General features: G+C 69.2%; 53 protein-coding genes (2 of these 53 running past the window's edge). 30 read left to right on the top strand and 23 right to left on the bottom strand.

Going from position 1 to position 56,999, the window contains the following annotated elements; translation table 11 throughout:
• Positions 1-1,273, top strand: partial view of a hypothetical protein gene (locus tag FE263_RS11345; protein WP_138326090.1) — the 3' portion only. Its footprint begins 17 nt before the window's first position; the window shows 1,273 of its 1,290 coding nt (coding positions 18-1,290); its start codon lies beyond the left edge, outside the window; the stop codon is at positions 1,271-1,273.
• On the opposite strand, the gene FE263_RS11340 is transcribed toward FE263_RS11345, so the two are convergent.
• The 9 genes from FE263_RS11340 to FE263_RS11300 all read right to left on the bottom strand — a co-directional run bounded on the left by FE263_RS11340 (position 1,245) and on the right by FE263_RS11300 (position 10,690).
• On the bottom strand, positions 1,245-2,246 hold the full coding sequence (locus FE263_RS11340; RefSeq protein ID WP_138326089.1) for an SMP-30/gluconolactonase/LRE family protein: 1,002 nt from the start codon (positions 2,244-2,246) through the stop codon (positions 1,245-1,247). The two genes, FE263_RS11345 and FE263_RS11340, sit on opposite strands and share 29 nt — an antisense overlap.
• Before the next feature lie 19 nt (positions 2,247-2,265).
• Positions 2,266-3,039, bottom strand: a complete 774-nt coding sequence (locus FE263_RS11335; RefSeq protein ID WP_138326088.1) for an SDR family NAD(P)-dependent oxidoreductase — start codon at positions 3,037-3,039, stop codon at positions 2,266-2,268.
• A gap of 27 nt (positions 3,040-3,066) precedes the next feature.
• Positions 3,067-3,633 carry a phosphoheptose isomerase family protein gene (locus tag FE263_RS11330; RefSeq protein WP_138326087.1) on the bottom strand — a complete coding sequence of 189 codons (567 nt, stop codon included), beginning with the start codon at positions 3,631-3,633 and terminating at the stop codon, positions 3,067-3,069.
• Positions 3,634-3,635: 2 nt separating this feature from the next.
• Positions 3,636-4,670, bottom strand: coding sequence for an ABC transporter permease (locus FE263_RS11325; protein ID WP_205880345.1), 1,035 nt, complete (start codon positions 4,668-4,670; stop codon positions 3,636-3,638).
• 11 nt (positions 4,671-4,681) lie between these two features.
• Positions 4,682-5,731, bottom strand: a complete 1,050-nt coding sequence (locus FE263_RS11320; RefSeq protein WP_205880344.1) for an ABC transporter permease — start codon at positions 5,729-5,731, stop codon at positions 4,682-4,684.
• On the bottom strand, positions 5,724-7,205 hold the full coding sequence (locus tag FE263_RS11315; protein WP_138326086.1) for a sugar ABC transporter ATP-binding protein: 1,482 nt from the start codon (positions 7,203-7,205) through the stop codon (positions 5,724-5,726). Before FE263_RS11315 ends, FE263_RS11320 begins: the two co-directional genes overlap by 8 nt.
• A gap of 45 nt (positions 7,206-7,250) precedes the next feature.
• On the bottom strand, positions 7,251-8,267 hold the full coding sequence (locus FE263_RS11310; protein ID WP_138326085.1) for a substrate-binding domain-containing protein: 1,017 nt from the start codon (positions 8,265-8,267) through the stop codon (positions 7,251-7,253).
• Positions 8,268-8,400: 133 nt separating this feature from the next.
• Positions 8,401-9,435: an SDR family oxidoreductase gene (locus tag FE263_RS11305; RefSeq protein WP_171034051.1), complete on the bottom strand. Its 1,035-nt coding sequence runs from the start codon at positions 9,433-9,435 to the stop codon at positions 8,401-8,403.
• Between the two features lie 91 nt (positions 9,436-9,526).
• Positions 9,527-10,690, bottom strand: a complete 1,164-nt coding sequence (locus FE263_RS11300; RefSeq protein WP_205880343.1) for an MFS transporter — start codon at positions 10,688-10,690, stop codon at positions 9,527-9,529.
• Between the two features lie 57 nt (positions 10,691-10,747).
• On the opposite strand from FE263_RS11300, the gene FE263_RS22075 reads away from it, so the two are divergent.
• Positions 10,748-10,924 carry a hypothetical protein gene (locus tag FE263_RS22075; RefSeq protein WP_171034050.1) on the top strand — a complete coding sequence of 59 codons (177 nt, stop codon included), beginning with the start codon at positions 10,748-10,750 and terminating at the stop codon, positions 10,922-10,924.
• A gap of 157 nt (positions 10,925-11,081) precedes the next feature.
• Positions 11,082-11,519 (top strand): hypothetical protein, encoded by a 438-nt coding sequence (locus FE263_RS11295; RefSeq protein WP_138326083.1) that lies wholly within the window; start codon positions 11,082-11,084, stop codon positions 11,517-11,519.
• On the opposite strand, the gene FE263_RS11290 is transcribed toward FE263_RS11295, so the two are convergent.
• The 4 genes from FE263_RS11290 to FE263_RS11275 are packed head-to-tail and all read right to left on the bottom strand — an operon-like array spanning position 11,511 to position 16,234.
• Complete coding sequence (locus tag FE263_RS11290) at positions 11,511-12,485, bottom strand: NAD-dependent epimerase/dehydratase family protein (protein WP_171034049.1); 975 nt, start codon at positions 12,483-12,485, stop codon at positions 11,511-11,513. The genes FE263_RS11295 and FE263_RS11290 overlap by 9 nt on opposite strands.
• A gap of 10 nt (positions 12,486-12,495) precedes the next feature.
• Positions 12,496-14,250, bottom strand: coding sequence for a fatty acyl-AMP ligase (locus FE263_RS11285; protein ID WP_138326081.1), 1,755 nt, complete (start codon positions 14,248-14,250; stop codon positions 12,496-12,498).
• Positions 14,247-15,419 carry a GNAT family N-acetyltransferase gene (locus tag FE263_RS11280; protein ID WP_138326080.1) on the bottom strand — a complete coding sequence of 391 codons (1,173 nt, stop codon included), beginning with the start codon at positions 15,417-15,419 and terminating at the stop codon, positions 14,247-14,249. Before FE263_RS11280 ends, FE263_RS11285 begins: the two co-directional genes overlap by 4 nt.
• The gene (locus FE263_RS11275) at positions 15,416-16,234 is read right to left on the bottom strand and encodes a sterol desaturase family protein (protein ID WP_138326079.1); all 819 of its coding nucleotides are present in this window, start codon (positions 16,232-16,234) and stop codon (positions 15,416-15,418) included. Before FE263_RS11275 ends, FE263_RS11280 begins: the two co-directional genes overlap by 4 nt.
• Before the next feature lie 119 nt (positions 16,235-16,353).
• Here FE263_RS11275 and FE263_RS11270 point away from each other — a divergent pair, with 119 nt between their 5' ends.
• Positions 16,354-16,863: a DUF2141 domain-containing protein gene (locus FE263_RS11270; RefSeq protein WP_138326078.1), complete on the top strand. Its 510-nt coding sequence runs from the start codon at positions 16,354-16,356 to the stop codon at positions 16,861-16,863.
• Positions 16,864-16,908: 45 nt separating this feature from the next.
• On the opposite strand, the gene spt is transcribed toward FE263_RS11270, so the two are convergent.
• The gene (gene spt / locus FE263_RS11265) at positions 16,909-18,147 is read right to left on the bottom strand and encodes a serine palmitoyltransferase (RefSeq protein WP_408886185.1); all 1,239 of its coding nucleotides are present in this window, start codon (positions 18,145-18,147) and stop codon (positions 16,909-16,911) included.
• A gap of 6 nt (positions 18,148-18,153) precedes the next feature.
• Positions 18,154-18,423: an acyl carrier protein gene (locus FE263_RS11260; RefSeq protein WP_240759383.1), complete on the bottom strand. Its 270-nt coding sequence runs from the start codon at positions 18,421-18,423 to the stop codon at positions 18,154-18,156.
• A gap of 342 nt (positions 18,424-18,765) precedes the next feature.
• Here FE263_RS11260 and FE263_RS11255 point away from each other — a divergent pair, with 342 nt between their 5' ends.
• Both FE263_RS11255 and FE263_RS11250 read left to right on the top strand, forming a co-directional pair.
• Positions 18,766-19,992, top strand: a complete 1,227-nt coding sequence (locus tag FE263_RS11255; RefSeq protein WP_138326077.1) for an efflux RND transporter periplasmic adaptor subunit — start codon at positions 18,766-18,768, stop codon at positions 19,990-19,992.
• 53 nt (positions 19,993-20,045) lie between these two features.
• Positions 20,046-23,228, top strand: coding sequence for an efflux RND transporter permease subunit (locus FE263_RS11250; RefSeq protein ID WP_138326076.1), 3,183 nt, complete (start codon positions 20,046-20,048; stop codon positions 23,226-23,228).
• 4 nt (positions 23,229-23,232) lie between these two features.
• On the opposite strand, the gene FE263_RS11245 is transcribed toward FE263_RS11250, so the two are convergent.
• Positions 23,233-24,765: an amidase gene (locus FE263_RS11245; protein WP_138326075.1), complete on the bottom strand. Its 1,533-nt coding sequence runs from the start codon at positions 24,763-24,765 to the stop codon at positions 23,233-23,235.
• Between the two features lie 221 nt (positions 24,766-24,986).
• Between FE263_RS11245 and FE263_RS11240 the strand changes: the two genes are divergently transcribed.
• The 13 genes from FE263_RS11240 (at position 24,987) to FE263_RS11180 (ending at position 37,138) form a co-directional block, all read left to right on the top strand.
• Positions 24,987-26,126: a transporter substrate-binding domain-containing protein gene (locus FE263_RS11240; protein ID WP_205880342.1), complete on the top strand. Its 1,140-nt coding sequence runs from the start codon at positions 24,987-24,989 to the stop codon at positions 26,124-26,126.
• Entirely contained in the window at positions 26,123-26,770 is a 648-nt protein-coding gene (locus tag FE263_RS11235) for an ANTAR domain-containing response regulator (protein ID WP_138326074.1), read from the top strand. Before FE263_RS11240 ends, FE263_RS11235 begins: the two co-directional genes overlap by 4 nt.
• The gene (locus FE263_RS11230) at positions 26,763-28,007 is read left to right on the top strand and encodes an urea ABC transporter substrate-binding protein (protein WP_138326073.1); all 1,245 of its coding nucleotides are present in this window, start codon (positions 26,763-26,765) and stop codon (positions 28,005-28,007) included. The genes FE263_RS11235 and FE263_RS11230 overlap by 8 nt, the downstream gene beginning before the upstream one ends.
• A 2-nt stretch (positions 28,008-28,009) precedes the next feature.
• The gene (locus FE263_RS11225) at positions 28,010-28,873 is read left to right on the top strand and encodes an ABC transporter permease subunit (RefSeq protein ID WP_205880341.1); all 864 of its coding nucleotides are present in this window, start codon (positions 28,010-28,012) and stop codon (positions 28,871-28,873) included.
• Positions 28,873-29,913 (top strand): branched-chain amino acid ABC transporter permease, encoded by a 1,041-nt coding sequence (locus FE263_RS11220; RefSeq protein ID WP_138326072.1) that lies wholly within the window; start codon positions 28,873-28,875, stop codon positions 29,911-29,913. The genes FE263_RS11225 and FE263_RS11220 overlap by 1 nt, the downstream gene beginning before the upstream one ends.
• Positions 29,910-30,632 carry an ABC transporter ATP-binding protein gene (locus FE263_RS11215; RefSeq protein ID WP_138326071.1) on the top strand — a complete coding sequence of 241 codons (723 nt, stop codon included), beginning with the start codon at positions 29,910-29,912 and terminating at the stop codon, positions 30,630-30,632. The genes FE263_RS11220 and FE263_RS11215 overlap by 4 nt, the downstream gene beginning before the upstream one ends.
• Entirely contained in the window at positions 30,625-31,362 is a 738-nt protein-coding gene (locus FE263_RS11210) for an ABC transporter ATP-binding protein (RefSeq protein WP_240759380.1), read from the top strand. The genes FE263_RS11215 and FE263_RS11210 overlap by 8 nt, the downstream gene beginning before the upstream one ends.
• Positions 31,363-31,375: 13 nt before the next feature.
• Positions 31,376-32,368: an acetamidase/formamidase family protein gene (locus FE263_RS11205; protein WP_138326070.1), complete on the top strand. Its 993-nt coding sequence runs from the start codon at positions 31,376-31,378 to the stop codon at positions 32,366-32,368.
• A gap of 24 nt (positions 32,369-32,392) precedes the next feature.
• Entirely contained in the window at positions 32,393-33,154 is a 762-nt protein-coding gene (locus tag FE263_RS11200; protein ID WP_138326069.1) for an SDR family NAD(P)-dependent oxidoreductase, read from the top strand.
• An 11-nt stretch (positions 33,155-33,165) separates the two neighbouring features.
• A complete protein-coding gene (locus FE263_RS11195) occupies positions 33,166-33,516 on the top strand; it encodes a gamma-glutamylcyclotransferase family protein (RefSeq protein WP_138326068.1) in 351 nt (116 codons plus the stop codon).
• 114 nt (positions 33,517-33,630) lie between these two features.
• Positions 33,631-35,178: a sugar ABC transporter ATP-binding protein gene (locus FE263_RS11190; protein WP_205880340.1), complete on the top strand. Its 1,548-nt coding sequence runs from the start codon at positions 33,631-33,633 to the stop codon at positions 35,176-35,178.
• The gene (locus tag FE263_RS11185; protein ID WP_138326067.1) at positions 35,175-36,164 is read left to right on the top strand and encodes an ABC transporter permease; all 990 of its coding nucleotides are present in this window, start codon (positions 35,175-35,177) and stop codon (positions 36,162-36,164) included. The genes FE263_RS11190 and FE263_RS11185 overlap by 4 nt, the downstream gene beginning before the upstream one ends.
• 20 nt (positions 36,165-36,184) lie before the next feature.
• Positions 36,185-37,138 (top strand): substrate-binding domain-containing protein, encoded by a 954-nt coding sequence (locus tag FE263_RS11180; protein ID WP_138326066.1) that lies wholly within the window; start codon positions 36,185-36,187, stop codon positions 37,136-37,138.
• On the opposite strand, the gene FE263_RS11175 is transcribed toward FE263_RS11180, so the two are convergent.
• Both FE263_RS11175 and FE263_RS11170 read right to left on the bottom strand, forming a co-directional pair.
• Positions 37,114-37,812, bottom strand: coding sequence for an HAD-IA family hydrolase (locus tag FE263_RS11175; RefSeq protein WP_138326065.1), 699 nt, complete (start codon positions 37,810-37,812; stop codon positions 37,114-37,116). The genes FE263_RS11180 and FE263_RS11175 overlap by 25 nt on opposite strands.
• 126 nt (positions 37,813-37,938) lie before the next feature.
• Positions 37,939-39,318, bottom strand: coding sequence for an MFS transporter (locus FE263_RS11170; protein ID WP_205880339.1), 1,380 nt, complete (start codon positions 39,316-39,318; stop codon positions 37,939-37,941).
• A 185-nt stretch (positions 39,319-39,503) separates the two neighbouring features.
• Here FE263_RS11170 and FE263_RS11165 point away from each other — a divergent pair, with 185 nt between their 5' ends.
• From FE263_RS11165 to FE263_RS11140, 6 genes are all read left to right on the top strand, one after another.
• Entirely contained in the window at positions 39,504-39,695 is a 192-nt protein-coding gene (locus FE263_RS11165; protein WP_138326064.1) for a hypothetical protein, read from the top strand.
• A gap of 66 nt (positions 39,696-39,761) precedes the next feature.
• The gene (locus FE263_RS11160; protein WP_138326063.1) at positions 39,762-41,105 is read left to right on the top strand and encodes an LLM class flavin-dependent oxidoreductase; all 1,344 of its coding nucleotides are present in this window, start codon (positions 39,762-39,764) and stop codon (positions 41,103-41,105) included.
• On the top strand, positions 41,102-42,136 hold the full coding sequence (locus FE263_RS11155) for an ABC transporter substrate-binding protein (protein ID WP_138326062.1): 1,035 nt from the start codon (positions 41,102-41,104) through the stop codon (positions 42,134-42,136). The genes FE263_RS11160 and FE263_RS11155 overlap by 4 nt, the downstream gene beginning before the upstream one ends.
• Entirely contained in the window at positions 42,129-42,983 is an 855-nt protein-coding gene (locus tag FE263_RS11150) for an ABC transporter ATP-binding protein (protein ID WP_240759378.1), read from the top strand. The genes FE263_RS11155 and FE263_RS11150 overlap by 8 nt, the downstream gene beginning before the upstream one ends.
• A complete protein-coding gene (locus tag FE263_RS11145; protein WP_138326061.1) occupies positions 42,980-43,723 on the top strand; it encodes an ABC transporter permease in 744 nt (247 codons plus the stop codon). The genes FE263_RS11150 and FE263_RS11145 overlap by 4 nt, the downstream gene beginning before the upstream one ends.
• Positions 43,720-44,493 carry an ABC transporter permease gene (locus FE263_RS11140; protein ID WP_138326060.1) on the top strand — a complete coding sequence of 258 codons (774 nt, stop codon included), beginning with the start codon at positions 43,720-43,722 and terminating at the stop codon, positions 44,491-44,493. The genes FE263_RS11145 and FE263_RS11140 overlap by 4 nt, the downstream gene beginning before the upstream one ends.
• 335 nt (positions 44,494-44,828) lie before the next feature.
• Here FE263_RS11140 and FE263_RS11135 read toward each other — a convergent pair whose 3' ends face one another.
• Both FE263_RS11135 and FE263_RS11130 read right to left on the bottom strand, forming a co-directional pair.
• Positions 44,829-46,712 carry a hypothetical protein gene (locus FE263_RS11135; protein ID WP_138326059.1) on the bottom strand — a complete coding sequence of 628 codons (1,884 nt, stop codon included), beginning with the start codon at positions 46,710-46,712 and terminating at the stop codon, positions 44,829-44,831.
• A gap of 18 nt (positions 46,713-46,730) precedes the next feature.
• Positions 46,731-47,696 (bottom strand): mitochondrial fission ELM1 family protein, encoded by a 966-nt coding sequence (locus FE263_RS11130; RefSeq protein ID WP_138326058.1) that lies wholly within the window; start codon positions 47,694-47,696, stop codon positions 46,731-46,733.
• 109 nt (positions 47,697-47,805) lie between these two features.
• Between FE263_RS11130 and FE263_RS11125 the strand changes: the two genes are divergently transcribed.
• Positions 47,806-48,963: a DEAD/DEAH box helicase gene (locus tag FE263_RS11125; protein WP_138326057.1), complete on the top strand. Its 1,158-nt coding sequence runs from the start codon at positions 47,806-47,808 to the stop codon at positions 48,961-48,963.
• Positions 48,964-48,973: 10 nt separating this feature from the next.
• Here FE263_RS11125 and FE263_RS11120 read toward each other — a convergent pair whose 3' ends face one another.
• Positions 48,974-50,140 (bottom strand): glycosyltransferase, encoded by a 1,167-nt coding sequence (locus FE263_RS11120; RefSeq protein WP_138326056.1) that lies wholly within the window; start codon positions 50,138-50,140, stop codon positions 48,974-48,976.
• Between the two features lies 1 nt (position 50,141).
• Positions 50,142-51,404 carry a glycosyltransferase family 4 protein gene (locus FE263_RS11115; RefSeq protein WP_240759375.1) on the bottom strand — a complete coding sequence of 421 codons (1,263 nt, stop codon included), beginning with the start codon at positions 51,402-51,404 and terminating at the stop codon, positions 50,142-50,144.
• A 70-nt stretch (positions 51,405-51,474) separates the two neighbouring features.
• On the opposite strand from FE263_RS11115, the gene argE reads away from it, so the two are divergent.
• Together argE and FE263_RS11105 are read left to right on the top strand one after the other, a co-directional pair.
• Positions 51,475-52,647: an acetylornithine deacetylase gene (gene argE / locus FE263_RS11110; RefSeq protein ID WP_138326055.1), complete on the top strand. Its 1,173-nt coding sequence runs from the start codon at positions 51,475-51,477 to the stop codon at positions 52,645-52,647.
• Entirely contained in the window at positions 52,644-53,666 is a 1,023-nt protein-coding gene (locus FE263_RS11105; protein WP_138326054.1) for a M14 family metallopeptidase, read from the top strand. The genes argE and FE263_RS11105 overlap by 4 nt, the downstream gene beginning before the upstream one ends.
• Before the next feature lie 16 nt (positions 53,667-53,682).
• Here FE263_RS11105 and glyA read toward each other — a convergent pair whose 3' ends face one another.
• A complete protein-coding gene (gene glyA, locus FE263_RS11100; protein WP_138326053.1) occupies positions 53,683-55,011 on the bottom strand; it encodes a serine hydroxymethyltransferase in 1,329 nt (442 codons plus the stop codon).
• Between the two features lie 191 nt (positions 55,012-55,202).
• Here glyA and FE263_RS11095 point away from each other — a divergent pair, with 191 nt between their 5' ends.
• Both FE263_RS11095 and FE263_RS11090 read left to right on the top strand, forming a co-directional pair.
• On the top strand, positions 55,203-56,660 hold the full coding sequence (locus FE263_RS11095) for an amino acid permease (protein WP_138326052.1): 1,458 nt from the start codon (positions 55,203-55,205) through the stop codon (positions 56,658-56,660).
• A 79-nt stretch (positions 56,661-56,739) separates the two neighbouring features.
• Positions 56,740-56,999 carry the 5' portion of a PAS domain-containing protein gene (locus FE263_RS11090; protein ID WP_138326051.1) on the top strand. The gene runs 328 nt beyond the window's last position, so the window shows 260 of its 588 coding nt (coding positions 1-260); the start codon lies at positions 56,740-56,742; its stop codon lies beyond the right edge, outside the window.

The following is a 56,999-nucleotide window of genomic DNA, read 5'->3' as shown; positions in this document are numbered from 1 at the left end:
CATGCCGTCGCCGGCGCAGCAACCTGGAAGCGCGTCCGACGTCAGGGTGGGTTTCAGCAAGGTTCGCCAGGAGCTTGCGACCGCGCGGGATGAGCAGGTCGCGCGGGTCGTCGCCTTGGTCGATGCAATGCCAGATCGCGGCACCGCGGATGCCCTGGTGGCGCCGCTGCGGAGCAGGCTGGCCATCCTGCGTCCAGGCCGGCCCTACAACTTCACCCGCCTGCTGTTCATGCCGGTCGACGCGATCATCGTCCCGCCGAGGATCTGGCGCCGTGGCGACGGTATGCTGCCGCGACACACGCTGCCTTCCCTGGCCAATGTCGTCAGGACCGCGATGGGCGGACAAGCCGCCGAGATCGACCGGGCGCTGGCGCAGAGTACCGGACCGGAGCACCGCGACGGAGCCCGTTCGGTGCGGCAGCTTGGCCATCTGCTCTGGCCGGAAGCCTCGGGCATCCTGGCAGCCGCAAAGCTTCCAGACTGCTGGATCTCGCAGACCGGCCTTGCCGCCACGGACTTCGCAGCACTTGCGGCGCTCGTCTCGATGCTGCTGGGCGATGCCCTGGATCGGCAGGTGCTGGCGAGTCAGGCCGAGGACGACGACGGCCCGGATCCTGCGCGGCTTTGCCGCGTGATCGGCAAGTCGCTGTCGCACGAGCCGCACGACGCGGCGGTGGCGGTGGGGCTGCTGCTGGTCGACACGCCGCGACCTGATGTGATCTTGAACGCGGTGGATGCGCAGGCCGAACTGCACGGAGCCGCCGCGATCCGGGTGACGGAGCAGGCGATCGAATTCGCTACCCGTCAGGCACTCGACCGGATCACCTGCCCCTCCGACGCCGGGCACCGGTTGAAGGCCCTGCGCGAGGGCATGCTGCTGATGCAGGCGCTGGAGCTGCGGACCTGGCTTGGCGGCAACCGGCGCGTGCAGATCAATCAGATGCGTGCCACGGCACGCAAGACCTGCCGCGAAAGCTTTACCCTCAGCCTGGAGTCCAAGCTGCTCGGCCCTCTGAAGGCGGTCATCAGGCCGCCGACCGATCCTCAGATTGTCGAGTTCGAAAGCGTGGCGCACGACCTGCGCGACCTGGAGGCGATCGGACGCAGGCTTGGCGGCAGCGAGCTCTACGCCGCAGACCTGTCGGCCGCCGCGATATCGATCCGCGCGGCGACCTGCCTGCCCTTGGCCGACCGTGCCCGGCTTGTCGAGATCCTGGTCGGCAGCGAGGCGGCGACGGATCTGCTCAGAGCCGAGGTGCCCCGACCGTGTTGACGTAGAGGGCGTAGATCGACGTGCTGGCTGCCATGAACAACCGGTGCCCCTTGCGGCCGCCGAAGCACAGGTTGGCGCAGGTCTCCGGCAGGTGCACCTTGCCGATCAGGGTGCCGTCCGGCGCGTAGCAGCGCACGCCGTCCTCTGCCGGGTCGGCCCAGCCCATGCTGCACCAGACATTGCCTTCGCCGTCGGTACGCAGGCCGTCGGTGAAGCCCGGCGCAAAATCCTCTGCAAAGATCCGGCCGTCATGCAGCCTGCCGTCCTTCACGTCGAAGACGCGGATATGCGCCGGACCACCATGGGTGATGCCGCTATCGACCACGTAGAGCAGCGTCTCGTCCGGCGAGAAGGCAAGGCCGTTCGGGCGCACGAAATCGTCCGCCACCACCGTCGCCTGCCCGGTCGCCGGGTTGAGCCGGTAGACATGCCGCGGCAGCTCCGCATCCGCGCTATGGCCCTCGTACGGGCCATCGATGCCGTAGCCGGGATCGGTGAACCACACCGCACCGTCGGACGCGACCACGATGTCGTTCGGCGCGTTCAACGGCTTGCCGTGGTAGCTGTCCATCAGGACGGTGATGCGGCCGTCCGGCTCGGTCCGGGTGACGCGACGGCTGTCATGCTCGCAGGTGACCAGCCGCCCCTGCCGGTCGCGTGTATTGCCGTTGGAGTGGTGGCTATGCGCGCGGAACACGCTGATATGGCCGTCATCCTCCAGCCACCGCATGATGCGGTTGTTCGGGATGTCGCTCCACAGCAGGTAGCCGCCGTCCGCGAAGTAGACCGGCCCCTCGGCCCACCGGAAGCCGGTGGCGATGCGCTGGATGGCGGCATTGCCCTGCCTGGCGGTGAAACGCTTGTCGAGCGCCTCCACCGCCGCACTCGGATAGCGCGTGCCGGGCAGGTCGCCGAGCGGCAAGGGCGCGTGCCGTCCGAACGGCGCCTCGCCCTGATGAGGTGTCCAGTCCATCGATGTCTTCCTGCAGCTTCTACTGGGCCAGATAGCCGCCATCGACCGGCAGCACCACGCCGGTGATGAAGGAGGCGGCGTCGGACGCCAGGAACAGGATCGCCTCGGCGACCTCCTCCGGCCTGCCCAGCCTCGCCATCGGGTGCATCGCCTTGATGTTCGACACGTACTCGTCCGAGAGCTTCTTCACGGCCTCGGTGGCGATCGTGCCCGGCGCGACGGCATTCACCCTGATCCCGCGCGTCGCCAGCTCCACCGCGAGATGCTTGGTGATGCCGGACGCCACGAACTTCGCCGGCCCGTAGACCGCCTGGCCCTTCTGCCCGGCCTCGCCGGAGATCGACGACAGGCAGACGATCGCGCCGCCGCCCGACTGCAGCATCGCCTCGACGGCATATTTGCAGGTCAGGAACATGCCGCGCCCGTCCACCGCCATGACATGGTCGAAATCCTCCGCCGTCGCGGTGAGCAGGTCGAGTTCCGGAATGATGCCGGCATTGGCGACCAGCACGTCGACCCGTCCGAAGTCCTCCACCGCGCCCGCGACGATCGCGCGTGCGTCATCGACTTTGGACACGTCGCCGACCACCGCGCGGACGCGGATCCCGGCACCGGCGATCAGCGCGCGAAGCTGTTCGAGCCGTCCGGCATCGACATCGTTGACGACCAGGTCGGCCCCTTCGGCTGCGAACAGCAACGCGGTCGCGCGGCCGATCCCGTTGGAGGCGCCGGTCACGATCACGGCGCGGCCCTTCATGCGGCCATGCCCGGCCGCGACGGTTTCAGTGCTCATGTCATGCTTCCCACTATCCAAGAACGGTCATTCGAGATTGGTGTGCCGGGCCCGCATCGCATCCTCGGTCTCGCCCATGCGGACCGCGAGACGGCCGACCAGGTACTCCGACATCATGAACAGCATGCCCTCGAACGCGCTGCCCATGGTGAAGCTGGACGGCACGCTCGAGGGCCTCGCCATCGTGCGCGCCGGCATCAGCAGCACCAGATCGGCAAGAGCGCCGAGCGCCGCCGCGGGTTCCGCCGTAAGCAGGGCGGTCCGCGCTCCCGCCGTGCGCGCGATGCGCATCAGCGAGGCCGTGCTCTCCAGTGCCCCGGGCCCCGCCGCCACCAGCAACAGGTCGCCGGTCGCCAGCGCCGGTGTGGTCATCTCGCCGACCTGGCTGGCCTGCAGGCCGAGATGGAACAGCCGCATCGTCAGCGCCCGCATCATCAGCCCCTCGCGCCCGAGTGCATGCAGCGCGATGCGCCGGGCCGCCAGCAATTCGTCGGCGAGGCCGTGCAGCGCTCCAGCGTCGACCTCGCGCGCGATGCCCCGGAGTTCGTCGCAGGCGCCGTCAAGCCAGTTCAGGAACTCGGCATCCTGGGTCATCGTCAACGTTCCGCACGTGGGGAGATAGGACCGGAAGAAGTCTGACCGGGAGAGATCGCGCGCCGACGGCTTGGCAGGCGCTGTCGCAGCACGCCGAGGCCGGCGATCGAGACCAGCGTGACGCCCCAGATCGTCAGCGTCAGGAACTCGCTCAGCCCGAGCAGATTGAAGCCGGTCGAGATCAGCTGCAGGATGGCGAGCGCGATCAGCAGCCCGCTGACCTTTCCGAAGCCGCCCGATGGATCGACGCCGCCGAGCACCGCGGCCAGCACCGTCACCAGCAGGAAGCTCTCGCCGTACGCGGCATTCGCCGAGTTGAACCGCGCCATCATGATGATGCCGGCGAGCCCCGCCAGCAGTCCCGACAGCACGTAGATGCGGATCAGCACCCAGCGTGTATCGACGCCCGAGTAGCGCACGGCGGCGATGTTCGAGCCGATCATCGCGATCAGGTTGCCGAACGGCGACCGGTTGAGCATGACCGCGACCGGCCATGCGACCAGCAGCAGGATGACCAGCGGCACCGGCACGCCGAGCAGGTTCGCGTTGCCTAGAAACAGCACCAGCGGTGGAAAGCCGGAGATCACGCCGCCATGCGTAAGGCCGACGCTCAGGCCCTTGATCATGGTCATGGTGCCGAGCGTGGTCAGGATCGGCGAGACGTCGAGATACGCGATGATAACCCCGTTGATGGCGCCGATGGTCGCGGCCACCAGCAGTCCGGCCAGAAGGCAGAGCACCTGAAGCAGGATCCCGAGCCCACCGGGGTCCGCCGGGATGTTGGTCAGCAGGAACGCCGATACCAGCGCACTGAAATCGGCGACCGCGATGATCGAGAGATCGAGGCCGCCGGACAGCAGCGCGATCATCATGGCAAGCGACAGCAGGCCGAGTTGCGGCACCTGCAGCGCCATCGCCCGCAAGGTGCCGAGCCGGAACAGCGGCGTGCCGATGACCGTGCCGAACAGCAGCACCAGACCCGCGAACAGCACCAGCAGGACCCGGTTGGTCGCGCTGACGAGCGGAATTCGCCGCACCGGGGACATGCTCAACCCTGCCGCGCCACTGCCGCGCCGGCCGGTGCCGCGATCACCCGGCGCATCGCCGCCCGCTGCCGTCGCCGCTCCCAGGCGATCGTCGAGACCGCCACCAGGATCACCGCGCCGTCGAAGAACTGCGTCCAGTACGAGGACACGCCGAGCAGGATCAGCCCGTTCTCCATGCAGGCCAGCACGGCAACCCCGAGGATGGCCCCGAGCACGGTGCCCTGCCCGCCGGTCAGGCTGGCGCCACCGAGCACCACGGCGGCGAGCACGTTCAGCTCGCGCCCGACCAGCACGTTCGGCGCCACCGACTGCGCCAGCTGTGCCTGCGCCAGTGATGCGAGTCCCGCGATGAACCCCATGTAGCCATACACGACGAGGTTGAGCCGCCAGGCATTGTAGCCGACCCGCGCCGCCGCCTCGGCGTTGCCGCCGAGCGCGTAGATCTGCCGGCCGATGCTGGTGCGGTTGAGCAGCAGCCACGACAACGCGAAGCAGACGAACAGGCCGATGATCTGCGCATTCAGCACGTACGGGTTCTGCTCGCTGTCGGTCCAGAGCACCCAGGAGAATGCGTTCAGGAACCAGTCGGGCATGTTGAACAGCTGGTTGCCGTGGCTCAGGAACATCAGCAGCCCGAAATAGACGTTCAGCATCGCGATCGAGACGATGATGCTGGAGATCCTCAGTGTGCTGATCAGGACCGCGTTCAGCATGCCGAGTGCAGTACCGATGCCGAGCCCGATCGCGAACAGCATGAGCCAGCCGCCATGCAGGTGCATCACCGCGACCAGGGCGACATATTGCGCGACCGAGGCGATGGCGGTGAACGAGATGTCGATGCCGCCCGAAACCAGCACCACCAGCAGGCCGGCCGCCAGCATTCCCGAGAAGGCATAGGATGTCAGCAGGTCGAGCCCGTTCTGCAGCGTCAGGAAGCGCCTGCTGGATACCGACAGGATCGCGATCAGCCCGACGGTCGCGATCAGCAGCCGGAACTCGTGGGTGCGCCGGAACGCCCCAAGGAACATACCCGGTGATGTAGTACTACGCATCGACCGCCTGCCTGACCTCTGCTTCCGAGCTCCGGGACGGCAGGAACTCCCCGGTCAACCGGCCTTCCCGCATGATCAGGATGCGGTCGGTATGATAGAACACCTCGGGCACTTCGTCGGAAATCAGGATCACCGCCAGCCCTTTCGCCGCCAGCGCCCGCACGATGGCGTAGATGCCGTCCTTGGCGCCGATATCGACGCCCACCGTAGGGCTGTCCAGGATCAGCAGGCTCGGCTCGGTCGCCAGCCATTTCGCCAGCACCACCCGCTGCTGGTTGCCGCCCGACAGCGTGCCTACCGCATTCTCCGGATCGGACACCTTGATCCCGAGTTCCTCGATCCAGTGCGTCACCGCCTGCTGCCGACGCCGGTCTGGCACCAGGCCGTTCCGCCCGGCGAGATCTTCCAGCACCGCGAGGGTGATGTTGGACGAGATCGGCTGCTGCATCACCAGGCCCAGCGTCAGCCGATCCTCCGACACGTAGGCGATGCCGTGCCCGATCGCCTCCGCGGTGTCGTGCCGGGTCAGCGTCCGGCCGCGTATGGCGACCTCCCCGGCGTCCGGCGGGTTCATGCCGAACAGCGACAAGGCAAGCTCGGTGCGGCCGGACCCAAGCCTGCCGATCACGCCGAGGGTCTCGCCGGCGCCCACGGTGAAGCTGATGTCGCTGTAGTCGCCGGCCCGCGACAGGTTGCGCACCGCCAGCACGGTCTCGCCGGCCACCTCCCGCGCGTCGCGTGCGGTGTAGTCGAAGCTCTTGCCGGTCATCAGCTCGCCGAGGCGCCGGCCGGTCATGTCCGCCGCCTCGTAGGTACCGACCTTCTCGCCGTTGCGCAGCACCGTGACGCGATCTGCGATCTCCAGCACCTCGTCGAGCCGGTGGCTGACGAACATCACCGCGATCCCGCGCTGCCTGAGTTCGTGGGCAAGTGCCAACAGGCTGTCGACCTCGCGCCGGGTCAGCGACGCGGTCGGCTCGTCCATGATCACCAGCCTGGCATCCGCCGCCAGCGCCCGGCAGATCGCCACCAGCTGCCGCTGCGCGATCGGCAGGTCGGCGACGAAGGCGTCCGGGTCGAGGTCGACGCCGATGCGCCGGATCGCCGCGTCAGCGGTGCGTCGTATGGCACGCCAGCTCACCAGATGCAGGCCGCGATGCAGCCCGGCCGCGATATTCTCGGCCACCGTCAGGTTGGTGAACAGCGAGAGGTCCTGGTAGATCACCTGGATGCCGCGCCGGATGCTCTCCGCCGGCGTCAGGCCATGCAGCGCCTCGCCCAGCACCGCGAGATGGCCGCCCGGCTCAGGCGGCTGCACGCCGGAGATGATCTTGATCAGCGTCGACTTGCCCGAGCCGTTCTCACCGGCGAGACAATGGATCTCGCCGACCTCGACGGTTACGTCGACGTTGTCGAGTGCCCGTACGCCGCCGAAGCGCTTCGAGATACCGCGAAGCTCGAGGAATGCGCTCAAGCCGCGGCCTCGCGCTGCGATGCGTTCAAGCGACTGCCTTGCGACTCAAAGCCCCTGTGCGATCAGCTTGTCCACGGTGTCCTTGTTGATGGCCAGGGTGCGGTCGACGCTGATCAGCCGTCCCGGCACATCGACATGCGCGCGCCCGAGCCCGGGAATATCCATGCCGTCGGTGAAGCTCGCCTTCTGCAAGGCAAGGCTCGCCACCGCGACCATGGCATAGCCGGCATCCTTCGGGCTCCAGACGAAACATTCGCGCACCGACCCGTCCAGCAGCAGCGGCTTGACCTGCGACGGGATCGCGGTGCCGAGGATCGAGATCTTGCGCTGCAGGTGGCGCTGCCGGATCACGTTGCCGGCCCCGATCGCGCCGTTCGATCCGAACCCGATGACGCCGCGTACATCCGGATAGGCCTGCAGCGTGTTGCGCATGACCTGCTCGGCGCTGTCCACCTCGTCGGACCCTGGAAACCGCGAGGTCGCCAGCGACATGTTCGGATAATGCGCCTTCTGGTAGGCGATCGCCGCATCCGCCCACTTGTTGTGCAGCGGCGTGGTCAGCGTGCCGACCATGATGATGTACTGGCCACGCTCGCCCATGTTCTTCGCGAGCGCCTTCATCTGCGTCTCGCCGAACGCCGTGCTGTCGATCATCTCGACATCCCAGGTGCGGTTGTCCTGGTTCGGGCCTTCCTGGGTGATGACGATGATGCCGGCATCCTGGGCACGCTGCAGCACCGGTCCCATGACCTTCACGTCGAGCGGCACCAGGCCGATGACGTTGACGCGCTTTGCGATCAGATCCTCGACCATCGAGACCTGCGCGGCAGGATCGACATGCGCCGGACCGGTCATCGTCGCATCGATGTTGAACTTCTTGCCGCCTTCGGTGATGCCGTCGCTCAGCAGGTTGAACCAGGGAATGCCGATGATCTTGGCAACCGTCACCATCTGCCCGGCAGCGGCGGCGCGTGCGTTGCCCGGCCATCCCATCGTGCCGGCAGCCAGCGTGCCGGCGGCCGACATCGCGGCCAACCCCTTGAGGGCGTCTCGACGCTTCATGTGCTTCCCCAACTGCAGCCCCCCTTCTGCATAGGGGGTTTCTGTCGCGGCGGGATCATCTGGCAATCGGGACGGGTTGTAAACCGCGGCCCGGGCTGCCTCGCCTGCTGTCCGCCGGTCGGGCAGCCAGCGGTTACCGCCGGCGCAGCAACGCGCCCATCGCGCCGACGGCCAGCATGCCGACGCCGAGCGGCAGCATGGCGGGACCCTTGGTAAGACTCCATTGCAGGCTGCGCCTGAGCGACTCGCCGTCGAAGGGACCATGCGTGCCGGTCGGCACGCTCGATGGCGAGAAGGTATTCGGATCGCGCGCCGACACCACCTTGTCGCGTGTCGTCTTCTGCACGGCGACGCCGACCAGTCCCGACACGATGTCGAGCGCGCCCGGAACCAGCTTGTTGGCAACCGAGAAGCCGACGCTCGAACCCGTCACCCGCCATTCCCGCCGCCTCGACAGCGCGGCCAGGTAGATCGCCTCGCCCAGCATCTCGGGCTGGTAGACCGGCGGCGGCGGCCGCGGCGCCTTGTCCATGACCGAGCCGGCATGGCTGTAGAACGGCGTGTTGACGGCCGGAGGATGCACCATGCAGACGGTGATCGCCGACCGCTCGTTGACCAGCTCCGAGCGTACCGCCTCGGTGAATCCGCGCAGGCCGTATTTCGACGCCGAGTACGCGCTCTGCAGCGGGATGCCGCGATAGGAGATCGCCGACAGCACCTGCACGATGGTGCCGCGGTTGCGTGGCCGCATCCGGCTCAGCGCGATGCGGGTGCCGTTCGCCGTGCCGTGCAGGTTCACGTCGATCACCCGCCGGAACGCATCCTCCGGAACATCCGTGAACTTGCCGTAGAAGCCGATGCCGGCATTGTTCACCCACACGTCGAACGGCCCGAGCGCCGCCTCGATCGAGGTCGCCGCCGCCTCGAGTGCCGCAGCATCCGACACATCCGCCATCGCCACGTGCGCGGTGCCGCCGGCTGCCAGCACCTGCAGCTCGGCTTCGCGCAACGCAGGCTCGCCGCGCCCGATCAGGCCGATGCGCCAGCCTTTCGCCGCGAAGTGCAGCGCCGCCGCGAGGCCGATGCCGGAACCCGCCCCGGTGATGACGACGGTGCCCGGGGCGTGCAGACCGGTAGTTACGGACTGCGAAGTCGTCGAGTCTGACATGATGCGTGCTGCTTTCCCGCCGTCTGCCGGCGTCGGCCAACGATGCATCGTGGTGGGGGTTGCCGATGCCGTCGGCAGCGCGGCAAGGCGGTCATGCGGCGATCCGTCCGGCGCGCTCGCCGCGTATGCCGATGGCGACCGGCAACGCCAGCGCGCACATCGCCGCCATGCTCCAGAACGACGCCGCGCCGTAGCGGCCATACAGGGTGCCGGACACCAGCGTGACGAGCGTGGACACGGCGCCCATCGCCACCGTCGCGTAGAAGGCCTGCGCGGTGGCGGCGAGCCTTGCCGGAACGGTCCGCCCGATCATGTCCATGCAGGCCAGATGCAGGAGCGCGAAGGTCAGGCCGTGCAGCGGCTCGACCAGCAGCATGGCCGGAAACCAGGCAGTGCGGGCGGCGACCCCCCAGCGAACGATTCCCGCGGTCGCCGACAGCATCATGGCCGGTCCCGGGCCGATGCGCTGCACCGTCCGGCGGCCCAGGAACAGGAACACGCCGACCTCCGCCGCCACCGACATCGACCACAGCAGGCTGGCCTGCCCGTCGCTCAGCCCGGCGCTGCGCCAGCGTATGACCTCGAAGCCGTCGTGCAGCGCGTGGCTGCCGCCGATCAGCGACGCCGCCAGCATCAGCCGGCGGAACATCGGCATCGCCAGCAACAGCCGGATCGAGCCAGTCTCCGATCCTGTACCGACTCCGGCCACCCGATCCGGCACCCGCCAGGCGAGGCAGGCAGCGCCTGCCAGCAGGCCGGCATTGAGCCAGACGATGACCCCGAGTCCGGCCCGGCCGACACATTGTCCGGATCCCAGCGTGCCCAGGATGAAGGCGGCGGAGCCGGCCGCCCGCACCCAGCCATATTCGAAGCCCGGCTTCTGCCGGGACGAGCCGAGCGCCAGGGCATCGGCGATCGGGTTCAGCGGCGCCAGCACCGCCGCATGGGCGACCGCCACCAGCAGCAGCAGCGGCAACCCCCTGGCCGGCGCGTAGCCGAGGGCGATCACCGCGGCAGCCACCGTGAGACCACACAGCACCGCCGCCGGCCGCCCGCTGCGATCGGCGATGCGGCCGCCGAGCGGGCCCGCCAGCAGCCGGATGCCGGTACCCGCGGCCAGCACGACACCGATCGATCCCGGCGTCAGGCCGTCCTGCTGCAACAGCGCCGGCAGGAACGGCGACGCCACCCCGAAGGCCGCGAACAGCAGCGCGTAGAGGAAAAGGAAGCCCGGCAGGGACGATCGCGCGCGCACCGGTGGAGCCTAGATCAGGACCGGCGCAGCGCCGAGTGTAAGACCCCATGCCAGCCGATGATCGAACAACTGGCCGCCGCCCGTGGTCCGACCGGCTGCCTGATGGCGTCGCCCTGCACCCGGGCAGGCAAGCCGATCACGCTCGACATGTTCAACCTCATCCGGTACGCCCCCCAACCGGCGGACCGCCGGCGTGCCTGCGGACGATGGCAGGTACTGGCGGCTCCGCCTTGATCGAGAACGGCCAGCGCTCGTCGATACACCCGGACGCGCTGCGAGAGCCCGGCCACGAACCGACCATGGCGACCTTTGACGGTCGCCACGGGGTCGCGCTGGCCAGTCCGGAGGGCACCGTGTCGCTGGCACCAAAGCCGGAAGGAGGCCACTGCCGATGCCACCCATTCCTCGTCGACACCGCCGCTGGCCGGCCTCGCTCGCGCTGCTGATCGCAACCGCCGCCTGCGATCCCAGGCAGGTCACGCTCGATCCGACGCTCGCCCAGTACGACGGCATCTATCGCGGCAGCGAGACGCCCGAGGCACTCGGCGGCGCCTGTGCCGGCGTCAGCGGCGGCACCTTGAAGTTCACGATTACCGAGGGACAGATCACGCTGCAGACGCACCGCAAGTCCCGCCGTCTCGGCGGCACCGTCGGCGCCGACGGTTCGGTCACGATGCAGAACGGCGACGGCAGCCGCCACCTGACCGGGAGCATCCAGGACGGCGTGCTGACCGGCACCGAGATCAACGGCAACACTACCCGGAACGACCCCTACGCCAGCGCGGCGCCGCCCTGCAGCAGCATCCTCAGGGCCGTCCGGTCACCTTGACCGCGGCACGCCCCGGCGACTTCGCGCCCAGGCCACCGTCTCGGCCAGACCCTCGGTGAGGGCGATCCGCGGCTGCCACAGGGCGGCCGACAACCGGCGCGCCGGGTCGGCCGACCAGTCCCGGTGCAGGATCTCGCGCGCCTTGCCGGCGCCGAACATCGCCGGCGGGCCACCCGCGAGCGCCAGCAGCTCGTTGGCGGAGCCGGCGGCGCGGATCAGCAGGTCGGGAACCGCGACCGCGCGCGGCACGCGGCCGTTCGCCTCGCCCAGCCGGCGCAGCAGCTCGCGCCAGCCATAGCCGTCCGCGCGCTCGTCGCAGATCTCGAACACCCCGACCTCGGGACCGCCGGACGCCGCCGCCGCCACCGCCGCGGCGGCATCGCGGACATGGATCATCGCGATGCGCGGCTCCGGCGCGCGCACCGCGGGCGCGATACGCGAGCCGGCCAGACGCAGCAGGGCGCGTCCCTCGCGGTCCCACGGGCCATAGATGACGCAGGGCCGGAGCACCATGCAGGGCCGCCCGGCCAGCACCGCCTCCGCCGCCGCCTCGCCGAGACGCTTGCTGGCCGCATAGTCGGACAGCGAGGGCTCCCGCGCGGCCTGCGACGAGATCAGGATGAAGCGGGGCGGCCGCGGCAGGCGCTTCACCGCTTCGGCAAGCCGGGCGGTGCCGTCGCGATTGACCGCCAGGAAATGTTGCCGGGTGCGCGCCTTGACGAGGCCGGCGGCATGCACGACGAGGTCGGCGTCCCGCACCAGCTCGGCAACCGCCGCCGCATCGGCGAGATCGCCCGAGACCTGCTGCAGCGCGATCCCGGACAGCACCGGATGGTCCAGCGCGCCGCGTGCCAGCAGCCTGATCCGCCAGCCCGCCGCGGACAGCGCGGCGACTATCGCCGATCCGAGGAACCCGTTGCCGCCGGTGACCGCCGCGACCCGCCCGGTCACGTCGCCCGTGCTCAAGTGGCGGCGATCACGCCGGAACAGCCACCGCGGCAAGCCGGTCGGCGAGGTAGCGCTGGCGCACCGCCGACCGGCTCAGCTTGCCGGAGGAGGTGTATGGCAGGCTACCCGGCGCCATCAGGACGACGAGACTGTCGAGGCCATGGCCGGCGCGCACCGCATCGCCGACCGCACGCACCAGTCGCTCGCTGTCGGCGGGATCTGCGACACCCCTCGCCTCCACCGCGACGATCAGCGTCTCATGGCCGTCCTGCTCGATGGAGAACGCCGCCACGTCACCGGTGCGGACATCGGCGACGCTGCGTTCGATGCTCCACTCCAGGTCCTGCGGCCAGATGTTGCGGCCGTTGATGATGATCAGGTCCTTGGCACGGCCCGTGAGCACGAGCGTGTCGCCGAGCCGGTAGCCGAGATCGCCGGTTTCCAGCCAGCCGTCCGGCGACAGGATCGCCTGCGTCTCGTCGGGCCTGCGGTCGTAGCCTTTCATCAGGCTGGCGCCACGGACGAAGATCCGTCCCACCCGCCGATCGCCGAGCGCGTCGCCATCGACGGAGCGGATCTCGATCTCGTGCCCGGGCAGCGACGTGCCGCACAGCACCAGGGTGCGTGCGCGGGTATCGAGCGATGCAGGCCTGGCAGCCACGCCATCCTGTTCCAGCCGGTCCAGATCCACGATGTCGGTCTCTATGCCGCGCCCGACCGGAGCGAAGCTGATCGCCAGCGTCGCCTCCGCCATGCCGTAGCTCGGCAGGAAGGCTTCCGGCCGGTAGCCGCACGGGGCGAAGATACGGGCGAAGCTGGCCAGCGAGGCCGGGCGGATCATGTCGCCGCCGATACCGGCGATGCGCCAGCTGGACAGGTCGAGTTCGGTCTTGTTGATCGCCCGCTCGCGGCGCGTGCACAGCTCGTAGCCGAAGCTCGGACTGTACGAGATGGTGCCGCGATTGCCGGTGATCAGCGACAGCCAGAGTTGCGGCCGGCGCACGAAATCCTGCGTCGCCAGCAGGTCGACCGAGACCTGTCCGGCGAGCGGGCTGAGCAGGAAGCCGACCAGCCCCATGTCGTGATAGAGCGGCAGCCACGATATCGCCCGGTCGTCCGGCCTTATCTGCAGCCCGTGCTGCAGGATCCCCGAGATATTGGCCATCAGCGCCCGCTGCTGCACCACCACGCCGATCGGGAACCGCGTGCTGCCGGACGAGAACTGCAGATAGGCGGTATGGTCGGCGCCGATCGTCGGCAGCTTGATGTCGGCGCCGGTGCCCCCGCAAGGCAGGTCTTCGCCATCGGCGGGCAACCCCGCGAGCGTGCTGCACAGGCGAAGGCTGCCGGCGTCCGCAGGCGAGAACCAGCCCCGCAGCGCTTCGGGCACGAACAACGCGACCGCCTGGGCCTCCTCGATCAGGCGCCGGACATGCGCCACATAGGTCTCGCGCCCGCCGAACACGAATGGCATCGGCAGCGGCGCCGGCACCAGTCCGGCATACTGGCAGGCAAAGAACACCCGCATGAAATCGGGGTGCGTCTCGGCGACGATCGCGACGCGCTCGCCCTGCCGCAGGCCGAGCTGCAGCAGCCGGCGGGCGAGCGCCAGCGCCTCGTGGCGAAGCGTCCGGTACGGCATCGCCAGCGTCAGCTCGCCACGTATCGAATAGAAGTTGAGGCCGGTCTCGCCGTCGGCGGCATAGTCGAGCGCGTCGGCCAGGGTGACGAACTCGCCGGCCAGCTGGTCCAGGCCGGATCGGGTCGGAGTGGGCGCCGTCATGCCGCCGCTCCGGATGCGAGCGATTTCTCGAACACGCGGTATGTCTTGTAGGCGCGGCCGCCGATGGCCTCCGCAAGATGCCGCATCGGCAGGTTGTCCTCCAGGATCCACGACATCTCGACCGACCGGATCCCGCGCGCCAGGGCCTCGCGACGCAGCTGGTCCACGATATGCAGCGGCAGCAGCCGTCCAAGCAGGCTGGCGCCGTAGCTCTTGCGGACCCCCATCAGCGGCACCCTGGCGGAGCTGGTTCCGGCGACCTTCAGGCGCCAGAGCAGCTTCACCCAGCCGAACGGCAGCAGCCGGCCGGACAGGTCACGGATCGCCGCATTCAGGTTGGGCAGGCACAGTCCGAAGGCCGCCGGCGTCCCCTCGACATCTGCGAACCAGACCAGCCGCTCGTGCAGGAGCGGCTTCATGGCGCGGGCCATGTGGGCCACCTCGGCCCCGGTGATCGGCACGAAGCCCCAGTGACCGTCCCAGCCGTCGTTGTAGATGTCGACCACCGCGGCGATGTCCTGCTCGAGCGTCTCGAACCGCATGTGTCGCAGCGTCACCCCGGAAGGCAGGCCGCGCCCGACCATGGCGGCGGCGGAGCGCGGCAGCGCCACGGTGGTATCGCACAGGTAGGCCAGCACGTCGCGGATCTTGCGGTAGCCGAGCGCCTCGAGGTGCGGCGCCACGTAGGGCGGATCGTGCGGCATCATCAGCATCGGCGGCGTGTCGAAGCCGTCGACCAGCAGGCCGGTCTCCTCGTTGATCGACAGGCTGAACGGCCCCTGCACCTGGGCGAGGCCGCGATCGCGCAGCCAGCGTTCGGCAACCGACAGCAGGGCCGCGAACACCTCCGCATCGTCGATCGCCACCAGCGAGCCGAAATTGCCGACCGGGCCGGACGGTCCCGGACGAGCCAGATGGTCCTGCTGCGCACTGATGCGGCCGACGTCGCGCCCGTCGCGACGCGCGAGCCAGAACGCCGCATCGGCATGGGCGAAGAACGGGTTGCCGCCCGCTGTCAGCGCAGCCCGGCGTTCGGAGCGCAAGGCAGGCACATAGGACGGATCGCGACGGTAGAGCCGCTCCGGCAGGCGTATGAAGCGGCCGAGGGCAGACCTCGTGACGGCGGGAACGATCTCGACGGCGCCGGCTGCGGGCCTCGCAGCGTTCATGCGGTCCCTCTGGTGCGTTCCCTGGAAGCCGGGGTGCGGTTGCCAGGCCGGCGATGGCCAGGCGGGCGGTCCATCGGTGGTCCGCCGGAGAGTTCCGCGACCCAGGGGTAGCGCTCCGCTTCGTTCAGGTCGTAGCCCAGGTTGAAGACGTGCGGCGACCGGGGCCGCTCGCGGACCGAGCCGTAGAAGGTGCCGAACATCCGGTCGATCGCGAACGAGGTGATGCCGTAGTTGCCTTCCTCGTCGTGGAAGTGATGCGCCAGGTGCAGTTCCTTCATGCGGCGCAGCAGCCGGTTGCGCGGCTTGAAGTTCAGGTGCTGCACGCAGTGGCAGAACTCGTAGAGGCAGGTGATCAGGAAGCCGGCGCATACCGAAGCGGCGGCACCCGCCGCGCCGCCACCGATCAGCCAGCCGAGCGGGACCAGGATCGCCAGGATGGTCGGCGCCGTGTTCAGCGGCGAGCCGAACAGCACATCCATGCGGTGCGGGTCCTGGTGGTGGTCGAAATGGATGCGCTTCCAGAGCGACGACGTCATGCGCCAGCGATAGAGGAAGCGGCCATGCAGGATGAACCGGTGCAGGACATACCAGGTGAGCGGGTAGGCGAGTATCGTCACCACTATTGCGGCACCCAGCCTCGCAAGGCCATCGGGGCGCAGGCCATGCGCCGCGTGTACCGCGTAGATGCCGCTCGCGGTGGCGAGGAGAACATAGAGATGCACCGCCGGATGGCTGCCATAGGCCGTGATCAGGTCGCGCAGGCTCATACGGCCCAGGTCGAAGCTTCGTCCATGTTTTCGCCAGCGCTTGTACATCAGGTCCTCCTTCGGGGTATCGAGTGGGACGGCGGCGACGGCGTGTCAAGCGAGCGGCCTCCCTTGCAACCCGCCGGCACCCGACGCATCTCGACCCCGTCCTGCAGGGGTCGGCCGCGTTGTCCTCCACGCTTACACTTCGTCGCAGAGCGCTGCTCCGCCGCACCGTCATCGGCGGCAGCTGCCTCCTCTGGGCAGCCCTGGTCGCAACGCGAGCCGGCGCCGTCACCGCCGTGCCGTGCGCCGGCGCCGCCGCAGACCTGCCGCAACTGCATGTCGTCGGCACCGGCGCGCGGCGCGTCGCCGGCAACATCACCTTCACCCTCTACGGCCCGGACCCGGCGCTGTTCCTTCACCGCGGCGGCTCGCTCGATGTGCAGCATGTGACGCTTGCCGGCGCCCAGGCCGAAGCCTGCTTCGCGGTCTCGTCGCCTGGCACCTATGCGGTGGCGATCTACCACGACGAGAACGACAACCATCATTTCGACCGCAACTTCCTCGGGCTGCCGGCCGAGGGCTACGGGTTCTCCAACAACGCCGTCCCGGTGTTTGCGCCGCCGCACTACCTGGCGGCGGCATTCGCGGTGCATCCCGGTTCCAACCACATCAGCATCCGGCTGCGCTACTGAGGCGCCTCCGGGACCGGGGCACGAGGCCCCCGGCTCGCTACGCTGCTATTGGGCGGCGCTGAAGTAGCGTTCGCTGGGGTCCTGCAGCACGCCCAGTTCGAGGCCGATCGAGGTCATCGCGCCGATCGCCTGATCGATCTGCGCCGGAGTATGGGCGGCACTCACGCTGGTGCGTAGCAACGACTGCCGCTCCGGCGTTGCCGGCGGCAAGGCGAGGTTCACATAGATCCCGACCTGCAGGAGCCGGTTCCAGAAGGCGGCGGCCAGACCGGTATCGTTCAGGCGTATCGAAATGATCGGGCTGATGGTCGGCCCCAGCGCGAACCCCGCCGCAGCCAGGCCCTCGTAGAGATGCGCCGCATTCCGTGCGAGATCGGCGCACAGCTCCGGCCGTCGCTCCAGCGTCTCGAGCGCCTGGGTGACCCCGGCGATCACCGCAGGCGGCAACGACGCGGTGAACATGTAGGCGCGAGACGCCAACCTCAGCATGTCGAAATCGGGCAGGTCCGACGCGCAGAAACCACCGATGCCGCCGAGGCTCTTGCTGAAGGTCCCGACCACGAAATCGACATCGCCCTCGGTTCCGGTCGCCTCCGCGAGGCCCCGTCCGTGTGCGCCGAGCACCCCGAGCGAATGCGCCTCGTCGACCAGCAGGAAAGCACCGGTCTCGCGCTTCACCGCCACGAGCTCGCGCAGCGGTGCCATGTCGCCGAGCATGCTGTAGATGCCCTCGACGACGATCAGCTTGTCGCCGGGCCGGTCGGCGAGGAAGCGCAGTCGACGATACAGATCGTCCGGATCGTTATGGCGGAACCGCGTGACCGAGGCATCGCTGAGCTTGGCGCCGTCATAGATGCTGGCATGGCTGTCGGCGTCGAGCAGCAGGTAGTCGTCGGCCCCGGCCAGCGCCGGCAGGATGCCGACATTGGCCTGATAGCCGGTCGTGAACAGCATCACGTCGCGACGCCCGAGGAACTGCGCCAGCTTGCGCTCGAGCCTGGCATGGCTGCCATAGGTTCCGTTGGCGATACGCGAACCGGTGGTGCCGGTGCCATCGCCCCTGACCGCCGCGACCGCCTGCTCGATGCAGCCGGCGTCGAACGTCAGGCCAAGATAGTTGTTGGTTCCGAAAAGCAGGACCTTGCGACCCGCCAGCACCGCCTCGGCGGGGCCGAGGATCGTCTCGAACCGGACGTCGAATGGATCCTGTGCGTCGGAATCAGTGGAACCGGCGTCGAGCAGCTGTGCCCGGGCTCGTTTCAGGGCGCCGTATTTTTGCAGCACTATCGACTAAACCTGAACATCAGTCTGGGAATTCCGGGTTTCATGCGCGGTCGCCTGGTTGCGGGTGAGGATGGTCGCCAGGTCGCCGACGGTCTGCACATCCGCGATCGCATCGAGCGGCACCACCGTCTTGAACCTGGTTTCCAGTTCCATGATGAAGTCCATGACGGCAATCGAATCCAGTTTGAGATCACGCACGATGTTCGTCTCGGCGGTAATCCGGTCGCAGATCTCCGGCGGCACGTCGCCCTGCGACCGCACCGCGTCGATGATCACTGAAATCACATTCTCTTGAGACAAGGACTACCCGTTCCTTCGATCGTCGCTGATCGGTAACACTGGACCATAGACTGCACCGGGCCGCTGGGCAATTCGGGGCAGGCGCGCTCGCACCGAGCAGTTCCGTGCGACCGTAAGCCTACGGTAAGCGATCGTTAAATTCGTGCTTGCTACGAGGTTGGCCGCAGCTTCGCATGGTGGCGGCGCGGCTGCGAATTCCCCACGACAACGCCTCAGCCTCCCTGTCGATCAACCGGCGGCGAGCCTTGAAACCTTTTCGGCCGGCCATTATACCAATCGGTATTGAATATGACAGATCGTTGAACGGACCGGAACTCCATGAGCCAGACGAGCAGCCGGATCTCCAGCACGCGCCCCACTCGCCGCCGCAGGCCCATGGCGGTGGCGGGTGTGGCGATCATCGCGGTCGCCGCCGTCGCCGGCCTGCTGCTCTGGAAGTCGTCTCCGCACAGTGCCGCAAGCGCGATGGCGCCGCCTCCGCCGGTGGTGACCGTCAGCCTGCCGCTGCAACGCGACGTTTCCGGACGACAGGGTTTCCTCGGCCAGTTCTCCGCGGTCGACCGCGTCGAGTTGCGCGCTCAGGTCGGCGGCGTCCTGACCGAGATCGATTTCAAGGATGGCCAGATCGTCAGGAAAGGCGACCTGCTGTTCGTCATCGATCCACGCCCGTACGAAATCAAGCTGGCCCAGGCGCGTGCCCAGTACAAGACGGCGACGGCACGACTTGCTCTCGCCAACAGCGAGTTCTGGCGTGCCCAGCAGCTCAAGCGCACCGATTTCGGCACGGCGGAAAATGTCGACCAGCGCAGCGCCGACCAGCAGTCCGCACAGGCCGCCCTCGACCAGGCGGAAGCGGCGGTACAGGATGCCTCGCTCGATCTGTCCTATTGCCACGTGCAGGCGCCGTTCAGCGGCCGGATCGGCGATCATCAGGTTTCGATCGGCAACCTCATCAGCGGCAGCCGGGCGGGCAGCAGCGCTACCACGCTGCTCGCCACCATCGTCTCGCTCGATCCGATCCATCTCGACTTCAACATGAGCGAGAGCGACTTCCTGACCTTCAGCCATGCGCGGGCGCACGAGGCGGCCGCCCTCGCCGACCGCGTCGAGATCAGCCTGAGCGACGAAGGCCACTTCGCCCGCACCGGCACGCTCGACTTCGTCGATAACAGCCTCGACCGCGCCAGCGGCACCATCCATGCCCGGGCGACGGTGCCGAACCCCGACCTGTTCCTCACCCCGGGCGAATTTGCCCGCCTCCGGCTGACCATCTCCAACCCGCGACCGGCCCTGCTGGTGCCGGCGGCGGCGGTGGTCCCCGACCAGTCCAATCACCTGCTGCTGATCGCGGCCGCCGACGGCACCGTGGTGCCCCGCCCGGTGCAGATCGGCGACATGCGCGGCGGACTGCGCGTCGTCACAGCGGGCCTCAAGCCGACCGACCGGGTGATCGTCGATGGCCTCATGCACGCCATGCCGGGGACCAAGGTCTCCCCCAAGGACAGCACGATCCAGTTCGATGCGGTCGCCGACGGCGAGAACTGATCCAGGCGAGCCCACCTCCACCCCCACTCGGGCGTCAACCGGAAGCCTCGCTCATGCGTCTCACGCACCTCTTCATCGACCGGCCGATCCTCGCCACCGTGTTCAGCGTGTTCATCACGCTGATCGGCCTTGGCGCGCTGATGACGCTGCCGATCGCGCAGTTCCCCGAGATCGTGCCGCCGACGGTGCAGATCACCACCACCTACCCCGGCGCCTCGGCGGAAACCGTCGCGCGTACCGTCGCGACCCCGCTGGAGCAGGAGGTCAACGGCGTCGAGAACATGCTCTACATGAGCAGCCAGTCGACCGGCGACGGCAAGCTCACCATCACCGTCACGTTCCAGATCGGCACCGACCTCAACGTCGCCCAGATGCTGACCCAGAACCGTGTGCAGGACACGCTGCCGCGGCTGCCGCAGGATGTGCAGGCGCTCGGCGTGCAGGTCCGCAAATCGACGCCGAACATCCTGCTGGCGGCGCATCTGCTGTCGCCGGACGGCTCGCGCGATCCGCTCTACATCTCGAACTACGCGACCCTGCACGTGAAGGATGCGCTCGCCCGCCTGCCCGGCGTCGGCGACGTGCAGGTGTTCGGCTCGCGCGACTACGCCATGCGCATCTGGCTCGATCCCGACAAGGTGGCCGCCTACAACCTGAACGCGAGCGAGGTGCTGGCCGCCCTGCGCGCGCAGAACGTGCAGGTCTCGGCGGGTATCCTGAACCAGCCGCCGATCCCCACCCACGAAGCCTTCCAGCTCAACGTGCAGACGCTCGGACGGCTGTCCTCGCCGGCGGAGTTCGAGAACATCGTCGTGAAGTCCGACCCGAACGGCCGGGTCACCCGCATACGCGATATCGGCAGGGTGGAGGTCGGCGCGCAGGATTACGGCTCGACCGGATATCTCGACCATAGCGATGCGACACCGCTGCTCATCTTCGCCCAGCCCGGCTCGAACTCGCTTGCCGTCGAGCACGAGGTCATCTCGACGATGAATACGCTGGCGAAGGATTTCCCGTCCGGCATCGCCTACAAGATCGTCTACGACCCGACCACCTTCGTCGCGGCATCGGTGCACGAGGTCATCAAGACGATCTTCGTCGCCATCCTGCTGGTGGTCGGCGTCGTCATCCTGTTCCTGCAGAACTGGCGCGCCTCGATCATTCCGGTGATCGCGATCCCAGTCTCGCTGATCGGCACCTTCCTGATCCTGGCGATCTGCGGCGTGTCGCTCAACAACCTGTCGCTGTTCGGCCTGGTGCTCGCGGTCGGCATCGTGGTCGACGACGCCATCGTCGTGGTCGAGAATGTCGAGCGCAACATGGCGCTCGGCATGAACCCGACCGAGGCGGCGCATCGCACCATGGACGAGGTGGGCGGCGCGCTGATCGCCATCGCCCTGACCCTGTGCGCGGTGTTCGTGCCGTCGGCCTTCCTGTCCGGCATCTCCGGCCAGTTCTTCCGGCAGTTCGCGGTCACCATCGCCGCCTCCACGGTGATCTCCTGCCTGGTCTCGCTGACCTTGAGCCCGGCACTCTGCGCGGTGCTGTTCAAGGACCACGACAAGCGTGCGGCGCGACGCCCGAACATCGTCGCGCGCACCGTGCAGAAGCTGTTCGACGGCTTCAACTGGGTCTTCTCCCGCGCCTCCAACGCCTACGCGCGCTTCACCGCGCGCGCCGTACGCATGCTCGGCCTGGTGATGGTCATCTACGTGCTGCTGATCTGCTTCGCCGGGTTCCAGTTCTCCCGCGCGCCGACCGGGTTCATCCCGGAGCAGGACCAGGGCTACCTGATCACCGTGCTGCAGCTGCCGGCCGGCGCTACGCTGGACCGCACCGAGAAGGCGGTGCGCGAGGCCAGCCAGATCATCCTCGACACGCCCGGCATCGAGCACGTGGTGCCGTTCGCCGGCCTCGATGCCACCACCTTCACCGTCGCCTCCAACGACGGCACCATCTTCTCCGGCCTGCCCTCGCTATACGGCCACCCGACGCGGCACGGCATGGATGCCAACAGCGTGCTGGCGAGGCTGCGCGCCAGGCTGTCCGGCATCCAGGACGCCTACGTGCTCACCATCCCGCCGCCGCCGGTGCAGGGCCTCGGCAGCGCCGGCGGCTTCAAGATGATGCTGCAGGACCAGGCCGGCCTCGGGCCCGAGGTGCTCGCCAAGGCAGCGCAGACGCTGGTCGGCGCCGCCAACCACGATCCCGCCTTCGCCGGCGTGTTCACCCTGTTCAGCACCGGGACGCCGTCGGTGTATGCCAGCATCGATCGCGAGAAGGCGCAGATGGTCGGGCTGTCGCCGACCGACGTGTTCAACACCCTCGAGGTCTATCTCGGCTCGCAGTACGTCAACGACTTCAACTATCTCGGCCGCACCTACGAGGTCGTGGTGCAGGCGGACGGCCAGTTCCGCCGCGACGTGAACGATATCGGCCGGCTGCGGGCACGCAACCTGGCCGGCCGCATGGTGCCGATCGGCACCGTCGCCCGCTTCAACGACATCACCTCGCCGTACCGCGTGCCGCGCTACGACCTGTTCCCGGCCGCCGAGGTGATGGGATCGGCCGCCCCCGGTGTCGCCAGCGGCACCTCGCTGGCGCGCATGGAGCAGCTCGCCCACCAGGTTCTGCCGAAGGGCATCGGCTTCGAATGGACCGAGATCGCCTTCCAGCAGCAGGAGCGCGGCACGCCGACCCTGCTGGTATTCGGCGCCGCCGCCCTCTTCGTCTTCCTGGTGCTGGCGGCACAGTACGAGAGCTGGAAGCTGCCGCTTTCCATCATCCTGATCGTACCGATGTGCCTGCTGGCCTCGGTGACCGGCCTGCTGGCGCGCGGCATGTCGATCGACATCCTGGCGCAGATCGGCTTCGTGGTGCTGGTCGGCCTTGCCGCCAAGAATGCGATCCTGATCGTGGAGTTCGCGCGCCAGGCCGAGGACGAGGGCGCGACGCCTGCCAATGCCGCCATCCACGCCGCCCGCACCCGTCTGCGTCCGATCCTGATGACGTCGTTCGCCTTCATCCTCGGCGTGGCGCCGCTGGCGGTGGCAACCGGTGCCGGCTCGGAAATGCGCCAGTCGCTCGGCACCGCGGTGTTCTTCGGCATGCTCGGCGTGACCGGCTTCGGCCTGCTGTTCACGCCCGCGTTCTACACCGTCGTGCGCAAGCTCGGCGGCCGCGCGATGACCCGCGCCGGCCAGGTGCGGCCGGTCCCCGAGCATGTCGCCGAGTAGCGCGTCAGGGCATCTCCAGCTCCGGTGCCCGGCGATGCGCGGTGCTGGCTTCGTAGTCGTAGGCGCAGGCGAGCAGATCGGCCTCGCTCCACATGCGGCCGACGAACACCAGTCCGAACGGCGCACCTGATCCATGGTAGCCGGCCGGCACCGTGACCGCGGGCAGGCCGGCGATGTTGATCTCGCTCACCACCGTCTCGTGGATGCGCCCGCCGCCGTGCAGCGGCGCCAATTCCTCGCGCATCTGCGGAAACACCAGGACATCGAGCCGCTCGCGCGCGAACACCGCATCGAAGAGTGCGAGATAGGCTTCGCGCAGGGCGATGAAGGCGGCCATGTCCGGCGCCCGGCGCGGCGCGGCCAGGCAGGCGACGAAGTCCGGCAGCCTGGGCATGAAGCCCAGCACTCCTGACGGTCCGAACGGGTCCTGTGCTGCGGTCGCGGCGGCGAACGCCTCGAAGCTCTGCAGGGCGGTGTCGGGTCCCATCCGCTCGAGATATTTCTGCATGTCGTACGGCATCGATTCGAGGCCGCGCGCATCGAATTCGGCATCCGGCACCGTCGGCTGGCGCAGGGCTGCGAAGCCGGACCCGAGGAACGGATCCGCCACCAGCTCGGCACCCCTCGCCCGCAGTTCGTCCTGGGCGCAGCTGTAGAGCGCTTCCGTCTCGACGGAGAGCGGCAGGTCGCGCCAACCCGGCCCGTATAGTCCGATCCGCCTGCCCCGCAGCGCCTCGCGCGACAGGTTCGCGGCGTAGCCGCCGCGGGGGATCTTGCCGATCGCGGCGACGGTCTTCGGGTCCTCTCCGCAATAGCCAGCCAGCACGTCCAGCGTCAGCGCGGCGTCGCGGACGCAGCGCGCGATCGGCCCGACCACGTCGCGCAGCCCGGAGAGCGGCATCACCCCGGCATTCGGCACCAGCGCGAAACTCGGCTTGATGCCGACCAGCGCCTGCGCCGAGGCCGGGTTCTGGATCGAGCCGCCAGTCTCCTCGGCGAGGCCCAGCACCGCCATGCTGGAGGCCACCGCGCAGGCGGTGCCGGCACTGCTGCCGCCGGGCAGGAACTGGCGTCCGGCGGCGTTGTAGGTCGGTCCGGCCCAGCTGTCGTTGGCATGCGAGCCGGTATGGCTGAGCACCGGGACGTTGGTCTTGCCCAGGATGACGGCACCGGCCGCCCGCAGCCGCGCCACCACCGGCGCGTCGGTGCCCGGCATCAGGTCGACGCCGCCGGTCCTGCCGTGCAGCAGGGACCAGCCCGCAGTGGTCGGGAACCCGACCATGTCCATCGGGTCCTTCACCACCACCGGCACGCCGGCCAGCGGTCCGAGCGCCTCGCCGGCACTGCGTCGCCGGTCGATGGCGCGGGCGTCCTCCAGCGCATCCGGATTGAGAAAGATGATGGCGTTGTAGTGCGGGTTGTAGAGCGCGATGCGGTCGAGGAAGGCCTGCGTCAAGGCTTCCGATGTCGTGCGTCCGCCGGCAAATGCCTGCTGCGCGCCGTCGAGCGTCAATTCAACGATATCGATGTCGTCCATCACCCAGGCCCCGATGTGCGGTTCCCGACTAGCAAGAGCTCGGCCAGGATGCGGCGCAATCCGCCGGCTTGACAGAAGGATTCCGATCTTCCAGCCTGCATCTTAGGCGTTGAGCACCGCTGCTCACCTTGAACGCCTGATCCTTGGTCGATTGTTTATGAATTAGGCAATGAAGCCCGCTGGCATTCGCCATCGGGCCTGCTTGCGTTGGAGGTGGGGGCTTGCGGAATATCGCGATCGGATTGCTGTTCTCGACCTCCGGGCCGTACGGCGTGGTCGGACAGGCGATGCACAACGGCGCCCTGGTGGCGGCGGAGGAAGTCAACCGCTCGAACCCGGCACTGCGGCTGCAGGTCGTGCATGCGGATCCCGGCGGCGATCTTCAGCGCTACGAGCCGCTCTGCCGCGACCTGCTCGATCGCGGCATTCGCCATGTCGTCGGCTGCTACACCTCGTCGAGCCGCAAGGAACTCATTCCGCTCATCGAGCACCGCGACGCGCTGCTCTGGTATCCCTCGCACTACGAGGGCTTCGAGAGCGCCCCGAACGTGATCTATACCGGCGCGGCACCGAACCAGCACATCATCCCGCTGATCGAGCATGTGCTGCGGCAGCGGCGTCGACGCATCTTCTGCATCGGGTCGAACTATATCTGGGCCTGGGAGAACAACCGCATCCTGCGCGAGGTGCTGGTGGCGCAGGGCGGCACGGTCGCCGGGGAGCGCTACCTGCCGGTCGGCGATATCGGGCTCGGCCAGGTGGTCGACGCCATCCTCGATGCCGCCCCGGACTGCGTCTTCAGCACCCTGATCGGCACGTCCGCCTACCGTTTCTTCTCGATGTTCCGTGCCGCCTGCACGAAGCGTGGCATCGACCAGGCGACGGCGATGCCGGTGCTGAGCTGCAGCCTGTCGGAGCCCGAGCTCCTGCAGATCGAGCCGGGCGCGCGCGACGGCCACATCAGTTCGAGCGTCTATTTCTCGTCGATCGTCTCCGCCGAGAACCGGCGCTTCGTCGATGCCTACACCAGGCATGCGCACGGCGATGCCTCCGCCGATGCGGAAGCGTCCTACGTCGCCGTCCGCTTGCTCGGCCTTGCGCTGGCGGAAGCCGGCGGCGACGACATCGCAGCGGTATCCCGCTCGGCGGCGGGACAGGTCCTCCGCGCACCGCAGGGACTTGTGCGGCTCGATCCGCAGACCATGCACGCGTGGCTGACGCCGCGCATCGGACGCTCGACCGCCGAGGGACGCTTCGACATCCTGGCGGAGGCCGCCGCCCCGGTACAGCCCGATCCCTACCTCGTGCGCAGCATGCCGAAGCTGGAACCGGCGCAGGCGCATCTGAGGCTGGTCTCGTGAGCCGGCTGCGCCTGATCCAGAACTTCAGCGGCCTGCGCGCAATGCTGTTCCGGCCAACGCCCGACAGCGCGTCCGATCCGTTGCAGCACGGGCTGGCACGTCTCGGCGTCACGGTCGAACACGCGCCGGAACAGCCGGACGCGCTGGCGGAATTGTCCCTCTGCGCCGATCGCGACGTCCTCATCGTCGATGGCGATCCAGGTGCCTGCGCGATCCTGCCGCTGCTGATCGAGCTGAAGCCGCCGGTGCCGGTCATCGGCCTGATCGGCATGGAGACCCCGAGCCGGCTGCGCCTGCTGATGGAAGCCGGTGCGACCGCGATGCTGCGCAAGCCGGTGCAGTCGGGCGCGCTCTACACATCGCTCTATCTCGGCATCAACGGCTACCGGCAACGCCAGCTTGCGGAGGCCCGCATCGCCGAGCACGAGCGCCGCCGTCGTGGCAGGCGCGGCCTGGTCAAGGCGATCCTGCACGTGATGCAGCGCGACGGCCTGGATGACGACACCGCCTTCGAGACGCTGCGACGCGATGCGATGCGCGCCCGCCTCGGCATCGAGGATTACTGCGACAACCTGATGCAGACGCTGCCGAGGCAATGTGCCCCGGCGCGTGCCCCCTTCAAGCAGGAGAGAGACCATGGCTGAAGTGCCCCATCGAAACAGGCTGCTCGCGGCCGTGCTGCTGGCGGCGGGCATTTTGGCGGCGCCGGCCGCGCACGCCGCCGATCCGATCAAGCTCGGCGTGCTGGAGGACCAGTCCGGGGATTTCGCGCTCGCCACCATCGGCAAGGTGCATGGCATCCAGCTCGCGGCGAAGGAGATCAACGCGAGCGGCGGCATCGCCGGGCGCCCGATCCAGCTGGTGATCTACGACACCCAGTCCGACAACACGCGCTACCAGCAATTCATGCGTCGCGTGCTGCAGCGCGACAAGGTGGATGTCGTGTTCGCGGGATTTTCCAGCGCCTCGCGCGAAGCCTACCGTCCGATCGTCGACCAGCTGAACGGCCTCGCCTTCTACAACAACCAGTACGAGGGCGGCGTCTGCGACAGCCACGTGATCGTTACCGGCGCGGTGCCGGAGCAGCAGTTCTCGACGCTGATCCCGTGGATGATGCAGAAGTTCGGCAAGAACGTGTACACCATCGCGGCGGACTATAATTTCGGCCAGATCTCGGCCGAGTGGGTGCGCAACATCGTCAAGCAGCAGGGCGGCCACATGGTGGGCGAGGAGTTCATCCCGCTCGGCGTGTCGCAGTTCTCGCAGACCATCCAGAACATCCAGAAGGCGCATCCGGATATCCTGATGACCTTGCTGGTCGGCACCGCCCAGGCCTCCTACTACGGACAGGCGCATGCGGCGGGGCTGCAGGTGCCGATGGGCAGCTCGGTCAATGTCGGCCAGGGCTACGAGCACAAGCGCTTCCCGCCACCGACGCTCGCCAACATGTACGTCACCACAAACTATATCGAGGAGGTCGATACGCCCGCCAGCAAGGCGTTCCTGGGCAGGTGGCATGCGATGTTCCCGCACGAGCCGTACGTGAACCAGGAGGCGGAGAATTCCTATGCGGCGCTCTACCTGTACAAGCAGATGGTCGAGCGCGCGCACGGCTCGACGAAGCGTGACGATTTGCGCGCGGTGATCGCCAAGGGCGATGTCTGTCTCGATGCGCCGGAAGGCCGCATGTGCATCGACCCGAAGAGCCAGCACACCTCGCACACCATCTACCTGGCGAAGGTGAATGCCGACCACTCGATCAGCTTCCCGAAGGTGTGGCCCGACATCAAGCCGTACTGGCTCGGCGACAACGGCTGCGACCTGACGAAAAGCGATCCGCATACGCAGTACACCCCAAGCAGCCCGCCGCCCAAGGGCTGAGCATGGCCTCCCTGCTGAACCTGCTCTACCAGTGCGGTGACTCCTTCGCCTTCCTGGTGCTGTCGGCGCTGGGTCTCGCGGTCATCTTCGGCATGATGGGGGTGATCAACTTGGCGCATGGCGAGTTCATCATGTGCGGCGCCATGGTCACCGTCAGCGTCGCACGCCTCGGGCTGCCGCTGCCGGTGGCGATCGCTTGCGGCGCGCTGGTCGCCGGCGTCATCGGCATCGTGCTGGAACGGCTGGTGATCCGGCACCTGTATGGCCGGCCGCTCGACAGCATCGTCGCCACCTGGGGCATCAGCCTGATCGCGACGCAAGGCACGTTGATCCTGGTCGGCTCCAGCCTGCCCGGTGTCGGCACGCCGTTCACCAGCGTCAGCCTCGGCGGCAACTCCTACCCGGTCTACCGGCTGCTGTTGATCGCGGTCGCCGTCGCCCTGCTCGGCGCGCTCTACCTGCTGTTCAACGTCACCCGGTACGGCACCGTGGCACGCGCCACCATCGCGCTGCCGCACATGGCCGAGGCGCTGGGCGTCGATACCGGTCGCGTCTACAGCCTGACCTTCGGCCTCGGCGCCGCCCTCGCCGGCCTCACCGGCGGGCTGTACGCACCCACCATGACCATCGTGCCGACCATGGGCGGCACCTTCCTGATGGAGGCGTTCGCCACCGTGGTGATCGGCGGCACCGACGTCTTCATCGGCACCGCGCCGGCCGCCGCGGTACTCGGCGTGGTTAAGGCGCTCGCGACCTCCTGGGAGGGCCAGCTGATCGGCCAGGTGGCGCTGCTGGTGGCGGTGATCGCCATGGTCCGGGTGCTGCCGCGCGGCGTCTCCGGCTGGCTGCTGCAGGAACGCGGCTGATGTGGCGGCTTCTCGAAGGCCCGCAGACACTCGGGCGCGGCCGCTGGTTCTGGACCGGCTTCGTCGTCTGCCTCGGCATCGCCGCGGGCTATCCGGTCTTCGTCGACGGCTACACCGTCGGCAACACCGTCTACTTCTTCGACTGGGTGTTCATGGCGCTCGGCCTGTGCCTGATCTGGGGCTATGGCGGCGCGCTTTCCTTCGGGCAGACCGCGTTCTTCGGCCTGTCCGGCTACGGCTACGGCGTGCTCACCACCGATTTCGGCGCGGCGCATGGCTTCACCCTGCTGGCGCTGCTGCTGTCGGTCGGTCTCGCGGCAGCCTTCGCGGCGCTGCTCGGCTATTTCCTGTTCTTCGGCCGCATCAGCGGGGTGTTCCTCGGCATCGTCACGCTGTCCGTCACGCTGGTGTGCGAGCGCTTCATGTCGCAGACCGCGGGGCCGGAATGGCATGTCGGCGCCGCGCGGTTGAACGGCTACAACGGCATGAACGCGATGCCGCCGCTCACCCTGCCCTGGTCCGGCGGCGACATCGTGCTGTTCCCCGATATCGGGCTCTACTACCTGGTGCTCGCGTTGCTGGTGCTGGTGTACCTCGCGCTGCGCATGCTGGTAAATTCGCGCTTCGGCAACGTGCTGGTGGCGATACGTGAAAATCCCGAACGCGCCGAGATGCTCGGCTACGATGTCAGGCTGTACCAGCTCGCCGCCTTCGTCATCGGCAGCGCGCTCGCCGGGCTCAGCGGCGCGCTCTACACCTCCTGGGGCCAGTACATCACGCCCTCAAGCATGGGCCTGAACGCGGCGGCCCTGCCGATCGTGTGGGTTGCGGTCGGCGGCCGCCACGACCTCACCGCGACGCTGGTCGGCACCCTGGTGGTTCTGGCCGGCTTCCAGGCGCTGACCATCTATGGCAGCCAGTACGCGCTGGTGGTGATGGGCGCGCTGCTGGTGGCGACCGTGCTGCTGGCGCCGCGCGGGCTGGTGGCGGGCCCGGTCGAGGCGTTGCTGCGCCGCCGCCGTCCGGGCAGTGCCCGATGAGCGCGCTGCTGCAGACCGAGGCGCTGGACAAGCACTATGGCGGCCTGCACGTCACCGCCGGGGTGTCGCTCGCCCTGGAGGAGGGCGAGATCCACTGCCTGATCGGCCCGAACGGCGCCGGCAAGAGCACCCTGTTCAAGCTCATCCTGGGCGCCGTGCTGCCGTCCGGCGGCCGCATCCTGTACGCCGGCGAGGACATCACCAATCTGAAGCCGTTCCAGCGCATCCGGCGCGGCATGAGCGTGAAGTTCCAGGTGCCCGGGATCTTCCAGGCGCTGACCGTGCGGCAGAACCTGGCGATCGCGCTGCAGCACCACCTTGCGCGCGCGCATCTCGATCGCGAGATCGACCGGCTGCTGGAGTTCCTCGGCCTGCATGCCGCCGGATTGCAGCGGGCGTCGGAGCTCAGCCACGGCCAGAAGCAGTGGCTGGAGATCGGCATGGCGGTGGCGCTCAAGCCGCGCCTGCTGCTGCTCGACGAGCCGACCGCCGGCATGTCGCCCGACGAGACGCACGCCACCGGCGAACTCGTGCGGTCGCTCAACCGCGCGGGCGTCACCGTGCTCGCGGTCGAGCACGACATGGAGTTCGTCCGCCAGGTGGCGCAGCGGGTGAGCGTGCTGCATCTCGGCCGCATCTTCGCGCAGGGCAGCATGCAGGAGATCGTCGCCGACGAGCGGGTGGCGGAAATCTATTTCGGGGAGACCCGGTATGACTGACGCGATGCCCCCGGTGCCTGGGCTTTCGATGCCGGTGCTGTCGGTCAGCGGCCTGCATGCGGGCTACGGCGGCAAGCCGGTGCTGCAGGGTGTCGATCTCGCCATCCGGCCGGGCGAGATCGTCGCCGTCATCGGCCGCAACGGTGTCGGCAAGACGACCCTCATGCGCGCGCTGATCGGGCTGCTGCCGGCGATGCAGGGCGAGATCCGGCTGAGCGGAAACCCGCTCGACACGCTGCCGGTGCATCGCCGGGCGCGCGCCGGCATCGGCTACGTGCCGCAGGGCCGCGACGTGTTCGGCAGGCTCAGCGTCGAGGAGAACCTGCGCGTCGCCGAGAGCCTCTGCGTCGGTCGCCGGCCGGACCTGCAGCGCGCCTACGATACCTTCCCGATCCTGCACGAACGGCGGCGCCAGCGTGCCGGCACCCTCTCCGGTGGGCAGCAGCAGATGCTGGCGATCGCGCGCGTGCTGATCGGCCAGCCGTCGCTGCTGCTGCTCGACGAGCCGTCCGAGGGCATCCAGCCCTCGATCGTGCAGGACATCTCGCGCATCATGGTGGCGCTGAACCGCAAGACCGGGATCCCGATCATGCTGGTCGAGCAGAATCTCGACATGATCCGCGCCATGGCGCAGCGCTGCGCGGTCATGGACAAGGGCCGCATCACCGCCGATCTTTCGGCGCAGGATCTGCAGGATCGCAGCATCATGCGCCGCCATCTCGCAGTCTGAAGGGAGCTAGACAATGTCCTGGTTCGAGAGCTCGATCATGGCGCGCCGCGGCGTCGCCGCCGGCAAGGTCACCTCCGAGCACAGCATGACGGAGGCCGACCAGGGGAAATACCATTACGTGTACGGCCCGTATGCCGAGCCGGTGCTGCGCGTGGCCCCCGGCGCCGTGGTCTCGGTGGAGACGCACGACGCCTTCGAGGGCAAGATCCGCTCGGAGACAGACAGCCCGACCGCCCTGCTGAACTTCCCGTTCCTCAACCCGCAGAACGGACCGATATACGTCGAGGGCGCCGGGAAGGGCGACTGCCTCGCGGTCAGCATACGCTCGATCGTGCCGCGCGGTCCGCAGCCTGTCGGCACCACGCTGATCATGCCGGAGTTCGGCGGCCTGGTGGCGACCGGCGACACCGCGCTGCTCAACCCGCCGCTGCCGGAGCGGGTCCGCAAGCTGCACGTCACCGCCGAGCACGGCACCGTCTGGAACGACCGCATCACGCTGCCGTACCGGCCGTTCATCGGCACCATCGGCACTTCGCCGGAAATCGAGGCGATCTCCTCGCTGCATCCCGACTACTACGGCGGCAACATGGACGTGCCGGACATCGCCCCAAACTCGGTGATCTACCTGCCGGTGCAGGTCGCCGGCGCGCTGCTGTATCTCGGCGATTGCCACGCAACGCAGGGCGACGGCGAGCTGTGCGGCGTGGCACTCGAGCATCCCACCGTCACCACCGTGCAGATCGACCTGATCAAGGACTGGACCATACGCTGGCCGCGACTGGAGAATGCCGAGTTCTACATGGCCATCGGCTCCTCGCGTCCGATGGAGGATGCCGCCCGCATCGCGTATCGCGAGCTGGTGCGCTGGATGGCGGCGGATTTCGGCTATGACGAGATCGACGCCTACATGCTGCTGACGCAGTGCGGCCGCGTGCGGCTCGGCAACATGGTCGATCCGAAATATTCGCTGGGCGCCTCGATCAGCAAGGCGATCCTGCACGCCTGAGCCACCCGCATCGGGAGACGAGCGATGGATCTGCAGATAGCCGGCCGCACCGCGCTGGTGACCGGCGGCACCAGGGGCATCGGCCGCGCCATCGCCGAGCTGTTCGCGCGCGAGGGCGCCAGCGTCGCCATCTGTGCCCGCGACGCCCAGGCGGTGACGGAGACCGTCGCGGACCTCGCCAAGGTCGCCCCGCGTGCCAGCGGCCGTGCGCTCGATGTCGCCGATGGCGATGCGGTGCGCAGCTGGGTCGCGGCGACGGCAGAGGAGTTCGGCGGCCTCGACATGATCGTGGCCAATGTCAGCGCGCTTGCCATCGGCGCCGGCGAGGCCGCCTGGCGCGCCGGCTTCGCCACCGACATCCTCGGCAGCGTCACGCTGGTCGATGCCGCGATGCCCTGGCTGGAGCGCTCGGCGGCGGGCTCGATCACGCTGATCTCCAGCGTCTCGGGCCGCGAGGTGGATTTCGCCGCCGGCCCGTATGGCGCATTCAAGGCCGCGCTGATCCACTACGCCCAGGGTCTCGCCTACCAGCTTGCGCCACGCGGGCTTCGCGCCAACTCGGTGTCGCCCGGCAACACCTACTTCCCCGGCGGCGTCTGGGCCCGCATCGAGCGCGACGATCCGGCGTTGTTCGCCTCCGCGCTGGCGCTCAACCCGACCGGACGCATGGCAACCCCGGAGGAGGTCGCGCGCGCGGTGGTGTTCCTGGCCAGCCCTGCGGCAAGCTTCATCACCGGCACCAACCTGGTGGTGGACGGCGCGCTGACCCGCGGCGTGCAGTTCTAGGGGCGCCCCGGTTGACCAGCGATGTTGACCCGGAGCGCGTCATCCTGCTGTTCTCGTATGGCACGTTGCAGGACCCGGCCGTACAGCTCGCCTGCTTCGGACGCCTGCTGACGGGGGAGCCCGACACCGTCGCGGGCTATCGCCGCGGCACGATCACCATCGTGGAGGCCGGAGCGCCGGACCCCGCCACCTATCCGATCCTGGATGCGTCGGACGATGCGAATGATCGGGTGGCGGGTGTGGTGCTGACGCTCGATCAGGCCGGGCTGGCACGGGCCGACGACTACGAGGGCCCGGAATACCGGCGGGTCCGGGTGCGCACGCAATCCGGACGCGACGCCTGGGTCTATATCCGGGCCTGACGCTCGATCGGCAGACGCAACGGCGCCGCTTGTCTCCGGCCGGGTGGCGGATCATGCTCGGCAGCGGCGTCAAGGAACGGGCATCAAGTCCGCCAGCGCACCGGGGGGAAGCAGTTGGCAAGCGGCCTGATCGGCAACCGTACCCCTGCGCCCGCCGCCCAGGCCACTCCCACCCTGGCAGCGGACGCCCTCGGCAAGTCGTACGGCCAGGTCCAGGTGCTGTCCGATGTCAGCCTCTCCGTGCGGGCCGGCGAGCTGTGCGCGGTGCTCGGCGAGAACGGCGCCGGCAAGTCGACCCTGATGAAGCTGCTGTCCGGCCACCTGCAACCCGACCAGGGCAGCGTGCTGCTGGACGGCCAGCCGGTGCGGCTCGCCAACCCGATGCAGGCGGAGCAGCTCGGCATCGTCCTGGTGCACCAGGAGCAGCTGCTCGCCGGCGAACTCACGGTCGCCGAGAACCTGTTCCTCGGCCGCGAACTGCGCCGTGGCCCGTTCCTGGACCGGGCCCGCATGCATGCGCTCGCGGCCGAACTTCTGGCATCGCTCGGCTGCCGGGTCGCGCCCGACATGCCGGTCGGCAGGCTGTCCATCGCCGAGCGGCAGATGGTGCAGATCGCGCGCGCTCTGCTGGTGCCGCGGCGGGTGGTGATCCTGGACGAGCCGACCGCGGTGCTCACCCCGCACGAGGTGGACGCCCTGTTCGCTGCCCTGCTGTCGCTGAAGGCGGCCGGCGTCGCGCTGCTGTATATCTCGCACCGGCTGGCCGAGGTCGCGATGATCGCCGACAGCGTCACCGTGCTGCGCGACGGCCGCCTGGTCACCTCGCGACCGGCGGCCGGCCTCGGCGAACTCGAGATGGCCCGGCTGATGGTCGGCCGCGACATGTCCACCCTGTTCCCGCCGAAGGCTGCGCCGCCGCCCGCATCCGCGTCCCCGGCGCTGCAGGTGACGCGCGCCCGGGTGCCCGGCCAAGTCCGCGAGGCCAGCTTCAGCCTGCGCCCGGCGGAGATCCTCGGCTTCGGCGGGCTGGTCGGGGCCGGGCGCACCGAGCTGTTCGAGGGGCTGATCGGCCTGCGTCCGGCCCAGGTGGAGCAGCTCGTCGTGCATGGCCGGACGCTGGCGCACCTGTCGCCGCGCAGCGCGCTGCGGGCCGGCATCGGCTACCTCACCGAGGATCGCAAGGGCCGCGGCCTGCTGCTGCGCCAGCCGCTCGCCACCAACCTCACCCTGGTGGCGCCGTTCCAGCGCTTCGGCCTGCTCGATGCCGCGCGCGAGCTTGCCGCCATGGAGCAGGCGCGCACCGGGTTCGACATCCGTGCCGGCCGTCGCGATGCGCTCGCCGGGCAGCTCTCGGGCGGCAACCAGCAGAAGCTGATGCTGGCCAAGACCATGCTGACCGGACCGCGCATCCTGGTGATCGACGAACCGACGCGCGGCATCGATATCGGCACCAAGGCGCAGATCTACCGCTTCATCGCCGCCCTCGCCGCGGCCGGCAACGCGGTGGTGGTCATCTCGTCCGAGATGCAGGAGCTGATCGGGCTCTGCCACCGCGTGCTGGTGATGCGCCACGGCCGCGTCGTTGCCGAGCTCGAAGGGGACGACATGACCGAGGATGCCATCGTGGTGCATGCGACCGGCGTCGGCGAGCGGGCGGCATGAGCAACGCCGCCGCCCGCGCCGCGCGCCCGCGCCGCATCGATCCTGCCTCGCTGGCGCCGTTCGCCGCCCTGGCGGTGCTGGTGCTGGTCGGCACGCTGCTGAACGCGCGCTTCCTGGCCCCCGACAACATCGCCAACGTGGTGACCCGCGCCTCCTTCATCGCGGTGATCGGCATCGGCGCCACCTTCGTGATCGCCGCCGGCGGCCTCGACCTGTCGGTGGGCTCGATGTCCGCCTTCATCGGCGGCAGCGCCATCCTGCTCAGCAACGCCAGCGCCGGTCACGGCCTGGGCACGGCGCTGGCGGTGGGCGGTCTCGTTGCGATCGGCGGCGGCGCGCTGTGCGGTCTCGCCAACGGCCTGGTCATCACCGTGGGCCGCCTCGAGGCGTTCATCGTGACGCTCGGCTCGATGGGCATCTTCCGGGCGCTGACCACCTACCTCGCCCAGGGCGGCTCGCTGTCGCTCACCCCCGATGCGCTGCAGGACCTGGTGCGGCCGGTGTATTTCGGCTCCGTGCTCGGCATGCCGGTGCCGGTGCTGGTGTTCGCGCTGCTCGGCGGCGTCGCCTGGGTGGTGCTCAACCGCACCCCGTTCGGGCGCCACGTGGTGGCGATCGGCGCCAACGAGGAAGTCGCCCGCTACTCGTCGGTAGCCATCGGCCGGGTGCGCACCCTCACCTACGTCATCCAGGGCGGCTGCGTCGGCATCGCCACCATCCTCTACGTGCCGCGCCTGTCCTCGGTGACGCCGACCTCCGGCCTGCTGTGGGAGTTGCAGGCGATCACCGCCGTGGTGATCGGCGGCACGTCACTGCGCGGCGGCAACGGCCGCATCTGGGGCACCATCGCCGGCGCGCTGGTGCTGGAATCGGTCGCCAACATCATGGTGCTGTCGAACCTGGTGAGCGAGTATCTGATCGGCGCCGTGCAAGGCGCGATCATCATCGTCGCGATGCTGGTGCAAAGGAGCCTCAGGCGGAACTGAGGCGCATGGGAGGAATGGGCATGAGGCACGGGGTAATCGGCGCGGCCGCCGCACTGGCCGCCGGGATCCTGCTGGGGGCACCCGCGCGGGCGCAGTCCGGCCACTACACCATCGCGGTCTCGCTGCCGACCGCCGACCATGGCTGGACCGGCGGCCTGCTGTACGACGCCAAGCAGGAGGCGGCGCTGCTGGAGCATGCCTATCCCGGCCTGACGGTGATCGTGAAGCCGTCGGCCAGCGCCGCCGACCAGGCCAGCGCGCTGGAAGACCTCACGGCGGGGACCAAGCCCGACGCCCTGGTGGTGCTGCCGTACGACAGCAGCCAGCTCACCGGGGCGGTGCGCCGGGTCAAGGCGAAGGGCGTGTTCATCACGGTGGTGGATCGCGGCCTGACCGATCCCGCGATCCAGGACCTCTATGTCGCCGGCGACAATCCGGAATTCGGCCGCGTCGCCGGAAAGTACTTCGTCCAGAAGCTGGGCCATGGCGACGTGGTGGTGATGCGCGGCATCCCGACCGTGGTCGACAGCCAACGCGTCGCCGGCTTCCAGCAGGCGATCGCCGGGTCGGGCGTGAAGATCCTGGACATGCAGTTCGCCAACTGGAGCCGCGACGAGGGCTTCAAGGTGATGCAGGACTTCCTCGCCAAGCACGCGCATATCGATGCGGTCTGGGCCGCCGACGACGACGTGGCGCAAGGCGCCCTGAGAGCCATCGCGCAGGCGAAGCGCAGCGACATCAGGTTCGTGGTCGGCGGCGCCGGCATGCGCGAGGTGATCAAGGGGGTGATGGACGGCAACGCGATGATGCCGGTGGATGTGTCCTACCCGCCCTCGATGATGAAGACGGCGATCGACCTCACCGTCGCCCACCTGGTCTCCAAGGCGGCGGTGCGCGGGACCTTCCTGCTCTCGACGGTGCTGATCACCAAGGACAACGCTTCGGAGTACTACGATCCCAACTCGCCATTCTGAGGTTGCTGCCCGCGGATGTGCACCTCCAGCACACCCGCCGGACCGGCGGCTACCGCCAGCCCGCGGTAGTCCGCCATTGTCCTGTGCCCGGTCGCCATCGGGTGGGCGTGGGTGGCGGTGACCACCACCACGGCGGCACCGGCGGCCTCGGCCGCCGCGATGCCCGCCGGCGCATCCTCGAATACCAGGCACTCCGAGGCCGGGCGGCCGAGGCGCCTCGCGGCAAGCAGGAAGCAGTCCGGCGCCGGCTTGCCGCGCGTTACGTCATCGGCGCTGACCAGCAGCGGTGGCGGGCGCAGGCCGGCCGCCTCGAGCCGGCGCAACGCCAGCGCGCGCGGCGCCGAGGTCACGATCGCGCAGCGGTCGGGCGGCACCGAGGCAAGGAACTCGGCGGCCCCGGGGATCGCCTCGATGCCGTCGACATCGTCGAGCTCGGCGCGGGTGAGCGCCGCCGCCTCGGCTTCCGGATCCACCCCCGGCAGGGCGAGCCCGCGGATCGTCTCCACCGCCCGCACCCCATGGATGGTCGGCAGGAAGCTGGCGACATCCAGGCCGTGCCGGACCGCCCATCTGGTCCAGACCCGCTCGGCAGCGGCGATCGAGCTCAGGATGGTGCCGTCCATGTCGAACAGGAAGGCGGCGAAGCTTCTTCCCGGAAACAGCGTCTGGGTCATCGGCTGGGCGCTTTCCTGTCTGCCGCGGCGCACGGTCGGAACTCCTTCTAGCATCCGCGCGCGCCGACGGAACAACCGTGCCGGTGGCTGCGTCGGACGCCATAGCGCCGATCCAGACACCCCGGGTCAGTCGTCGTCGTAGCCGTACACCTCGGGCAGCAGGAAGAGCGCCGCCAGCAGGCCGATCAGCGGAAAGATCGCCACGAACAGCGTGGCGTTGCCGTGTCCGATGGCGCTGAACAGCACCGGGAACAGGAAGATCGCCAGGAACGAGGGCAGCTTGACGAAGATGTAGGCAAAGCCCGAGGCGACGCCGCGATATTCCGGCCGCGCCATCATCGAGGCGATGGTGATGCCGTTCTCGGCGTCCCAGTAATGGCCCCAGAGCATCACCGCCGCAGCGAACGGCAGGATCATCGTGTGCCCGGACTTGATCGCGTAGCCGGCCACCAGCAGCGACACCAGCACGATGCCGAAGCCCGCGATGCTGAGCCCGCGCTGTCCGATGCGAGGCGTGATCAGCGGGCCGACCCAGCCGGAGATCGCGGCGATGATGTAGAGCACCATTGTGACGAGGTCGGTGCCCATCACGCTGGACACGCCGACCAGGACGAACAGCACCGGGATATAGAAGGCGAAAGTCGAGAACTCGCTGCCCTGTGCGAAGCAGGAGATCCAGCCGAACAGGGTTGCGCGGCGACGGATCGGATCACGCCAGATATGCTTCAGGAAATCCCGCGCCCGTGGCTGCGGGATCGCGACATCCTGGTCGGGCAGGAAATCGAGCGCATCGTTGTACATCTGCACCGAGACCAGCTTGGCCTCGGGAAACCGTCCGCGCCGGATCAGCCAGATCGCCGTTTCCGGCAGGTTGTAGCGCAGTGCGAAGATGATCGCCGCCGGCACCGCGCCGAACCCGAGCGTCAAGCGCCAGACCAGCCAGTGCGGCAGCGAGAAGGCGAGCAGCACGGCGATCAGGGCCAGCGCGAACACCTCGCCGACCGCGAACATGAACTGCCAGCGGTTGCCCATGATCTCACGCTCCCCCTTGGGGAGGAACTCCATGATGTAGGTGTAGCCGTTGGAGATGTCGGACCCGAGCGGAATGCCCAGGATCAGGCGGATCACCACCAGCCAGATCATGTCCGGCACGAACGCCTGCGCCAGGGCGAACACGATGAACATGACCATCGTGCTGAGGAAGATGGCGCGCCGCCCGATCCGGTCCGACAGCCAGCCGCCGACCAGCGAGCCGATGATCGCGCCGCCCTGGGTGCCGGCGCCGGCCAGGCCCAGCAGGGCCGGCGACGGATGGAACTGCTCGCGCAGGAAGATCAGCACGAAGGCGATCGAATAGAGGTCCCACGCCTCCACCAGGATCGAGGCGATCATCAGCCAGCCGACCCGGGTGCCGTTCGGGCTGTGATGGGTCACCAGGTGCTTCACTGCCCGGTCCATCAACGCCTGCTGCCCGGGATCGAGCTGTGCCGTGATCGTCGCCGCCATGCCTGCGCCTCCTGAAGCACCGCTCCAAGCCGGCGGCGCAACGTCCCGGACTGCAGCCCGATTCAGGCCCCGCCGCAACCGCGCGCTGCTCCTGCCCGCCCAGGCTCCGGTTGCTGTCACGCGATGTTCAAGCGGAACGTGCCCGGGTCGGCGTATTGCAGCACCCGAACAACCAGACCCGGACCATGCTCAGCACGCCCTTGCCGTCCTACCCGCTCCATCTCCTGCTGGCGCCGAACCGCGCCCTCGGCCGGACCGCCGTCGAGTCGCGCGAGACCGACCGCAAGCGGGCCTCGGCCATGCAGCCAGCCAATGCGCGGGGCACGGCGACCGCTGCGACGACCACCGCGGACCGCGGGGCGCCGCCGCGGCGCTGAGGCCGGCACCCCCCGCCCGCGGTGGCCTGCGAATTGCAGGACACCGAGGGCTTTCGGAGGCTCTGCATGAAGCGCCAGGTCTGTCTCGCCGTCCTGCTCCACGGCGGCCGCTTCTCCTGGAAGTATCCGGGAGCGAAGGCCGAGGGCGACCACGACCTGGAGATGTACAAGTCGCTGGCGCGCACCGCCGAGCGCGGCCGGTTCGACATCATCTTCATGGCCGACGGCTACTCCACCAAGGATGACGGCCTGGGGCCCGAGGCGCTGCGCTCGATGAGCACGCTGGTGCATTTCGACCCGCTGACGCTGCTCGCGGTGCTCTCCACCGTCACCAGCCGGATCGGCCTCGTCTGCACCGGATCGACCACCTACAACGAGCCGTACGAATTGGCCCGGCGCTTCGCGACCCTCGACCACATGAGCGGTGGCCGCGCCGGCTGGAACGTCATCACCTCGCAGATGACCAGCGAGGCGCTCAATTTCGGCTATGACGGACCGCTTTCGACCGAGGCGCGCTATGCCCGGGCGCGCGAATTCCTCGATGTCTGCCACGGGCTGTGGGACAGCTGGGAGGACGACGCCTTCCCGCGCGACAAGACCAGCGGCACCTACGCCGACCCCTCAAGGATGCACGTGCTCGACCACAAAGGCCGCTTCTTCAAGGTGCGCGGGCCGCTCAACGTCGCGCGCATGCCGCAGGGCTATCCGGTGATCTGCCAGGCCGGCGAGAGCGAGGAGGGTCGCGAGTTTGCCGCCCGATCGGCCGACATGATGTACGGCAAGGCGGCATCGCTCGAACACGGCCAGGCCTTCTACGGACCGATGAAGGCGCGCCTGGCCAAGTACGGCCGCGCGCCGGACAGCCTCAAGATCATGCCCGGCCTGTGCTGCGTCGTCGGGCGGACGCAGGAGGAGGCGCAGGCCAAGTTCGACGCGGTGCAGGCCACCATCGGCCCGGTCGAGGCACGCGCCTTCGCGGTGCAGTTCATGGGGCCGGATTTCGATCTCGACATCGATCCCGAACAGCCGATGCCGGACCTGCCGACGCTGAACGCCATCGCCACGCGCAAGCGCATCACGATGGAGCGCGACGGCAGGCGGCTGTCCCTGGTCGGACTCGGCCGCTGGATCGCCGCCTGCATGGGGCACCTGACGCTGATCGGCACGCCGTCCAGTATCGCGGACGAGATGGAGCGCTACATCGACGAGGGCGGCTCCGACGGCTTCGCGCTGATGCCGCACTACCTGCCGGGCAATCTCGAGGACTTCGTCGAGCTTGTGGTGCCGGAGCTGCAACGCCGTGGCCGGCTACGCACCGAATATACCGGAACCACCCTGCGCGACACGCTCGGCCTGCCGCGGCCGCCGAACCGCCACGCAGCCGGCGCCGGAGCGCACGCCGCCGAATGATCGATCCGCCCGACCGCAGGCGGATGCTCGGCCTCGGGCTCGCCGCCCTCGCCATGCCGGGGTTGCCGCATCGTCCGGCGCGTGCCGCCGCGCCCGATCTTGGCCCCTACGCGATCCGCCTGACCTGGGTCCGCAACGCCCAGTTCGCCGGCGAATACTACGCCGACAGCCGCGGCTACTATCGCGACGAGGGGTTCTCGTCGGTCGACCTGCAGAGCGGCGGACCCAGTGCGCCGCCGGCCGAGATCGACCTGTCGCAGGGCAAGTGCCTGCTCGGCATCTCGGCGATCGACCTGACCGCGGCGGCGATCACCCAGGGCGCCGCCCTGCGCACCATCGGCTGCCTGTACCAGAAGAGCGCCTTCTGCCTGCTGTCGCTGGCGAGCAGGCCGATCCCGGATCCGCAGTCGATGATCGGCAAGCGCATCGGAGTGCAGGGCGCCAACCAGGTCATCTTCGCGACCTTCCTGCAGCTGAACGGCATCGATCCGGGCCGCGTCGCCACCGTGCCGGTGCAGTTCGACCCGACGCCCCTGGTGGCCGGGGAAGTGGATGGCTGGGTCGGCTATATCGCCAACGAGCCGAACCAGCTGAAGCGGCGCGGCATCGCCACCACGACGTTCCTGTTCGCCGACCACAACTATCCGCTGCTGATGGAGACCTACGTGGCACGCGAAGACTCGACGCAGCGCGACCGCGAGCGGCTGAAGGCGGCGCTGCGGGCGGAGCTGCGCGGCTGGAAGGACAACCTGCGCGACCCGGATGGCGGCGCCGCCCTTGCCGTCGATCGTTACGGCCAGCGGCTCGGGCTCAACCGGGAGGCCGAGATGATGCAGTCCAGGACCGAGAATACCCTGATCACCTCGCCGGACACCGCGGCGCACGGGCTGCTGACGCTGGGCGGGGATCGCATGGAGCGCAACGTGAAGGTGCTGCGCGATCTCGGCAACGACGTCACCTGCGAGAGCCTGTTCGACATGACGCTGCTCGACGAGATCTATCGCGAAGATCCCGCCCTGATCCGTGTCTAGCGCCGCCTTGGCTGCGGCGGACGGCGGGATCGTGCCGCCTCAGCAATCCAGGCAGCGCCCGCCCGGCACCGGCATCGACATCGCCGGCCTTGGCAGGACATTCCGGGTCGGGCGCAGGCAGGTCGCGGCGCTCGACGGGCTCGACCTGCGTACCCCCGAGAACAGCTTCCTGTCGCTGCTCGGCCCCTCTGGCTGCGGCAAGTCGACGGCGCTGCGGATCCTGGCCGGGCTGGAGCGGGCGGATGCCGGGCGGGCGCTGGTGCACGGGCAGACGCCGGCTGAACTGGTGTCGCGGCACCAGCTCGGCATCGCCTTCCAGGACAGCGCGCTGCTGCCCTGGCGGTCGGTGGAGGCCAACATCCGGCTTCCCCTGGAGGTTGCGGGCGCAAGGCCGGCGCCTGGCCTGATCGCCGATCTGGTTGCGCTGGTCGGCCTCGGCGGTTTCGAGCGCGCACGCCCGGCGCAGCTGTCCGGCGGCATGCGCCAGCGCGTCTCGATCGCCCGTGCCCTGGTGCTGCAACCCCGCGCGCTGCTGCTCGACGAGCCGTTCGGCGCGCTCGACGACATGACCCGTCAGCGACTTAATCTCGAGCTGCAGCGGATCTGGACCGAGCGCCCGGCCACCACCCTGATGGTGACGCACGGCATCGCGGAAGCCGTGCTGCTGTCCGACCAGGTGGCGGTGATGAGCGCCCGCCCCGGCCGGATCGTGGCCCTGGTGACGATCGACCTGCCCCGCCCGCGCACCGCCGCGATGATGCGCAGCCCGGAATTCCACGCCTGCTGCGACCGGCTTGGCGAGGTGCTGTTCGGCACCGGACCCGAAGCCGGGGGCGGGACCGGGTGACGCGCCTGCTCGCGGCACCCATCGTCCTGCTCGGGCTGTGGAGCGCGGCCGCACTGCTCGATGCCGGTACGGCCGGACTGGTGCCGGCGCCCTGGGTCGTGCTGGCGCAGATCGTGCGCGACGGCTGGGCGTTCTACGGTCCCAACATCTGGCCGACGCTCGGCGAGGCGGCGCGAGGGTTCCTCTGGGGCAACGGCCTGGCGATTCTGCTCGCGCTGGTGGTGCTGCTGCTGCCCGCCCTGCAGCGCGTGGTGCTGCAACTGGCGGCGGTCAGCTACTGCATACCCGTGATCGCCATCGGCCCGCTGCTGACCCTGGTGTTCAGCGGCCGCACCCCGATGGTGGCGCTGTCGGCGCTGTCGGTGTTCTTCACCACGCTGGTCGGCCTGCTGCTGGGAGTGCGCGCCACCGACCGCACCAGCCTGGAGCTCGTGCGTGCCTGTGGCGGCGGACGCTGGCAGTGCTTCCGCCGGGTGCAGCTGCCCTCCTGCCTGCCGGCGCTGTTCGCGGCCCTGGGCATCGCGGCGCCGGCGTCGCTGCTGGGCGCCATTCTCGGCGAATGGCTCGGCTCGGTGCAGAGCGGCCTGGGTGTCGCCATGGTGGTCTCGATGCAGCAGATGGCGGCGCCGCGTTCCTGGGGCATCGCCCTGGTCAGCGGCGCGATCGCCAGCCTTGCCTACGGGCTGGTGGCGCAGATCGGGCGCTGGCTGACGCCCTGGCGGCGCGAGGGCAGCGCGTGAGTTCGCGACTGCTGTCGCCGCTGCTGGCGCTGGCGATCGTGCTGCTGGCCTGGAGCCTGTTCCTGCATGTCTTCCGGGTCAGCCCGCTGATAGGCAAGTCGCCGCTTGCGGTGGCGCAGTACCTGTTCGGCATGCCCGCCTCGGGCCGCAACCGGGCCGCCCTGCTCGGCGCCCTCGGGGTGACGCTGGTGCACGCCGCCTCCGGCTTCCTGCTCGGCCTGGTGCTTGGCCTCGGCAGCGCAATCCTGTTCGTGCTCGCCCCTACACTCGAGCGCAGCCTGCTGCCGCTCGCGACGATCCTGCGTTCGATCCCGCTGGTCGCGATGACGCCGCTGATCGTGCTGGTGTTCGGCCGCGGACCGGCGGCGGTCGCGGTGATCGGCGGCCTGATCGTCTATTTCCCGACCCTGGTGAACAGCGTGATGGGCCTGCGCGCGGCGCCGCGTGCGTCGGCGGAACTGGTCCGCGCCTGTGGCGGCGGCGATCTCGCGGTGCTGCGCAAGGTCGCCCTCCCCGGCGCGTTGCCGGCGATCATGGCGTCGATGCGGCTCTCGGCGCCGGCCGCCCTGGTCGGCGCGCTGCTCGCCGAATGGCTCGCCACCGGCGACGGCATCGGCTACCGCATGCAACGCGACATCACCTCGTTCCGGGCTGCCGATCTGTGGAGCGCGCTGGTGCTGGTGACGCTGTGTTCGCTGCTGCTCTACGGGGTGGTGGCGGCGGTCGAGACTGCGGTGATCAGAAGATTCGGAGTTCCGGAACGCGGCTGAGGCTGTCTATCGTTGGGGACAGATTAGCGTCGTTTGCTGGACAGCAGATATAGGCGAGCGCAGCAGACGTTCCACAAACCTCCGTTTGCAATACGATTTTCAAGGCCAGAATTTCCGGGACTTAAAGGGTTCCAAAGAACCCGTCCCGACGGTCAGGCGCAGCCTGACACTACGGTCTTGTGACGGGCCGCCGCCGGGTCGACAGCAGACATTACGGCACCGGTTTCGCGAAATTCCAAACGCTCTCCCGCCGATGGCCCTGAAGGTGCCCAGGCGCGGCCGCTTGGGAGGCAACCATCGGCCAGGCATCCGGCTCCGAGCGAGCAGGACCCTCGTCAGAACCCGAACATATGGTCGAGCGACACCCGCCCGCCGGTGTCCATCTGGCCGTGATAGCCGAACAGGCGGCAGGTGGTGTCGCGGATCAGCACGTAGCCGCGCGCACCCGCCTGCTCCAGCAGTGCGTCGCCGAACACCAGGTGCGGCCAGACCATCATCGAGCCGCAGCACGCGATCTCGATCGGCCGTTCGGCCACCACCGCGCCCTCGCCGTCATGCAGCACCAGCCTGGTGCTCGACCGCGCGCGCCACGGCGCCGAGGCCGGATAGATCAGCGCCGAGAAGCTGCGCCGGCCGCCCTCGCCGAGCTTCAGGAACAGTCGCGTCGACAGGCCGGGCGGCGGTCCGGAATAGGATTGCGGTTCGTCGCGATAGGTCATCGCGGTGTTGAAGATGTGTGCGCCGAAGCTGGTCTCGGCGACATGTCCGCTGCCGACATGCTCGTAGCGCACCAGCGCATGCATCCAGCCATCCGCCTCGCCGCCGTCGCGGAAGTCGTAGACCAGCTCGGCATGACCCTCGGGCGCCGACAGCGTCCCCAGATCCAGCGCCACGTCGTGGTCGCGCGGCAGGCAGCCGAGGAAATGCTCGCCGGCCTTCTGGCCCTCGGCGTCGAACAGGTCGATCCGCAACGGCAGGCTGCGCTGGCTCGGCGCCATCGGCGCAGGCTGCACGATGGAGCGGAAGTTCGCCGGGTCCAGCACCGGGAACGGCAGGATGTAGCCACGCCCCATCACGGCGGGCAGCGCCGGGATGCCGGGATCGGGCGCGAGATCGGCGCGCTCGACATTCATGTGCGCGATGCGGGTCCGGCCGCCGCGGATCACCTCGTAGCGCGGCCGCACCATGTGTCGGCCGCAGCGCAGCTCGATCTGCGCCGGCCAGTGCAGCCCGGGCAGCAGCGTCGAGACGTCGACGGCGAGGCTGGCATAGGGCGGCACCTCGACCGCCAGCGCCACCGGCTGCTCGCGTCCCATACGGTCGAGCTCGATCGCACCGGCCGGGATCGGCGCCGCGTGGCTGTTCTGCACCCAAAGCAGCACGCGCTCGTCGGCGCGCGGCGCGGGCAGGTTGGCGTAGCGGTCGGACGGCCAGGCATTGGCGTCGTGGGTGACCGACAGGCTCTGGTTGCCGTCATGGCCGGTGACGTCGAGCGCGTACTTCACCACGTCATGGCCGGCGACGCCGATCGCATGCACGAACAGCTGGCCGGTGAACGGCCCGAGCCCGAGGCGCTCGCGCACCGCGCGGCTCTCGATGCCGATGCCGGCGGCACCCGGACGAACCGGCTCCTCCCAGGTCGCCAGCACATTGCCCTCGCCGTCATACAGCCGCAGCCATAGCCGCACCGCCTCGGCGCCGTACGCCTGCCAGTAGTTGGCGGTCACCAGCCGGGTCGAGAGGTCGTCCGCGTCGCGGAAGAAGGCGAAGTTGGTGGCGAAGTTCAGCCGGTCGAGATAGCGCCTCGGGTTGGTGAGCATGTCCGAAGGCAGCCGCGCCGCATCCAGAGTCATCACCTCGATGCGGGCCGGCACCATGTCGGCGATGCGCGCCACGATGCGCTCGGCATCGAAGGCCGCCACCAGCAGCACCCCCGCCTCGGACCGGACGATGTCGGTCAGCGCCAGGGTGACGGTGCCCAGCATCTCGCGCCCGACCAGTGCTACATCGTGCACATAGAGTTCTTTGGGACGCGGCAGGCCGGGATTGAGGGCGTAGAGCATCGCCGCCGCGCCGTCGGGATCGTACACCGCGACCCTGCCGGCCTGGCGTAGCCGGTCGCCCAGGCGTGCCACCGCTTCCGCCGCCAGCGGATGCGCCAGGGCCTTGTAGAGCACATTGCCGCCCTGTCGGGCATCGTAGGTCTGGATGTCCAGCATCGTCTTGCTCGCGTCCGCTCAGTCGCTTACCGGGTCCGGGGCCACGGGACCCGTGATCCCCAGCCGCCGCCGCATCTCGTGCGCCACTGCGGGCGTGTCGTCCAGCGCCGCGGTCGGCCAGTGCTGCAGCCGGCCGTCGAACATCCTGATGCGTCCGGCCTGCTGCAACGTCCGCAGGAACAGCCCGATGCGGCGCGACCGCCCGGGCAGCTCCGCCACCAGCACCGGCACATCGGTCGCCGCCGCCTCCGAGACCATCGACACGCTGTCCGCGGTGACCACGATGGCATCGGCGCAGGCCAGCAGGCCGAAATACGGATTGTCGCCCTGCATGTCCCACACCCAGGCGCCCGGCGGCGACAGCGCCTCCGCCAGCGCCGCGCGCACCTCGGGGGCGGTACGCCGCGAAGGGGTCAGCGCGAGGCCGACCCGGTCACGCCTGATCAGGCCGGCAAGCTGCGCCGCCAGCGCCCTGCCGGTGGCGGCATCGAGGCGGAACCGGCCGTTCGAGCCGCCGACCAGCACCGCCACCAGCGGCCGCGGCAGGTGTGCGAGGCGGGGCGCCCAGGTTGCGCGGGCATCGGCGAGCAGGGCCGGGCCGACCCGATGCAGGGCATTGCGCGACAGCAGGACATTCGGCCCCGCGATCTCGTCGTGCGTGTTGGCGACCACCAGGTCGAAGCGCTCGAAGCGCATGCGCGGGTTCTGGATCTGCACCACCGTCCGCCCGTGCCGGCGCAGCGCCGCCCCGACCGCGGCCGCCACCCCGCCCACTCCGAGCACCAGCCCGTCCGGCAGCGCGCCGAGCGGCGCCACCGCCCGCAGCGGCGTGGGCCAGGTCGCGGCCGGCAGCCAGCTCCAGGGCGGCAGCGGTTGCAGCGAGTGGACGCTCGAGCCCAGCCCCGCACGCTCGGCGAGCCCGCGCGCCTGCGCCTCCAGGCCCGCATAGGGCTGCGCCAGGATCAAGGCGTGATCGACATGCATCCCCGCGGTTGTGCGAGCCGCCGGCGGCGCCCGTCAACGTCTCCCCGTCCGGCTTGACCGGCGCGGCCAGCCTCTGCAAAGACCCGCATCGCAGAAAGGCCGCGCCCGCATGAGCAGCTTCGAAGAGCTAGGCCTTGCGCCGCCCATCCTGGCCGCACTGCGCCGTCAGGACTATTCCACCCCGACTCCGATCCAGTTGCAGGCGATCCCGCCGATCCTGCGGGGACGCGACGTGCAGGGTCTTGCGCAGACCGGCACCGGCAAGACCGCGGCGTTTGCCCTGCCGATCCTGCACCGGCTGATGCAGTCGGCCGAGCCGCCGCCGCCGCGCGGCTGCCACGCACTGGTGCTGTCGCCGACACGCGAGTTGGCCAGCCAGATCGCCGGCAACATCCGCACCTACGGCCGTGGCACCGGCCTGCGCACCGCCCTGCTCTACGGCGGCGTGCCGAAGCAGGCCCAGACGCGCACGCTCGCGAACGGCATCGACATCGTCGTCGCCACGCCCGGACGGCTGCTGGACCATCTCGGCGACCGCACCCTCAGCCTGGTCGCCACCGGCATCTTCGTCCTCGACGAGGCCGACCACATGCTAGATCTCGGTTTCATCGCCGACATCCGCCGCATCGTCACCATGCTGCCGCCCGAACGGCAGAACCTGTTCTTCTCGGCCACCATGCCGGCCGAGATCGCGATCCTGGCGCGCGACCTGCTGCATGATCCGGTGCAGGTCGAGGCCGCGGCGGCGGCGATCACCGCGGACGGTATCGAGCAGCGCGTCATCTTCACCGACACCCAGCGCAAGCGGCCGCTGCTGGTCGAGATCGTGGGTCGCCTGAGGAAGGGGCGCATCCTGGTATTCACCCGCACCAAGCAGGGCGCCGACCAGGTAGTGGCCTTCCTCGATCGCGCGCGCATCCCGGCGACGGCGATCCATGGCGACAAGAGCCAGGCGGCGCGCGAACGGGCGCTGGCCGCCTTCCGCGGCGGCGACATCTCGGTGCTGGTTGCGACCGACGTGGCCTCACGCGGGATCGACATCGACGACGTCACCCACGTGATCAATTTCGAAATCCCGCACCTGCCCGAGATCTATGTGCACCGCGTCGGGCGCACGGCGCGGGCCGGGCAACGCGGGGTGGCGATTTCGCTGTGCGATCCGGACGAGCGCAGCGCCCTGCGTGCGATCGAGAAGCTCACCCGCATCCGCATGATCGTCTCGGAGCCGTTCCAGCTCGGCGGCGCATCGATGCGACCGCGCGCCTGACCCCGCCCGGCTACGCGGCGTCGTCGCGCCGCACCGACACCGCCGCAAGCCCCGCAGACCTCCGCTTCGCATCGACCGGAGCCCGGCCACTGGTTGCCAGCAGCGGCTCGATCTGCCGCACCAGCGTGCGCGCCATGTCGAGCCAGAGGGCCAGGGCATCAGTCGCCGGCGGCTGTTGCGGCGGTGGGTTGTCCAGCAACTGCCGCAGGCAGGCGCCGATGCTCGCGGGGTCCGGCTCGCACAGCAGCGCCATCGGCTCGCCATGGAATTGTTCCGCCAGGCCACCCACCCTGGTCGCCACCACCCAGCGGCCGGCAGCGAGGGCGATCGCCGCCACTCCGCTCTGGCTCGCCTCGCGATAGGGCAGCACCAGCGCATCGGCCCAGGCGATCAGGCCGGCCACCTCGTCCTCCGGGACCCAACGGTTCTCCACCCGCACGCCCGGCAACTCGGACAGGGCTTCGAGGGTCGGCGTATGCGGCCCGCTGCCGATCACGCGCACCTCGAACCGTGCAGCGCCGCCGGTCGCTTCGCGAAGCGCGGCCTCGAGCAGGTCGAGGCCCTTGTAGGGCAGCAGCCTGCCGAAACAGAGCAGACGCAACGGGCCGCCATGCTGCAGCGGCGGCGGCGGCGGCCGGGCATGGAACACCAGGGGCGGCAGCGTCGCCTCCAGCAGCGGCAGGTAGCGGGACGCCGGTTGCTGGCGCAGGCGGTTGGCGACATGGCCGGTCAGCGCCACCAGCGCGGTGGCGCGCCGGATCAACGCCCGCTGCAGCGCCATCTGCAGCGGCAGGCCGTCACCCGGATGCAGGTCGGCGTCATGGACGGTGACCACCATCGGAATGCCAAGCCGGTGCAGGGCAGCCGCCATCAGCAGGTCGAGCGGTCCCGGCATGGCACAGATGGCGACATCCGGCGCCAGGCCGCGCAGCCGGCCCGCCAGCATGGGGATCAGCAGCGGCGTCAGCAGCAGGCGGCCGATGAAGCCTGCCAGGCCGCTATAGGTCGCGACCGGCAGCGCGTTGGCTGGCCGGTCCGCCGCCTGCAGGATCTCGGCGCCACGCGACAGCGACAGGAAGACGGTGTGACCCGTCAGGGCGCGCAGCGCCGCTGCCAGCTCGACCGCCATGCGCGGGCCGGCGCCGCGGCGCCCCCACTGCCAGACCAGGATACGCATCTCAGGCCGCTTCCGACCCGGAGGCAATGGGGCCGGAGTAGCCGATCGCCGCCAGAGCCGCCCGCAGCCCGCCGGTCCCGAAGCGCTCCGCCGCCGCCTTCCTGGCCCGCTCGCCAAGCGCCGACCGCAAGTCCGGCGCATCCGCCAGGCGGCGCAGGACGGATGCCGCTTCGTCGGTATCGGCATCCGCCCACAGCGCACCCGGTGCCTGGAACACGCCGCGCGGGTCGACTGCCTCGACAAGCCGGTAGCCGACCGGCACGCCGCAGCTCTCGTCCAGGAACTCGGCCGTCGCCGACCAGTCGGTCGCCACCACGGCGCGCCCCAGCATCATCGCCTGCGCCGGCACCAGGCCGAAGCCCTCGCTGCGATGCAGCGACAGCACGATGTCGGCGCAACGGGTCAGGGCATGCATCTCGGCCTCGGGCAGCATCCGCGTCTCGATCCTGATGTTGTCGCAGCCGGAGGCCGCCTGCTGCAGCCGGTCCATGTCGGCCGGGTAGTGACCGGCATGGCCGGCCTTGACCAGCAGGATACGGTCGGACCGGTTGCCGAAGGCTTTACGGAACGCGGCAATCGCGCCCAGCGGGTTCTTGCGTTCGAAGGCGGAGGCGACGCTGAACGAGACCAGCACCACCACCGCCGCCTCCGGCAGCCCGAAGGCGTCACGTCCCAGCGGCGCGGGCAATGGCGGGCTGGAGGCGATCGGGATCGGCACCACCCTGACCCGGCCGGGCAGCAACGCTTCCAGCGCGGACGCGGTGAAGCGCGAAGGCGCCCAGACCTCGTGCACGCAGGACGCAGCGGGCCGCCAGCTCGGGGGTACCGAAGGCAGCTCCCAGGCCCAGTAGCCGATCACCCGGCGGCCATGCAGCACGCCGCGCGGCAGCCTCAGCAACGCGGCCGGCAGCACCGGAGCGTTGACGTGCAGCAGCAGCGCGGCAGGCGGCGGCAGGTCGCGGCGGCCGGTCGCATCGCCGGCCGGGACGATCTCGCCGGGAACATCCAGCCCGGCCCGCAGCGCGGCGGTGGGAACGCCAAGGCCCTCCAGGGCACGGTGCATGATGCGCGCCGCCTCGCCGAGGCCCGATGCACGCCCGATCTCGCCACCGACGACGACGCCATCGCAGTGCGCCGGTGGCCGGCGATCGGGTTTCGGCGCCAGCAGGGCGGCGCCCCGTGCCAGCAGCAACCGTCGCCGTTCGGCTGGAAGCAGGCGCCAGAGCCGGTGCATCGGGTGCAGGGTGGTCGTAGCCGTCGCCATCAGGTCCCAGTCGCCTCAGTCGCGCCACAGACACCATTGCCGCGCCGGATGCCCCGTATAGACTGCCGGAATGCCTGCCACAGACCAAACGAGCACAGCCGGGATCCTCGAGGCACTGGTCGGGTTCGACACCACCAGCCGAAACTCCAACCTGCCGCTGATCGACTGGGTGCGCGCCTATCTCGACCGCCACGAGGTCGGCTACCGGCTGACCCATGACGAGACCGGCCGGAAGGCCAACCTGCACGCCATCATCGGACCGGAGGTCGAGGGCGGCCTCGCCCTGTCCGGCCATGTCGACACCGTGCCGGTCGACGGCCAGGCCTGGAGCACCGATCCGTTCCGCCTCACCGGCAGGGATGGCCGGTTCTATGGCCGCGGCGCCGTCGACATGAAGGGTTTCGTCGCCTCCTGCCTCGCCGCCGTGCCCGACCTGAAGGCGCTTGCGCTGCAGCGGCCGGTGCATCTCTTCATCTCCTACAACGAGGAAGTGGATTGCGAGGGCGCGCAGGTGCTGGTGCGCGATCTCGAGCAGGGCCGGCTCAAGCCGTCGCTCTGCGTCATCGGCGAGCCGTCCGGCATGAAGCCGATCACCGCACACAAGGGCCGCCTGTCGGTGCGTGTCACCGCGCGCGGCCGGCCGGGCCATTCGAGCCAGCCGGCGCTCGGCGTCAACGCCATCCACGCGGCGTCCGAGGCGATCGCATGGATTGCCGCCGAGTCCCGCCGCCTGCAGGCCGAGGGAAAGCGCGAGGACGGCTTCGAGCCGCCGCACAGCACCATCCACACCGGACTGGTGGAAGGCGGCTCGATCCTGAACATCATTCCCGAGCGGGCGGTGTTCGAGATGGAATGGCGCACCATCCCGGGTGACGATGCCGAACTCGAGCTCGACCGGCTGCGACGTCACGCCGCCGCCGCGATCGAGCCCTGGATGCACGCCGTCGACCCCGCGACCGGCTTCGACTTCGAGCCGCTGCACCTGCTGCCGCCGCTGTCGCTCGACCCCGACCATGCGCTGGTGGCGCTGGTCAAGCAGGCATCCGGCGCCAACGCGCACGGCAAGGTCTCCTATGGCACCGAGGCCGGCATCTACCAGAACGCCGGCATCGCCAGCATCGTCTGCGGCCCGGGCGACATCGCCCAGGCGCACAAGGCCGATGAATGGATCGCGCGTGACCAGCTCGATGCCTGCGACGGCTTCATACGACGCCTCGCCGCCGGCCTGGCCCGGCCGGCATGAGCGAGGAGCGGCCGCCCTATCCGCTTCCGGGCCTCGGTCCGGCATCGGCTGGGAGTGGCCTGCCTCGCTTCGACGTGCGGCTCCGGGCGCCTGACCTGTCGGACTGGACCCAGGGCAATTGCGGGGTCGCCGGCTTCATGCATTTCGAGGCGGTGCAGCCGGGGCCGCATGTGGTGATCACCGCGCTGATGCACGGCAACGAGATCGCCGGCGCGATCGCGCTCGACGATCTGCTGCGCGCGCGGATCCGGCCGGCACGCGGCAGGCTGACGCTGGGCTTTCTCAACCTTGCCGCTTTCGCGCGCTTCGATCCTGCACACCCTACCGCCTCGCGCTTCGTCGAGGAGGACATGAACCGGCTCTGGGACCGCGCCGTGCTGGCCAGCAGCCGCGACTCGCTGGAGTTGTCCCGGGCCCGCGCGGTGCAGCCGATCATCGACAGCGCCGACATCCTGCTAGACCTGCACTCGATGCTCTGGCCGTCCGACCCGCTCATCCTCAGCGGCCCGACCGCCAAGGGTCGCCGGCTGGCGCGCAGCATCGGCGTGCCGCCGCTGGTGGTGGCCGATCGCGGCCACAGCAGCGGGCCGCGCCTGATCGACTATGGCGGCTTTGCCGACGAGGATGACCCGCGCATCGCCTGCCTGGTCGAGGCCGGGCCGCACTGGGAAGAGGCAACGGTGCGCATGGCGCGCCTGTCGGTCGCCACCCTGCTGCACATGACCGGGCTGGCCAGTCCGCGCCACGAATTCGAGGGCACGGCGCCGATGCCGGCGGCCCTGTCGAGCGGGCGGCGGAATGCCGAGGTCACCCACGCCGTCAATGCCGCCACCAGCAGCTTCAGCTTCGTGCGCCCGTATCGCGGCGGCGAAGTGATCGCCAAGCAGGGCACCCTGATCGCCCATGACGGCACCACGCCGATCTACACGCCCTACGACGATTGCCTGCTGGTGATGCCGAGCCTGCGCCCGACGCGTGGCCACACCGCCATGCGCCTGGCGCACTTCCTCGACGACTAGCCGGCTGGCCCGCGTCTCAGCGGCGGTAGATCGGGAACCGCGCGCACAGCGCCCTGACCTTCTCGTGCACCGCCGCCTCGACGGTCGCGTTGCTGCCGTCCTTCGAGCCGCCGAGCCCGTCAAGCACCTCGTCGATCATCAGCCCGACGGCGCGGAACTCCTCCGGCCCGAAGCCGCGGCTGGTCGCTGCCGGGCTGCCGAGCCGGATGCCGGAGGTGATCGCCGGCTTCTCCGGATCGTACGGGATGGCATTCTTGTTGGCGGTGATGCCGGCGCGCTCAAGTGTCGCCTCCGCCACCTTGCCGGTGACTTGCTTCGGCCGCAGATCGACCAGCAGCAGATGGCTGTCGGTGCCGCCAGTGACGATCGCGAGCCCGGTCTCGACCAGCGTTCCCGCCAGCACGCGCGCATTCTCGACCACCGCCTGCTGATAGAGCTTGAAGTCCGGCCGCAGCGCCTCGCCGAATGCCACCGCCTTGGCGGCGATCACATGCATCAACGGACCGCCCTGCAGGCCGGGAAACACCGCCGAGTTGAACTTGCGCCCGAGCTCCGGATCGTTGGACAGGATCAGCCCGCCGCGTGGGCCACGCAGGGTCTTGTGGGTGGTGCTGGTGACGACGTGCGCGTGCGGCAGCGGGCTGGGATACAGCCCTGCCGCGACCAGGCCGGCAAAATGCGCCATGTCGACCATGAAGAAGGCGCCGACCTCGTCGGCCACCGCGCGGATGCGGGCGAAGTCGATGATGCGCGGATAGGCGGAGCCGCCGGCGATGATCAGGCGTGGCTTGTGCTCGCGGGCAAGCTGCTCGAGTTCCTCGTAGTCGAGCAGCCCGTCATCGCGCCGGACGCCGTACTGGATCGCGTTGAACCACTTGCCGGACAGGTTGGGCGCCGCGCCATGCGTGAGGTGGCCGCCCGACGCCAGGCTCATGCCCAGGATGGTGTCGCCGGCATTGAGCAGCGCCAGGAACACCGCCTGGTTGGCCTGTGCGCCGGAATGCGGCTGCACGTTCGCATACTGCACCGAGAACAGCCGCTTCACGCGATCCAGCGCGAGCGTCTCGGCGCGGTCGACCTCGACGCAGCCGCCGTAGTAGCGCCGGCCCGGATACCCCTCGGCATACTTGTTGGTCAGCACGCTACCCTGCGCCTCGAGCACCGCACGGGATACCAGGTTCTCGCTGGCGATCAGCTCGATCCCGTCCTGCTGGCGCAGCAGCTCCGCATCGATCGTCGCCGCCAGCTCCGGGTCCGCGTCATGCAGCGAGGTCGAGAAGAACCGGTGCAGCCCGGCTTCCAGACTACCCGGCGCGGGCTGGCCAGGGATTGAGTGGTCGGGCATCGGCAGGCTCCATTTCACCTGAGCCCCTCGTTCGGCGGGGGGCTGGCATGCAAGGTTCAAGTAGGTTCAACTGGCCGGACAATCAGCTGGTCATCCTAGCGCAGCACGGCAAGCGGCGGAACCGCCGGCTGGCCTCCGGGCAGGCAAAACAGACGTGACCCGGTGCGAACACCGGGAGGGAGACGGATCGGATGTCGCAGGTCACCGCACCCAATGGCTCGCTCTGGCGACGCAAATCGATCGAGAGCCTGCAGACGACAGACGACGGCCATGCCCTGCGCCGGGTGCTGGGGCCGGTCAACCTGGTCCTGCTCGGCATCGGCTGCACCATCGGCGCCGGGCTGTTCTCGCTGACCGGGATCGCGGCCTCGGAGAATGCCGGGCCGGCGGTGGTGATCTCCTACCTGGTGGCGGCCATCGGCTGCGGCTTCGCCGGGCTGTGCTACAGCGAGCTGTCGAGCATGATCCCGATCGCCGGCAGCGCCTACACCTATGCCTACGCGACGCTGGGTGAGCTGGTCGCCTGGATCATCGGCTGGGACCTGGTGCTGGAATATGCCGTGGGTGCGGCGACCGTGGCGGTGAGCTGGTCGCGCTACGTGAACTCGCTGCTGCGCGATTTCGGCATCTACCTGCCGCCGCGCCTGCTCGCCTCGCCGTTCGAGACGGTGAAGCTTGCCGACGGCACGACCGCGCCCGGATTGATGAACCTGCCCGCGGTATTCGTCATCGTCGCGATCTCGATGCTGCTGATACGCGGCATATCCGAGAGTGCGCGTGTCAATGCGGTGATCGTGGTGATCAAGGTCGCCGTCATCCTCGCGGTGATCGGCTTCGGCATCCCGTACATCAACACCGCCAACTACACGCCGTTCATCCCGCCCAACGACGGCACCTTCGGGCACTTCGGCTATTCCGGCATCATGCGCGCAGCCGGCACGATCTTCTTCGCTTATGTCGGCTTCGACGCGGTGTCCACCGCGGCCCAGGAGACCCGCAATCCGTCGCGCGACATGCCGATCGGCATTCTCGGCAGCCTGGTGGTGTGCTCGCTCGCCTACGTCGCGTTCTCGTTCGTGCTGACCGGGCTGGTCAACTACAAGGCGATGCTGAACGACGCCGCCCCGGTGGCCAGCGCGATCGACGTCACGCCGTATCACTTCCTCAAGGAGCTGGTGAAGTTCGGCATCATCTGCGGCTTCACGTCCGTCATGCTGGTGCTGCTGCTCGGCCAGAGCCGGGTGTTCTACGCGATGTCGCGCGACGGCCTGCTGCCGGGCTTCTTCTCCGACATCCATCCCACCTGGCGCACGCCCTGGCGCTCCAACCTGCTGTTCATGGGCCTCACCGGCGTGCTGTGCGCCTTCCTGCCGATCAGCGAACTCGGCCACATGACCTCGATCGGCACCCTGCTCGCCTTCGTCATCGTATGCGGCGGCGTGCTGGTGCTTCGCCGGCGCGATCCGGACCGGCCGCGAGCATTCCGGGTGGCGGGTGGGCCGATCGTGCCGGTCCTCGGCATCCTGTCCTGTCTCGCCCTGATGGCGTCGCTCGACGGGCTGACCTGGATCCGGCTGTTCGTGTGGCTGGCGATCGGGTTCGTGATCTATTTCGGCTACAGCCGGAAGCACGCGCGGATCATCCAGTGAGGCGACGCGGCCCGGGCGGAGGCGCGCCGGCTGCTGCTGCCGGCGAGGCGCTCCAGACCATGCGAACGAGAGGCTTCATATGTTGACTGCCCCGGAAATCCGCACCGCGCTCACGCTGGCGATGCAGCACAGCACCGCGCCGATGGTGCTGTCCGACCCCAACCTGCCGGACACCCCGATGGTCGCGGTCAACGCCGCCTTCGCACGGCTGTCAGGTTATCCGGTGGAGGAGATCGTCGGTCGCAACTGCCGGTTCCTGCAGGGTCCGAGGACCGATCCGGTGTCTCCGTTGCGCATCCGGAAGTGCCTGGATGCGGGTCAGGGCTGCATCGAGTGGAT

Origin of the sequence: Lichenicoccus roseus, assembly GCF_005844085.1 — a bacterium.
Classification (GTDB): domain Bacteria; phylum Pseudomonadota; class Alphaproteobacteria; order Acetobacterales; family Acetobacteraceae; genus Lichenicoccus; species Lichenicoccus roseus.
This window is presented reverse-complemented; position numbering and strand designations above follow the sequence as displayed.

What these genes read in the sequence shown, in the direction of transcription:
- FE263_RS11340 (WP_138326089.1), bottom strand. Translation starts at nt 2,246, where the DNA reads ATGGACTGGACACCTCATCAGGGCGAGGCGCCGTTCGGACGGCACGCG.
- FE263_RS11335 (WP_138326088.1), bottom strand. Translation starts at nt 3,039, where the DNA reads ATGAGCACTGAAACCGTCGCGGCCGGGCATGGCCGCATGAAGGGCCGC.
- FE263_RS11330 (WP_138326087.1), bottom strand. Translation starts at nt 3,633, where the DNA reads ATGACCCAGGATGCCGAGTTCCTGAACTGGCTTGACGGCGCCTGCGAC.
- FE263_RS11320 (WP_205880344.1), bottom strand. Translation starts at nt 5,731, where the DNA reads ATGCGTAGTACTACATCACCGGGTATGTTCCTTGGGGCGTTCCGGCGC.
- FE263_RS11310 (WP_138326085.1), bottom strand. Translation starts at nt 8,267, where the DNA reads ATGAAGCGTCGAGACGCCCTCAAGGGGTTGGCCGCGATGTCGGCCGCC.
- FE263_RS11305 (WP_171034051.1), bottom strand. Translation starts at nt 9,435, where the DNA reads ATGTCAGACTCGACGACTTCGCAGTCCGTAACTACCGGTCTGCACGCC.
- FE263_RS22075 (WP_171034050.1), top strand. Translation starts at nt 10,748, where the DNA reads ATGATCGAACAACTGGCCGCCGCCCGTGGTCCGACCGGCTGCCTGATG.
- FE263_RS11295 (WP_138326083.1), top strand. Translation starts at nt 11,082, where the DNA reads ATGCCACCCATTCCTCGTCGACACCGCCGCTGGCCGGCCTCGCTCGCG.
- FE263_RS11285 (WP_138326081.1), bottom strand. Translation starts at nt 14,250, where the DNA reads ATGACGGCGCCCACTCCGACCCGATCCGGCCTGGACCAGCTGGCCGGC.
- FE263_RS11280 (WP_138326080.1), bottom strand. Translation starts at nt 15,419, where the DNA reads ATGAACGCTGCGAGGCCCGCAGCCGGCGCCGTCGAGATCGTTCCCGCC.
- FE263_RS11275 (WP_138326079.1), bottom strand. Translation starts at nt 16,234, where the DNA reads ATGTACAAGCGCTGGCGAAAACATGGACGAAGCTTCGACCTGGGCCGT.
- FE263_RS11255 (WP_138326077.1), top strand. Translation starts at nt 18,766, where the DNA reads ATGAGCCAGACGAGCAGCCGGATCTCCAGCACGCGCCCCACTCGCCGC.
- FE263_RS11250 (WP_138326076.1), top strand. Translation starts at nt 20,046, where the DNA reads ATGCGTCTCACGCACCTCTTCATCGACCGGCCGATCCTCGCCACCGTG.
- FE263_RS11245 (WP_138326075.1), bottom strand. Translation starts at nt 24,765, where the DNA reads ATGGACGACATCGATATCGTTGAATTGACGCTCGACGGCGCGCAGCAG.
- FE263_RS11230 (WP_138326073.1), top strand. Translation starts at nt 26,763, where the DNA reads ATGGCTGAAGTGCCCCATCGAAACAGGCTGCTCGCGGCCGTGCTGCTG.
- FE263_RS11225 (WP_205880341.1), top strand. Translation starts at nt 28,010, where the DNA reads ATGGCCTCCCTGCTGAACCTGCTCTACCAGTGCGGTGACTCCTTCGCC.
- FE263_RS11220 (WP_138326072.1), top strand. Translation starts at nt 28,873, where the DNA reads ATGTGGCGGCTTCTCGAAGGCCCGCAGACACTCGGGCGCGGCCGCTGG.
- FE263_RS11215 (WP_138326071.1), top strand. Translation starts at nt 29,910, where the DNA reads ATGAGCGCGCTGCTGCAGACCGAGGCGCTGGACAAGCACTATGGCGGC.
- FE263_RS11210 (WP_240759380.1), top strand. Translation starts at nt 30,625, where the DNA reads ATGACTGACGCGATGCCCCCGGTGCCTGGGCTTTCGATGCCGGTGCTG.
- FE263_RS11205 (WP_138326070.1), top strand. Translation starts at nt 31,376, where the DNA reads ATGTCCTGGTTCGAGAGCTCGATCATGGCGCGCCGCGGCGTCGCCGCC.
- FE263_RS11200 (WP_138326069.1), top strand. Translation starts at nt 32,393, where the DNA reads ATGGATCTGCAGATAGCCGGCCGCACCGCGCTGGTGACCGGCGGCACC.
- FE263_RS11185 (WP_138326067.1), top strand. Translation starts at nt 35,175, where the DNA reads ATGAGCAACGCCGCCGCCCGCGCCGCGCGCCCGCGCCGCATCGATCCT.
- FE263_RS11180 (WP_138326066.1), top strand. Translation starts at nt 36,185, where the DNA reads ATGAGGCACGGGGTAATCGGCGCGGCCGCCGCACTGGCCGCCGGGATC.
- FE263_RS11175 (WP_138326065.1), bottom strand. Translation starts at nt 37,812, where the DNA reads ATGACCCAGACGCTGTTTCCGGGAAGAAGCTTCGCCGCCTTCCTGTTC.
- FE263_RS11170 (WP_205880339.1), bottom strand. Translation starts at nt 39,318, where the DNA reads ATGGCGGCGACGATCACGGCACAGCTCGATCCCGGGCAGCAGGCGTTG.
- FE263_RS11165 (WP_138326064.1), top strand. Translation starts at nt 39,504, where the DNA reads ATGCTCAGCACGCCCTTGCCGTCCTACCCGCTCCATCTCCTGCTGGCG.
- FE263_RS11160 (WP_138326063.1), top strand. Translation starts at nt 39,762, where the DNA reads ATGAAGCGCCAGGTCTGTCTCGCCGTCCTGCTCCACGGCGGCCGCTTC.
- FE263_RS11155 (WP_138326062.1), top strand. Translation starts at nt 41,102, where the DNA reads ATGATCGATCCGCCCGACCGCAGGCGGATGCTCGGCCTCGGGCTCGCC.
- FE263_RS11135 (WP_138326059.1), bottom strand. Translation starts at nt 46,712, where the DNA reads ATGCTGGACATCCAGACCTACGATGCCCGACAGGGCGGCAATGTGCTC.
- FE263_RS11130 (WP_138326058.1), bottom strand. Translation starts at nt 47,696, where the DNA reads ATGCATGTCGATCACGCCTTGATCCTGGCGCAGCCCTATGCGGGCCTG.
- FE263_RS11125 (WP_138326057.1), top strand. Translation starts at nt 47,806, where the DNA reads ATGAGCAGCTTCGAAGAGCTAGGCCTTGCGCCGCCCATCCTGGCCGCA.
- FE263_RS11120 (WP_138326056.1), bottom strand. Translation starts at nt 50,140, where the DNA reads ATGCGTATCCTGGTCTGGCAGTGGGGGCGCCGCGGCGCCGGCCCGCGC.
- FE263_RS11115 (WP_240759375.1), bottom strand. Translation starts at nt 51,404, where the DNA reads ATGGCGACGGCTACGACCACCCTGCACCCGATGCACCGGCTCTGGCGC.
- argE (WP_138326055.1), top strand. Translation starts at nt 51,475, where the DNA reads ATGCCTGCCACAGACCAAACGAGCACAGCCGGGATCCTCGAGGCACTG.
- FE263_RS11105 (WP_138326054.1), top strand. Translation starts at nt 52,644, where the DNA reads ATGAGCGAGGAGCGGCCGCCCTATCCGCTTCCGGGCCTCGGTCCGGCA.
- glyA (WP_138326053.1), bottom strand. Translation starts at nt 55,011, where the DNA reads ATGCCCGACCACTCAATCCCTGGCCAGCCCGCGCCGGGTAGTCTGGAA.
- FE263_RS11095 (WP_138326052.1), top strand. Translation starts at nt 55,203, where the DNA reads ATGTCGCAGGTCACCGCACCCAATGGCTCGCTCTGGCGACGCAAATCG.